At 44.1% G+C, this 57671-nt stretch carries 61 protein-coding genes (2 of these 61 running past the window's edge); 20 read left to right on the top strand and 41 right to left on the bottom strand.

From position 1 onward, the window contains the following. The 3 genes from ruvA to aspS form a co-directional block, all read right to left on the bottom strand. Positions 1 to 85: the start of a Holliday junction branch migration protein RuvA gene (ruvA, locus tag BB427_RS01065; RefSeq protein ID WP_069018682.1), read on the bottom strand. Its footprint begins 533 nt before the window's first position; only the first 85 of its 618 coding nucleotides appear in the window; its start codon is at positions 83 to 85; the stop codon falls past the left edge of the window. A 2-nt stretch (positions 86 to 87) separates the two neighbouring features. Beyond that, the gene (ruvC, locus tag BB427_RS01060; protein WP_010605128.1) at positions 88 to 609 is read right to left on the bottom strand and encodes a crossover junction endodeoxyribonuclease RuvC; all 522 of its coding nucleotides are present in this window, start codon (positions 607 to 609) and stop codon (positions 88 to 90) included. Between the two features lie 122 nt (positions 610 to 731). After that, a complete protein-coding gene (aspS, locus tag BB427_RS01055) occupies positions 732 to 2516 on the bottom strand; it encodes an aspartate--tRNA ligase (protein WP_045989768.1) in 1785 nt (594 codons plus the stop codon). A 275-nt stretch (positions 2517 to 2791) separates the two neighbouring features. On the opposite strand from aspS, the gene BB427_RS01050 reads away from it, so the two are divergent. Beyond that, entirely contained in the window at positions 2792 to 3559 is a 768-nt protein-coding gene (locus tag BB427_RS01050) for a DUF72 domain-containing protein (RefSeq protein ID WP_045989769.1), read from the top strand. Further along, complete coding sequence (locus tag BB427_RS01045) at positions 3559 to 4065, top strand: M48 metallopeptidase family protein (RefSeq protein ID WP_069018681.1); 507 nt, start codon at positions 3559 to 3561, stop codon at positions 4063 to 4065. Before BB427_RS01050 ends, BB427_RS01045 begins: the two co-directional genes overlap by 1 nt. Before the next feature lie 27 nt (positions 4066 to 4092). Here the strand turns inward: BB427_RS01045 and BB427_RS01040 are convergent, their stop codons facing one another. After that, on the bottom strand, positions 4093 to 4890 hold the full coding sequence (locus BB427_RS01040; protein WP_010377574.1) for a M48 family metallopeptidase: 798 nt from the start codon (positions 4888 to 4890) through the stop codon (positions 4093 to 4095). A gap of 231 nt (positions 4891 to 5121) precedes the next feature. On the opposite strand from BB427_RS01040, the gene BB427_RS01035 reads away from it, so the two are divergent. Continuing rightward, positions 5122 to 6327, top strand: a complete 1206-nt coding sequence (locus BB427_RS01035) for a Bcr/CflA family multidrug efflux MFS transporter (RefSeq protein WP_045964121.1) — start codon at positions 5122 to 5124, stop codon at positions 6325 to 6327. A 55-nt stretch (positions 6328 to 6382) separates the two neighbouring features. On the opposite strand, the gene BB427_RS01030 is transcribed toward BB427_RS01035, so the two are convergent. The 5 genes from BB427_RS01030 to BB427_RS01010 all read right to left on the bottom strand — a co-directional run bounded on the left by BB427_RS01030 (position 6383) and on the right by BB427_RS01010 (position 12440). After that, a complete protein-coding gene (locus tag BB427_RS01030; protein WP_010605134.1) occupies positions 6383 to 6946 on the bottom strand; it encodes a YSC84-related protein in 564 nt (187 codons plus the stop codon). Positions 6947 to 7020: 74 nt separating this feature from the next. After that, complete coding sequence (locus BB427_RS01025; RefSeq protein WP_069018680.1) at positions 7021 to 8127, bottom strand: aminotransferase class I/II-fold pyridoxal phosphate-dependent enzyme; 1107 nt, start codon at positions 8125 to 8127, stop codon at positions 7021 to 7023. A 53-nt stretch (positions 8128 to 8180) separates the two neighbouring features. Further along, on the bottom strand, positions 8181 to 10286 hold the full coding sequence (ovoA, locus tag BB427_RS01020; protein WP_069018692.1) for a 5-histidylcysteine sulfoxide synthase: 2106 nt from the start codon (positions 10284 to 10286) through the stop codon (positions 8181 to 8183). 302 nt (positions 10287 to 10588) lie between these two features. After that, positions 10589 to 11452 (bottom strand): DUF417 family protein, encoded by an 864-nt coding sequence (locus tag BB427_RS01015; RefSeq protein WP_069018679.1) that lies wholly within the window; start codon positions 11450 to 11452, stop codon positions 10589 to 10591. A 118-nt stretch (positions 11453 to 11570) separates the two neighbouring features. After that, positions 11571 to 12440, bottom strand: coding sequence for a LysR family transcriptional regulator (locus tag BB427_RS01010; RefSeq protein WP_069018678.1), 870 nt, complete (start codon positions 12438 to 12440; stop codon positions 11571 to 11573). Between the two features lie 103 nt (positions 12441 to 12543). On the opposite strand from BB427_RS01010, the gene BB427_RS01005 reads away from it, so the two are divergent. The 5 genes from BB427_RS01005 (at position 12544) to BB427_RS00985 (ending at position 16853) form a co-directional block, all read left to right on the top strand. Then, positions 12544 to 13521, top strand: coding sequence for a TDT family transporter (locus BB427_RS01005; RefSeq protein WP_175401217.1), 978 nt, complete (start codon positions 12544 to 12546; stop codon positions 13519 to 13521). Between the two features lie 93 nt (positions 13522 to 13614). After that, a complete protein-coding gene (locus BB427_RS01000) occupies positions 13615 to 14100 on the top strand; it encodes a MarR family transcriptional regulator (protein WP_039497284.1) in 486 nt (161 codons plus the stop codon). Then, positions 14093 to 15157 carry an HlyD family secretion protein gene (locus BB427_RS00995; protein WP_069018677.1) on the top strand — a complete coding sequence of 355 codons (1065 nt, stop codon included), beginning with the start codon at positions 14093 to 14095 and terminating at the stop codon, positions 15155 to 15157. The genes BB427_RS01000 and BB427_RS00995 overlap by 8 nt, the downstream gene beginning before the upstream one ends. A gap of 1 nt (position 15158) precedes the next feature. Further along, the gene (locus BB427_RS00990) at positions 15159 to 16190 is read left to right on the top strand and encodes a DUF2955 domain-containing protein (RefSeq protein ID WP_045989779.1); all 1032 of its coding nucleotides are present in this window, start codon (positions 15159 to 15161) and stop codon (positions 16188 to 16190) included. A 15-nt stretch (positions 16191 to 16205) separates the two neighbouring features. Continuing rightward, positions 16206 to 16853: a tRNA (adenine(22)-N(1))-methyltransferase TrmK gene (locus BB427_RS00985; protein WP_069018676.1), complete on the top strand. Its 648-nt coding sequence runs from the start codon at positions 16206 to 16208 to the stop codon at positions 16851 to 16853. Here BB427_RS00985 and BB427_RS00980 read toward each other — a convergent pair. The 4 genes from BB427_RS00980 to BB427_RS00965 form a co-directional block, all read right to left on the bottom strand. Then, positions 16843 to 17436: a DUF998 domain-containing protein gene (locus BB427_RS00980; RefSeq protein ID WP_069018675.1), complete on the bottom strand. Its 594-nt coding sequence runs from the start codon at positions 17434 to 17436 to the stop codon at positions 16843 to 16845. The two genes, BB427_RS00985 and BB427_RS00980, sit on opposite strands and share 11 nt — an antisense overlap. 85 nt (positions 17437 to 17521) lie before the next feature. Continuing rightward, positions 17522 to 18271, bottom strand: coding sequence for a substrate-binding periplasmic protein (locus tag BB427_RS00975; RefSeq protein WP_254663553.1), 750 nt, complete (start codon positions 18269 to 18271; stop codon positions 17522 to 17524). Positions 18272 to 18427: 156 nt separating this feature from the next. After that, a complete protein-coding gene (locus BB427_RS00970) occupies positions 18428 to 19009 on the bottom strand; it encodes a nucleoside deaminase (RefSeq protein WP_069018674.1) in 582 nt (193 codons plus the stop codon). A 41-nt stretch (positions 19010 to 19050) separates the two neighbouring features. Then, positions 19051 to 20445: an aminotransferase-like domain-containing protein gene (locus tag BB427_RS00965; protein WP_069018673.1), complete on the bottom strand. Its 1395-nt coding sequence runs from the start codon at positions 20443 to 20445 to the stop codon at positions 19051 to 19053. 95 nt (positions 20446 to 20540) lie between these two features. On the opposite strand from BB427_RS00965, the gene BB427_RS00960 reads away from it, so the two are divergent. Next, the gene (locus BB427_RS00960; RefSeq protein WP_069018672.1) at positions 20541 to 21923 is read left to right on the top strand and encodes a pyridoxal phosphate-dependent decarboxylase family protein; all 1383 of its coding nucleotides are present in this window, start codon (positions 20541 to 20543) and stop codon (positions 21921 to 21923) included. 17 nt (positions 21924 to 21940) lie between these two features. Here BB427_RS00960 and BB427_RS00955 read toward each other — a convergent pair whose 3' ends face one another. From BB427_RS00955 to BB427_RS00925, 7 genes are all read right to left on the bottom strand, one after another. Continuing rightward, complete coding sequence (locus BB427_RS00955) at positions 21941 to 22783, bottom strand: hypothetical protein (RefSeq protein WP_045989785.1); 843 nt, start codon at positions 22781 to 22783, stop codon at positions 21941 to 21943. 15 nt (positions 22784 to 22798) lie between these two features. Then, positions 22799 to 23620 (bottom strand): hypothetical protein, encoded by an 822-nt coding sequence (locus BB427_RS00950; RefSeq protein ID WP_069018671.1) that lies wholly within the window; start codon positions 23618 to 23620, stop codon positions 22799 to 22801. 126 nt (positions 23621 to 23746) lie between these two features. Beyond that, entirely contained in the window at positions 23747 to 24118 is a 372-nt protein-coding gene (locus BB427_RS00945; protein WP_245008168.1) for a nuclear transport factor 2 family protein, read from the bottom strand. A gap of 18 nt (positions 24119 to 24136) precedes the next feature. Next, positions 24137 to 24544 carry a GFA family protein gene (locus BB427_RS00940; RefSeq protein WP_069018669.1) on the bottom strand — a complete coding sequence of 136 codons (408 nt, stop codon included), beginning with the start codon at positions 24542 to 24544 and terminating at the stop codon, positions 24137 to 24139. A gap of 13 nt (positions 24545 to 24557) precedes the next feature. After that, complete coding sequence (locus tag BB427_RS00935; protein WP_083229817.1) at positions 24558 to 25010, bottom strand: GNAT family N-acetyltransferase; 453 nt, start codon at positions 25008 to 25010, stop codon at positions 24558 to 24560. A 15-nt stretch (positions 25011 to 25025) separates the two neighbouring features. Then, positions 25026 to 25313, bottom strand: a complete 288-nt coding sequence (locus BB427_RS00930; protein ID WP_069018668.1) for a hypothetical protein — start codon at positions 25311 to 25313, stop codon at positions 25026 to 25028. Continuing rightward, a complete protein-coding gene (locus BB427_RS00925) occupies positions 25314 to 25703 on the bottom strand; it encodes an HIT family protein (RefSeq protein ID WP_069018667.1) in 390 nt (129 codons plus the stop codon). Between the two features lie 175 nt (positions 25704 to 25878). Between BB427_RS00925 and BB427_RS00920 the strand changes: the two genes are divergently transcribed. From BB427_RS00920 to hisC, 10 genes are all read left to right on the top strand, one after another. Continuing rightward, on the top strand, positions 25879 to 26952 hold the full coding sequence (locus BB427_RS00920; RefSeq protein ID WP_069018666.1) for an SGNH/GDSL hydrolase family protein: 1074 nt from the start codon (positions 25879 to 25881) through the stop codon (positions 26950 to 26952). A 401-nt stretch (positions 26953 to 27353) separates the two neighbouring features. Then, positions 27354 to 29459 (top strand): TonB-dependent siderophore receptor, encoded by a 2106-nt coding sequence (locus tag BB427_RS00915; RefSeq protein WP_069018665.1) that lies wholly within the window; start codon positions 27354 to 27356, stop codon positions 29457 to 29459. Between the two features lie 9 nt (positions 29460 to 29468). Next, a complete protein-coding gene (locus BB427_RS00910) occupies positions 29469 to 30188 on the top strand; it encodes an ABC transporter ATP-binding protein (RefSeq protein WP_069018664.1) in 720 nt (239 codons plus the stop codon). Continuing rightward, positions 30188 to 31588 carry a DUF3526 domain-containing protein gene (locus tag BB427_RS00905; RefSeq protein ID WP_069018663.1) on the top strand — a complete coding sequence of 467 codons (1401 nt, stop codon included), beginning with the start codon at positions 30188 to 30190 and terminating at the stop codon, positions 31586 to 31588. Before BB427_RS00910 ends, BB427_RS00905 begins: the two co-directional genes overlap by 1 nt. After that, positions 31585 to 33054, top strand: coding sequence for a DUF3526 domain-containing protein (locus BB427_RS00900; RefSeq protein ID WP_069018662.1), 1470 nt, complete (start codon positions 31585 to 31587; stop codon positions 33052 to 33054). The genes BB427_RS00905 and BB427_RS00900 overlap by 4 nt, the downstream gene beginning before the upstream one ends. Continuing rightward, positions 33051 to 34385: an alanine racemase gene (locus BB427_RS00895; RefSeq protein ID WP_069018661.1), complete on the top strand. Its 1335-nt coding sequence runs from the start codon at positions 33051 to 33053 to the stop codon at positions 34383 to 34385. Before BB427_RS00900 ends, BB427_RS00895 begins: the two co-directional genes overlap by 4 nt. Before the next feature lie 36 nt (positions 34386 to 34421). Continuing rightward, complete coding sequence (locus tag BB427_RS00890; RefSeq protein ID WP_069018660.1) at positions 34422 to 35480, top strand: cysteine synthase family protein; 1059 nt, start codon at positions 34422 to 34424, stop codon at positions 35478 to 35480. A gap of 2 nt (positions 35481 to 35482) precedes the next feature. After that, on the top strand, positions 35483 to 36466 hold the full coding sequence (locus tag BB427_RS00885; RefSeq protein WP_045989798.1) for an ornithine cyclodeaminase: 984 nt from the start codon (positions 35483 to 35485) through the stop codon (positions 36464 to 36466). Further along, on the top strand, positions 36460 to 37836 hold the full coding sequence (locus tag BB427_RS00880) for an MATE family efflux transporter (protein ID WP_069018659.1): 1377 nt from the start codon (positions 36460 to 36462) through the stop codon (positions 37834 to 37836). Before BB427_RS00885 ends, BB427_RS00880 begins: the two co-directional genes overlap by 7 nt. Then, positions 37833 to 38945 carry a histidinol-phosphate transaminase gene (gene hisC, locus BB427_RS00875; RefSeq protein ID WP_069018658.1) on the top strand — a complete coding sequence of 371 codons (1113 nt, stop codon included), beginning with the start codon at positions 37833 to 37835 and terminating at the stop codon, positions 38943 to 38945. Before BB427_RS00880 ends, hisC begins: the two co-directional genes overlap by 4 nt. 22 nt (positions 38946 to 38967) lie before the next feature. Here hisC and BB427_RS00870 read toward each other — a convergent pair whose 3' ends face one another. Both BB427_RS00870 and BB427_RS00865 read right to left on the bottom strand, forming a co-directional pair. Beyond that, positions 38968 to 39858, bottom strand: coding sequence for a DUF1015 family protein (locus tag BB427_RS00870; RefSeq protein ID WP_069018657.1), 891 nt, complete (start codon positions 39856 to 39858; stop codon positions 38968 to 38970). A 154-nt stretch (positions 39859 to 40012) separates the two neighbouring features. Beyond that, complete coding sequence (locus BB427_RS00865) at positions 40013 to 40468, bottom strand: GNAT family N-acetyltransferase (RefSeq protein ID WP_069018656.1); 456 nt, start codon at positions 40466 to 40468, stop codon at positions 40013 to 40015. A 168-nt stretch (positions 40469 to 40636) separates the two neighbouring features. On the opposite strand from BB427_RS00865, the gene BB427_RS00860 reads away from it, so the two are divergent. Further along, positions 40637 to 41338: a hypothetical protein gene (locus BB427_RS00860; RefSeq protein WP_069018655.1), complete on the top strand. Its 702-nt coding sequence runs from the start codon at positions 40637 to 40639 to the stop codon at positions 41336 to 41338. Between the two features lie 12 nt (positions 41339 to 41350). Here the strand turns inward: BB427_RS00860 and BB427_RS00855 are convergent, their stop codons facing one another. The 19 genes from BB427_RS00855 to BB427_RS00770 all read right to left on the bottom strand — a co-directional run. Then, positions 41351 to 42697 (bottom strand): DUF2254 domain-containing protein, encoded by a 1347-nt coding sequence (locus BB427_RS00855; protein ID WP_069018654.1) that lies wholly within the window; start codon positions 42695 to 42697, stop codon positions 41351 to 41353. Between the two features lie 272 nt (positions 42698 to 42969). Beyond that, complete coding sequence (locus tag BB427_RS00850; RefSeq protein WP_039497221.1) at positions 42970 to 44352, bottom strand: Na+/H+ antiporter NhaC family protein; 1383 nt, start codon at positions 44350 to 44352, stop codon at positions 42970 to 42972. Positions 44353 to 44582: 230 nt separating this feature from the next. Continuing rightward, positions 44583 to 45002 carry a hypothetical protein gene (locus BB427_RS00845; protein WP_069018653.1) on the bottom strand — a complete coding sequence of 140 codons (420 nt, stop codon included), beginning with the start codon at positions 45000 to 45002 and terminating at the stop codon, positions 44583 to 44585. A 52-nt stretch (positions 45003 to 45054) separates the two neighbouring features. After that, positions 45055 to 45531, bottom strand: coding sequence for a GNAT family N-acetyltransferase (locus tag BB427_RS00840; protein ID WP_069018652.1), 477 nt, complete (start codon positions 45529 to 45531; stop codon positions 45055 to 45057). Between the two features lie 25 nt (positions 45532 to 45556). Further along, entirely contained in the window at positions 45557 to 45937 is a 381-nt protein-coding gene (locus BB427_RS00835) for a GFA family protein (RefSeq protein ID WP_069018651.1), read from the bottom strand. Between the two features lie 139 nt (positions 45938 to 46076). Further along, on the bottom strand, positions 46077 to 46544 hold the full coding sequence (locus tag BB427_RS00830) for a DUF4265 domain-containing protein (RefSeq protein ID WP_069018650.1): 468 nt from the start codon (positions 46542 to 46544) through the stop codon (positions 46077 to 46079). Between the two features lie 215 nt (positions 46545 to 46759). Then, entirely contained in the window at positions 46760 to 49018 is a 2259-nt protein-coding gene (locus BB427_RS00825; protein ID WP_069018649.1) for a hypothetical protein, read from the bottom strand. Between the two features lie 64 nt (positions 49019 to 49082). Continuing rightward, positions 49083 to 49403, bottom strand: a complete 321-nt coding sequence (locus BB427_RS00820; protein WP_017216036.1) for a DMT family transporter — start codon at positions 49401 to 49403, stop codon at positions 49083 to 49085. Between the two features lie 356 nt (positions 49404 to 49759). Beyond that, positions 49760 to 49909, bottom strand: coding sequence for a hypothetical protein (locus BB427_RS24315; protein ID WP_175401216.1), 150 nt, complete (start codon positions 49907 to 49909; stop codon positions 49760 to 49762). 214 nt (positions 49910 to 50123) lie between these two features. Further along, positions 50124 to 50639, bottom strand: a complete 516-nt coding sequence (locus tag BB427_RS00815; RefSeq protein WP_069018648.1) for an adenylate kinase — start codon at positions 50637 to 50639, stop codon at positions 50124 to 50126. 254 nt (positions 50640 to 50893) lie between these two features. Continuing rightward, the gene (locus tag BB427_RS00810) at positions 50894 to 51508 is read right to left on the bottom strand and encodes a LysE family translocator (RefSeq protein WP_069018647.1); all 615 of its coding nucleotides are present in this window, start codon (positions 51506 to 51508) and stop codon (positions 50894 to 50896) included. Positions 51509 to 51533: 25 nt separating this feature from the next. Next, positions 51534 to 52088, bottom strand: a complete 555-nt coding sequence (locus BB427_RS00805; RefSeq protein WP_069018646.1) for a GNAT family N-acetyltransferase — start codon at positions 52086 to 52088, stop codon at positions 51534 to 51536. A 74-nt stretch (positions 52089 to 52162) separates the two neighbouring features. Beyond that, complete coding sequence (locus BB427_RS00800) at positions 52163 to 52789, bottom strand: SMI1/KNR4 family protein (RefSeq protein ID WP_069018645.1); 627 nt, start codon at positions 52787 to 52789, stop codon at positions 52163 to 52165. Positions 52790 to 52867: 78 nt separating this feature from the next. Next, complete coding sequence (locus BB427_RS00795) at positions 52868 to 53392, bottom strand: DUF4303 domain-containing protein (RefSeq protein WP_069018644.1); 525 nt, start codon at positions 53390 to 53392, stop codon at positions 52868 to 52870. A 54-nt stretch (positions 53393 to 53446) separates the two neighbouring features. Further along, on the bottom strand, positions 53447 to 54115 hold the full coding sequence (locus BB427_RS00790; RefSeq protein ID WP_254663552.1) for a hypothetical protein: 669 nt from the start codon (positions 54113 to 54115) through the stop codon (positions 53447 to 53449). A 345-nt stretch (positions 54116 to 54460) separates the two neighbouring features. Then, positions 54461 to 55288 carry a PD40 domain-containing protein gene (locus BB427_RS00785; RefSeq protein WP_069018643.1) on the bottom strand — a complete coding sequence of 276 codons (828 nt, stop codon included), beginning with the start codon at positions 55286 to 55288 and terminating at the stop codon, positions 54461 to 54463. Between the two features lie 302 nt (positions 55289 to 55590). Then, positions 55591 to 55830: a hypothetical protein gene (locus BB427_RS00780; RefSeq protein ID WP_069018642.1), complete on the bottom strand. Its 240-nt coding sequence runs from the start codon at positions 55828 to 55830 to the stop codon at positions 55591 to 55593. Positions 55831 to 55961: 131 nt separating this feature from the next. After that, positions 55962 to 57434: a serine hydrolase domain-containing protein gene (locus tag BB427_RS00775; RefSeq protein WP_069018641.1), complete on the bottom strand. Its 1473-nt coding sequence runs from the start codon at positions 57432 to 57434 to the stop codon at positions 55962 to 55964. 84 nt (positions 57435 to 57518) lie between these two features. Beyond that, on the bottom strand, positions 57519 to 57671 hold the 3' end of the coding sequence (locus BB427_RS00770; protein ID WP_069018640.1) for a TolB family protein. It continues 798 nt past the right edge of the window; the window shows 153 of its 951 coding nt (coding positions 799-951); its start codon lies beyond the right edge, outside the window; its stop codon occupies positions 57519 to 57521.

Genomic DNA, 57671 nt, shown 5'->3' with positions numbered 1-57671 from the left:
GCACTTCATAACCTACACCTGCAACATCAATTAATATCTCTGGAGGCTGCTTTTCTAACAGTGTTCCGCTTAATTTTCCTATCATGGTTATCTCAACCTTCCTCTTACGGTTTTACGCGCTGCGCCTGCCATTTTTATTAAGTTTTGCCTTGAGTGCGCGTGACAAATCGCCACCGCCAACGCATCTGCAGCATCAGCTTGGGGTGTGCCAGGCAGCTTTAATATGCGCTTTACCATTTCCTGTACTTGGGCTTTGTCTGCACCACCGGTACCCGCAACGGCTTGTTTAACTTGCCTTGCCGAATATTCACTCACAACCACTGACTGCATGGTCGCGGCAACTATAGCCGCACCTCGCGCTTGACCAAGTTTTAAGGCTGAACTTGGATTATGCGCAACGAACACTTGCTCAATCGCAAAGTCGCTCGGCGAAAACTGCTCTATGAGCTGTGTGATCCCTTGATAGATCATTTTTAATCGAGTGGGAAAGTCATGTTCACCAACTTTAATGCAACCGCTCCCCAAATATTGGAACTTTGCACCTTGATGAGCAATCACACCATAGCCTGTAAATCTTGACCCCGGATCAATTCCTAAAATGACAGCCAAACGCATCGTCTCTTGGTTTTTTGGTTATAATGCCAAAATACTGTATAGATTACCAGTTATAAGCTAGTTCACTGATCAAAAAAGGCGACCTAAGTCGCCTCTTTTATATTCGGTTGACGAACTTACTCGCCTTCACCTTGCTCTGCTAACTGCTTTTCTATTGAGATAGCAAGCTCTTTTAGCGCATCTGGGTTTGCAGGGCTTGGCGCATCCGTCATCAAGCACGACGCTTGCGTTGTTTTCGGGAACGCAATAACGTCACGGATGTTGTCAGTGCCACACAGTAGCATCACCAAACGGTCAAGGCCGAATGCCAAACCTGCGTGCGGAGGCGTGCCATACTTCAGAGCATCAAGTAAGAAACCAAACTTCTCTTGCTGTTCAGACTCTTCAATACCTAGGATCCTGAACGCCGCTTGTTGCATTTCGTTGTTGTGAATACGAACCGAACCGCCACCGACTTCGTAGCCGTTAAGTACCATATCGTATGCGTCAGAAAGTGTACCTGCTGGATTTGCTTCAAGGTCTGCAGCACTTACACCCTTAGGCGCAGTAAACGGGTGGTGTACCGCGTGTAAGTTACCTTCGTCGTCTTCTTCGAACATCGGGAAGTCAACAACCCAAAGTGGTGCCCACTTAGTTAGATCAGTGATTTCTAAATCGAGACCAATCTTCAGACGTAGCGCGCCCATGGCTTCGTTTACAGTATTACGCTTGTCTGCGCCGAATAGAATAATGTCACCTGTGTTTGCGCCTGTGCGCTCAAGCAGTGCATTGATCACTTCTTCATTCAAGAACTTAGCGATTGGCGACTGTACGCCTTCGATACCCGCATCACGGTCATTCACTTTCATCCAGGCAAGGCCTTTCGCACCGTAAATACCTACAAACTTAGTGTATTCATCGATTTGCTTACGTGAAAGTTGTGCGCCACCAGGTACTGACAGTACTGCAACACGACCTTTTTCGTCGTTCGCAGGGCCGCTTAGTACTTTAAATTCAACATCTTTTACGATGTCTGCAACGTCGATAAGCTCAAGCGGGTTACGTAGGTCTGGTTTATCTGAACCATATTTGCTCATCGCTTCGCTGTATGGCATCACAGGGAACTCACCCAAATCAACGTCTAGGAAAGACTGCCACATTTCACGGATCATTTTTTCTGTCACGCCACGAACTTGATCTGAGCTCATAAATGACGTTTCGATATCTATCTGAGTGAACTCAGGCTGGCGATCTGCACGTAAGTCTTCATCACGGAAACATTTTACGATTTGATAGTAGCGGTCAAAGCCAGACATCATTAGCAGCTGCTTAAATAGCTGCGGCGACTGCGGTAGCGCATAGAAACTGCCTTTGTGAACACGACTTGGTACTAGATAGTCGCGTGCACCTTCAGGTGTTGCTTTAGTTAGTACTGGCGTTTCAATGTCTAAGAATGCATTTTCATCCAAGAAACGACGCACAAAGCTACTCGCTTTAGCACGCATCTTAATGCGATCGCTCATTTCTAGACGACGTAGGTCTAAATAACGATATTTAAGACGACGCTCTTCAGAGTTTTGCTGATTGAAGTCAAGCGGTAATGGTTCTGAACGGTTGATAATGGTTAAGCCAGTACCTAAAATCTCAACTTCACCCGTTGCCATGTCTTTGTTAACTTGGCTTTCAGGACGCGCACGGACAACACCTTTGATCTGAACACAGAACTCTTGGCGCAACGTATTCGCTTTATCCATTAAGCCTTCCACTTCAGGATCGAATACCACTTGCACAAGCCCTTCTCTATCTCTTAAATCGACAAAGATTAGGCCGCCAAGGTCACGACGTTTATTGATCCAACCACATAGTTCAACTTCCTGATCTACATGGCTCTTATTTAGTTTTCCGCAGTATATAGAGCGCATAAAATTCCTGTCAGTCCAGTTTGCTCTTACGACTAATCACTTCTCACCACACAATATGAATTCACAGTATTGGTAAGCCAGTCGCTAAGACTCATTTTCAATAACCGCCAATTATATAAAAATACGCTGCATTGTCATCCTCAATCTAAGGATCTGATACACTATTCACACATTTAATCGTTGTTTTAATCACTATGTTGTATCTGGGTTGCCCACAATGGAGTAGCGCACACTGGAAAGGTCGAGTATTTTCCAGCCATTGTAGTGCCACAAATATGCTCAAAGAGTATGGCCAAATTTTTAATAGCGTTGAAGGCAATACGACTTTTTATGCCGATCCAAATCCGCAGACCGTATTGAAATGGCTAGAACAAGTGCCCGATGACTTTCGCTTTACGTTTAAAATTCCTAAGCGTTTTAGTCATGAAATGGCACTTAGCCACTGCCAAGATGAATTATTGGCTTGGTGTAAAAACATGGCGCCGCTGTTTCCAAAATTAGGCGTATTAATGCTGCAATTACCTGCGCAGTTTGCGCCTGAACATATAAATAAAATGCGACAATTTCTATCTTGGTTGCCCAAAGCGCTCACTGTTGGTGTTGAAGTACGGCATTGGGATTTTTATCGCAAAGGCGATGCTGAGCGCAGATACAACCAATATTTAATCGAAAATAACTACAACCGCATCGTGATGGATACTCGCGCACTCTTCAGCGAGCCTGCCAGTACCCCTGCGATAGTAGATGCACAGCAAAAGAAGCCGCGATTACCTGTGCATGCAATTGCCACTGGAGATAGCCCTATTCTGCGATTTGTTGGTTGCTCTCAGCTTGAGTCTAATAGAGACTTTTATCAGCCTTGGTTAACTAAACTCAATCAATGGCTCAGCGAAGGTAAATCACCTTATGTGTTTTTCCATACCGCAGACAATTTTGATGCGCCATTTTTAGCAAGACAATTTATCGCTGATTTAGAGATACATCATCAAGTAAGCAATCCATTCCCCGCTGAAAAAGAAGCAAAGCAAGAGGCGCTGTTTTAATGTCCCATCCCTATTTTTTAAACTACTCAGAGCAAGTCCAGACTCAAGTCACTCAATTAATAGAGAGCAAGCGACTCAGTGCTTTTTTCAAAAGCCGCTATCCTGAACCGCATCAAATCAAAAGCGATAAGCTACTTTACGAATATGTGGAAGGATTAAGACAGCAGTACTTAAAAAATACCCCACGGGTATCGCAGGCCAAGTTTAAGAAGCGCAACAATATGGTATTGAATGCGTTAGGAACCCATACGTTCAAAACCACACGACACGGGCAAAAACAAAAAACGTCGCACCAAATACACATCGCAGCACAGTTAAAACACGCTCCCGAGGCGGTGCTACGAGCATTGGTTGTACACGAGCTAGCGCACTTTAAAGAGAAAGACCATAACAAGGCGTTTTACAAGCTTTGTCAGCATATGGAACCCCACTATCATCAACTTGAGCTAGAGTTACGGCTCTTTATGCTGATGTGTGAAACGGAAGGCAACACCAATTACCCTTAACTGAAGGGTAATTGGTGTTTTGAGAAATTAGCGTTTACAGCTTGGTGCAAAACCACCCGTACGCGCTTTGTTAGCGGTTGCTTGGGCAGTTGTCATGTTTGCTTGTAATTGCTTAATTCGATTTTCAGGCGCAGGGTGCGTCGACATAAATTCTGGTGGACGCTGTTCGCTCATTTTCGCCATATTTTGCCAAAGCGCAACCGAGCCTTCAGGATTAAAGCCAGCCTTAGCCATTAGGTCTAAGCCGATAACATCCGCTTCGCTTTCATGAGAACGGCTAAATGGCAGCGCGACACCATACTGCGCGCCAAGACCTAATCCCTGCATAATGGCATTGCGATATTCGATATTATTCATTTCAAGCACCGCCGCACCTGCTTGCAGGCCAAACTGCAACACACTGTTTTGCGATACGCGCTCATTAGCGTGTTCAGCGATAACGTGCCCTACTTCATGGCCCATCACCGCAGCAAGTTGATCTTGGTTTTCTGCAACTTTGAGAATCCCCGTATGAACTCCGATTTTACCGCCGGGTAGCGCAAATGCATTGGCAGAATCATCTTCAAATACCACAACTTCCCACTGCTGGTTTGCGTAGTTTGCAGGGAGTTGTGCTATTAAGGCATTTGCAATACACTTAACATAGCGATTGGTTTTAGCATCAGTATCGACTTTTTGCTCTTGCTTCATTTGTTCAAAGCTTGCAACACCCATTTGGTCCATTTGCTGCTCGGAATAGAGTGCTAACTGAGTGCGTCCGGTAGGCGATGTTTTGCAGCCAGCAAGCGTTGCAGCCACAGCTATCGCGAGAACCAGTTTTTTCATAACTTGTTCCTTTTCTTATTTTATAACTTAAGTTTCTCTAAGTTTACCGCAATTTCGTCACTTAACGAGACTAACTTAGTACAATATAAAAAATTTTTCATGAACTTCTGCTGATCAGGACGCCGTCTTTTCGTTGCTCAATTCTAGTGCACCGAGTTCCATTTCCATATAAAGCGTCTCTGATTGGTGTATTTATTCTGCTTAACATTAACAAGGTAACAATACCAACATATGAAGTCATCAACACTCCCAGCAATACTCTTGCCATTACTGGCTAGTATTGTCGCGATAACGCCTTTGGCTATCGACTTGTATCTCCCCGCGATGCTCGCGATTGCAGACAGCTTGAATAGCCCGCTTGAGCAAGTACAGGTTTCTCTTAGTAGCTATTTAGCAGGTTATGCTGTCGGCATGATGGTGTTTGGCCCCCTTGCAGATAGATTCTCAAGACAGACGTTAGCTATTTGGGGCTTGGTCGGCTTTACCGCCTCATCAATTGGGCTTGCGCTAACGAATGACATCGATATGTTTTGCTTCTTACGGGTCGTTCAAGCATTTTGTGGTGCCGCAGCAACAGTCGTTGTACCAGGCGTGATCCGCTATTATTACAAAGAACACACAGCCAAAGGGATGTCTTATGTTTCGATGATCATGATGATCGCGCCACTAATTGCTCCCTCACTTGGTGCGTTGATCTTGTTGTACTTTGATTGGCACGCCATTTTTTGGTTTTTAGCGGTTTATGCAATACTCGTTATCATCGCATTACAGTTTTTCTGTATTGCAATTCCGACCAAAGCCGATGTACCGCTTAGCTTATCGTTTTTCTTAAAAAGCTATCGTATTGTGTTAACACAAAAGAAGGCCCGCTACGATATTCTTTCTTCGATGCTGGCATCATTCGCATTCTTTTGTTTTTTAACCTCAGTTTCATTTATTTATCTTGAGTATTATGGCGTGTCGGAGCAGCTGTTTGGAGTGTTATTCGCCATGAATGTGATTGCATTGATGCTCGGTAACTTTGCCAACACGCGTTTAGTGCCAAGGCTTGGTTCTAGGAGAATGCTCAATATCGGTCTCGCGATTGGTGTCGTCTGCTCCACGATCTTAGTCATACTCAGTAGCCAATCAGTCTCGGTTTGGGTGCTAGCTTCTGCTATTGCACCTTTGATGATGAGTTTGGGGATCATTGCCAGCAACGCTGATGCACTGATATTACTGAGTTTTGAACATCAAACCGGTACCGCAACCGCGGTGATAGGCACGCTACGATTTGGTAGTGGCGCTTTGGTCGGCCCTTTACTTGCACTCGCGGTTCCTGAGTCACCTTTGCCATTCTCAAGCTTTATGTTCGCTGCCATTGTGCTGACTATCGTCTGCCAATTGTTAAACAGGCGTTTTGAGAAAAGTGTCAACGCTACAGAAATCAAAGAATAATACACAAAAAGCCCCGACTTGCGGGGCTTTTCTCTAAAATCGTTATTAGATCATCTTAATTTAGTTCTTTATCTTTCCAGAACTTAGTGCCTTTTACTGTTGCTTGCAGTGCCAAGCCACTTTCAGTAAAGGTGTAAACTGTAACATCGCCATAATAGGCTTCGCCTTCTACCGATGCACCTTTTTTAGCCGCTTTCGCTGCTGCATCTGCATTTCCGCCAAACGTCCAGCCTGAAGTAACAAACTTATTCATTGCTTCAGGAGTATGGAATACCATCACAATACGATAATCTTTTACACCTAGACCAAGGCCTACACCGCCTTCAGCCATATTCATATAAGTGTTACTTCCTACCGTATTATCGTGTACGACACCGTAACCTGTTCCAGCTGCAACAAATAGCAGATTAATATTGGCATTAGAAAAAACAGCATAGCCCGGCGCTGCCGCAATTTGCGAACGCGTATCTGGCTTTTTGCTGTAAAGCTGAGTAAGTACATCGTTTTTCATATCTAGGATGGCACGTTGCTTTTCAACCTTGTCACCATCGCCCATTGAAGCACATGCACTAAGCATGACGGCCAAAAAGCCAGCCATTAAATGTTTAACGTTTACCATAGGTTTTTCCTTTCCTGCATTAATTGAAAATAACACTACCTATCATAGACGCTTAGTTTGAATGCTGGATTAATTTAGAGGTATGTTTCGAGTCTTGCCAAACCAGCGGAAAAGTTACGCTTACCCGTTCCTAAACGGAAGTGGCACTCGCTCTCCAATAGAAATAACTTTGCGGGTAACAATAGCGTGTTCGAGGTCTCTGCAAATTGACGTGACCACTTTTCAGAGTCCCTTACTGAATTAATCTTCAGTAATGACAACACACCTCCACGAGGCTCAACCCAAGTCACTTTTTGCGAGTATAAACTGACAAATTCACGCATCAATTGGACGTTATTTGCGATGATTTTCGCATTATACGCTAAGATAGTTTCACTATGCAGTAGTGCGGTTGTTGCCAATAAGTCATCCACTTTACTGCCACAAATGCTTAAGTAGCTTTTACCGGCCAACAGCGCATCTGCTAGTGCTTTCGAACCGCAAATTGCCCACCCTACTCGGATGCCAGGTAAGCCCATACTTTTGGATAATACGCCTAACGTAATCGACCGTGGATAAGCCGAAAATCGCCCACTTACTGCGCGGTCATCGCCATGGCTCTGTGCTGATACTTCATCACTTAAAATGTAAGCACCACACTGCTCTGCTAGCTGCTGTATTTGTCCAACTTCTTTGTCAGTCAAGCCTGTGCCCGTTGGATTATGAGGGGCATTGACGATAATGAGTTTGGTTTTTGTCGTCACTGCGTTTTTGAGTCTTTCTATATCAACCTGCCAGTTGTCCTCTTCTCGCAATGGCACCATGTTGACGATAGCGCCAAACTGTTTGGGGAGTTTTGCAAGCGATGGGTAACTTGGTGTGCAGACCACCACCTCATCTTGTGGGTCTAGTAATTGCGCCATCGTAGTGAAAATAGCTTCTTGAGCACCGCTAAACGTCACAATTTGATTAAGATCCACACATGCAGTCGTCGGCAGATGATAAGCTTTAATCGCCGCTTTTAGCCTTTCACTGCCCGCAATCGGGTTGTAACCCAGTTCAATATCTGGCATTTTGCCGCCACCAAGCTCAATAAGTTCACCAAGCGTGATGCCTTGAGCACAGGAATCACTCAAGTTGATATCGATGGGAGCAGCCAAGCTTTGACTAAACTTAATGTGATCGGGTAATACTAATTCCATTCTTTAACCTAAAATAATCATGCCAGCACTTTGGCTGGCATGGGTATCAACGACTATTTAAGACGCCATAGCGTAAGTTGGCATCGCTCTAGTTCAACTTTACGTGCGTTTTTGCTTGTGGCGGACATTACTTCATCTTCAGCCAACAGTTCAAAATCTCGTCCGAGTAAAATTTCTAAACCATCACGGCCTGTGACATTCTCACCACTGACCTTATAACCGCCCAACCAGTTTTGCGCTTGGGTGAGCGTTTTGTCCCACTGATAGGCTGAGCTTATCGCAAGGATCCCGCCGGCATTCAAGCGCGATTTAATTTGGTTTAAAAAGGTTTTTGGTGAATATAAGTATTCCACAACACGGTGACATAAGATTAAGTCATACTCGGCGAATTGTGGTTTAAGGTTATGCCCATCCCCTTGGCAAAAATGAATACGCTCACTTAGTTCATTAAATCCCAATTGCAAAGTAGACACTTCGTGGAAGTCCACAATTTCACCTTCAATCTCGGTAGCAAAGCGTACCGGCGTACCTTCTTTCAAGGCCAACGCGTGTTGAATATTGCGCGCAGTAAAATCAATGCCATCTACTTGAGCAAAGTGTTTCGCTAATTCAAAACTTGCACGACCGACCGAGCAACCTAAGTCCAGCGCTTTATTTGTATTACCTTGATAATGCACCATTAGCTGTGAAACAACACTTTGTAATGGGTTGCCAAAATGCATAACAGGCTTACCGTAGTGGCTATGTAGCGCATTGGCGACGTCCGCATCCATTTCGCACAAGTTGACCTTTTGCACTGGCACTTGTGGGCTCTCACTTTCGATGTATCTAAATCCGGCATGTTGGAAGAAGTGGCGTCTAAAGGCATAACGAGAATCTCGCACGGCTTCGTTACCTGTAGAAATCCAAGAACCACCTTTTATCAGATTATGTTTACCGTCAAAAGTGGGTGTCGAGAAATCATCGTATAATGGATGCACTTTAAAGCCGCTATATGCGTCAATCGGACTTTCCGTCCATTGCCAAACATTGCCGATGATGTCGAATAAGCCTTCAGTTTCAAAACGGTTAACCGGACAGCTGGAAGCACATACCTCAAGGTTAATGTTTCCCGGCGCTTCACTCCATGTTGGCAGATCAACATCGAGCTTATCGCGTAGTACTTGCCACTCTGCTTCTGTTGGTAAGCGTACATAGTGCTCACTTTGCTCAGACTTCCAATTACAAAAAGCCTTCGCTTCAAGGTAATTAACCTCAACTGGCCAATTGAGTGGTAATGGGATTTCCTCGGCTAAGTTTCGCTGCCAAAAGCCTGTGTCTTTTTTTACCCAAAAGCGCGGCATGGTTGATTTAGTTGAAGCCAGCCAAGCTTGACCTTCAGCCGTCCAAAACTCAGGCTGATTGTAGCCACCAGCTTCGACAAAGGTTAAAAACTCTTGGTTTGAGACCACATATTTACTGGCCTTGAATGGCGCCACTTTGACGTCTTGTACACCATATTCGTTATCCCAACCGTAGGTTTGATTTGATTCAGGTTTGCCAAGCCGAACATCACAACCGCTTACTGGGATTAGGTTGTTGTCAGGTGCATCACCGTACTCATCACACGCTTCCCAACCAGGTTGTAAAGTCAAGTCAGCCAGCGGCAGCATCCGCATAATTACAGAAGAGGTTTCTAAATGGATACGTTCGTGTTCAATACCCATCAAGACAACCCATGCAAGGCTATCTTGAGTGATTGGTAGGGTAATATCCATCTCGTCGATTAACCCGTTAATAAGTGCATTCACTTGCTGGCGATAAGCACGCACTTCTGGCACTGTTGGCCAATCGTAATTATTGCTATCAAGGTCGTCCCAAGACATTTCATCTACGCCAACTGCACAGGTAGATTCAATGTGTGGATTAACACGTTGAGTGATATATTTCCCTAACATCAACTTATTAACGTAAAAACAAGCGGTATGACCGAAATAGAAAATGAGAGGATGCCGTAACCGCTCAGCCTTCACAAAATAGGCGTCGTCATTGTTGATATTGCTAAATAATGATTCGTACTGCTGCCAGCTATTGTTGAAGTATGCTTTGATCTCAGCGCGCTTTTTCTCTACATCGCCACCTGAAAGCCAGATTGGCTTTAATGTATTTGGTCTTTCCATACAATTATCTTCTTTAAACTTGCTACTTCGATACATACACCATTTCAATGCATGCAGCTTTTAAACTTTGCTCACTTTGCCACTTAATACCAATGGCATCTTGCTGTATACGTTTGATAATCTAGCTTAGACCACTGATATCAACTTTTTATGACCTTAACTTATTCACATTTAATTTTCACTGCCGACAGGGCGATTTTCGGAAAAAACTTCACTTGGTACATCTGGCATATGTGATAAAAATAAAAAGAGCGCAACTTAGGTCACGCTCTTTTGGCAGCGGGGCTGCATCACAATGAAATTTACGCGACAGCTGGCTCTATAGACTCAGCCGAGCTGGACTCCAATGTCAAAAACACCAGCACCATGATATTGGCGATAAACCACAAGTCTTTAATCACAAATTGTCCCAAACCACCAAGCAAACTCATGTCGCTAAACGCACCGGCTGCGGTAAACAAAAAGCTTTGTGTCATAACAAATACCGCAAGACACCCAAGGCTTGCAACGCCAATCAAGACTCGCTGATTAAACCAAATGCCAATGCCGAGCAAGCCTGCCATCAAAACGTCATAGACGCCTATCACGTTTGAGGCTTCTTGCACGGTAAACAACTCATACATCCAAGACATAAACGGTGAAGTTTCCACTAGCGGCACGATTGCCTTTGCTTCGAGTTCGAGAAATTTCATTCCACCGATCCAGACTAAAACCAATGCCACGGGGAAATAGTTCGCCCATACGAGCGTTCGCGTGTTGATATGATGACGGCAGTATAGAAATAGTGCCATGGGTACTAACGCAAAATACTTGATGATCCCTTGCCCAGAACCAATAACGGGAAAGCCGCCATGAGCTGCTATCCAGCGGCTTTCGGCAAACAACGTCAGCAAAGTAAATAAACTAATGATGGCGATTAAGGCAAGCGGCCACGCCGCAGGAATAATCTTACATTGCTGTAAAATGACTAGACCCGCGGCGACCATTAACGCAAAGCCAAATACAATGCCAAGCGTGGCAATAGGCACCCACTCCGTTAACCCGTAAAAGCTAAAGGTACCTAAAATGGTACTTGGCCCAGCGCCAAACAAAAATGAAATGCCAAGCAGTAATAAGCTCACTGCTAACACGCCTGAAATAGAATAATCGATAGTTCTGAACGACATATCTAACCTCTTAATATGCTATTGTCTATAAGACCCGAGGTTTGAGAAAGTTCATTCAGTGTTTGTGAAGTTTATACCCATTGCAAGCTGTGTTGAGTCGTTAGGCCGACAGCCCAGTTCAACGCCAGTGCGCCGCAAAGTCAATGAGTCGCGTTAATATTGGGCTTTGAAATTTATCTTTACGCGTCACCAACCAAAACTGCCTCGGTGCGGTTTTTAAACCAGAAAGCGCCTTAATTCGTTGCTGTGCTATGGCATGTTCAGCGGAGTATTTTGAGATACACGCTACACCGAGCCCTGCCGCAACACCATTTATAATCGCCTCGGTGGAATTTAACTCAAACGCGGTTCGCCACGACGTAAGCTGCGCTGCAATATTCGCTAAGAAAAATTCTCGACTGCCAGAGCCTTGTTCCCGCAACAACCAACGAGATTGACTTTGTATCAGCGTTTGAAAGTCAGTTATCGCACAGTCCATTGCACTCACGATACACATTTCATCTTCAAACCAAGGCATGATGTCTAAATCTTCGCCTATCACTCGGCCTTCAACAAAACCAATATCTAATTCGTAATCACGAAGCATGGCGCACACCCTCGCCGTATTGGTGATAAACAACTGCTGCTGCGTATGCCCTGTTTGCTGCTGAAAAGCCGCTAACATGGGAGGCAACAAATGATTGCCTAAGGTATCGCTGGCACCAATTTTAATTTCGCCATATAGCCTCTCGCTTTCTTTAAATAGGGACTCTAAGAAGCGGCATCTATCTAGCACTTGATGCGCATGCGGTAGTAATAACTCTCCGGCAGGATTTATCATTAATCGATTATTTACACGATCGAATAATGGTTGTTCGAGGTGACGCTCTAACTCCGCTAGTGCCATGCTAACAGCAGCCTTAGTTAAACATAGCTTATCCGCTGCGGCCGTGATCGAACGCTCTTGCACGATTACCGTAAATACATTGAGTTGCTTAAGGGTTATCATTGATGTTAAGAATTACTGAACACTAATTTAAATATATTCAGATATTCTTAATCAAAGCGCAAGCGTATTATCCCTTCACCGAACAATTATTGTGAAATTACGCATGGCTACTCTTCTTTCTTATGGTAAAAAACTCACCGCCAATATCCCCACCCCGATGTCTGGTCTTGCTCTTGGGCTAGCTAGTTTAGGCTGGTGTATCAGTAACCTCTTTCCCGCATTTTTTGTGTTAAAACCTTTAAGTGCACTGCTGGCTGGCTTTATTTTATTGCTGTTAGTGCTTAAGTTTATTCATCAACCAGCTCTATTAAGAGCAGATCTCGCAGATCCAGTAGTTGGGAGTGTATTACCAACCAGTGCGATGACAATCATGGTGATTTCTCATAGCATCTCGGCCTATTCTCATCTTATTGCAACTGTGGTTTGGCTACTCGCCATTGCACTTCACCTGGGGCTACTAGCCAGCTTCGTGTATTTTCGCAGCCGCAATTTTGAGCTTAACCAGCTAGTGCCAAGTTGGTTTATTCCCCCTGTAGGGTTTGTCGTTGCCGATGTCACTTTTAACGGCATGTCAGCGTTGCAACCTTTGGCGATGGGGCTGTGGTACTTGGGAGTGATATTTTACTTACTGCTGCTACCGTTCATGATTTACCGTTTGTGTAGAGGCAGTGCCATACCACAGCAAACCCAGCCCACAATTGCAGTCATGGCAGCGCCTGCGAGTCTATGTTTAGCAGGATATTTAAGTGTCCACCCAATGCCAGCGGCTGGCGTGGTGTTTGCCCTACTGAGCATTGCTATTATTATGACCCTAGCAATATACCTTGCTTTTATTCAGCTTCTACGGCTGCCATTTAGTCCCGCTTTTGCAGCATATACCTTTCCATTAGTCATCGGCGTCACCGCCATTAGTAAGGTCGTCACTTGGCCCGGCACCGAACACTTAAGCTTAGGCTGGTTAAGTGTGTTGCAGTACCTAGTTTGGTTTGAACTTGTTGTTGCGATCGCTGTAATTAGCCACGTTTGTATTCACTATACGCGATTCTTACTAAAAATAAGCACCGCCAATTCAAAGCGTTAAAGCTAATATTGCAATAACCTAAACACACACCATTTACTTAGCATGCTAACTAATCTAGAATACTTAGCATGCTAAGTAAATATATCTTAAGTTATGTCGTCACTTCCATTTCATGAAACGCTCGATCTTAGTCTCTGTGGCAAGTTAGGCCGAGTCCATAGAATTTGCCGTCAAGCCGTAACCCAAGCTGTGGAGCCACTCGGTTTTACCCAGCCACGCTGGACCGCCATGATGCATATTCATCATTTGGGTGAAGGTTGCACACAACACCAATTGGCGTGCAGTTTAGATATCGAAATGCCAAGCTTGACTCGCACGATGAAACAGTTAGAAGAGAATAACGTCATTGAACGCCGCATTGATAAGCAAGACAAACGCTGTCGTAAAATCTACTTCACCGAACACGGGCAAGCCCAGTTAGCGCAGCTAAAGATGCGGATCAGTGAAGTGAAGGCACTTTTATATCATGGGCTTAGCGATGACGAGCTCAATGCTATTGCACATGCTTTGGTCAAACTTGAGAACAATGCTCAGCAATGTTGTGACAATATTTCTGAAAATGGGAGTACCAGTGAGTAAACTTAGTCCAGATCAGCAATTTTCCCGCTACGTAAAGGTTTCAATCGCCCTTTTTGCACTCTGCTTTAGCTATTTTATCTTTGCTGATCTCTATATACCAATGACGCCTCAGGCACGTGTGTATCATCAAGTAACCAAAGTGACGCCTAAAGTCAGTGGTGAAGTGCTTGCAGTAAATGTCAGCAATAACCAAAGAGTTCAGCAAGGGCAACTACTACTTACTATCGATGAAGCGCCGTATCGTTTAGCATTAGCTAAGGCTGAGCTCGCTTTGGCAGAAGTTAATCAACAGAACAAACAATTAGACGCACAGATAGTTGCCCAACAAGCACAAATAGAGGCTGCTGTAGCCAAGTATGATGAGCAACAGCGACTTTATAAACGCAGCCAATCTTTGCTGTCACAACACGCAATTTCAACGCAGGAATCAGATCAAATTCAAGCAAATTTTGCGACGGCTAAGTCACAGCTTAGTGCACTCAGAGCTAATCTACATGCGCTTGAAGTAAAGCGTGGTGCAACCGACGAGCAAAATATTGCACTAATGCAAGCACGAAATGCCGTAGAGCAGGCTAAATTGCAGCTCAGCTATACCGAAGTACGCGCACCCCATGATGGCATCATTAGTAACTTACAGATCACCACGGGAACCTATGCTCGAACGGGTGTGAGTCTAACCAGTTTGGTTTCGGACAATGTTGACTTAGCTGCGGATTTCAGAGAAAAATCGCTTTACCACGTCAAACTCGGCGAACAAGCGTTAGTGAGCTTTGATGCGTTACCGGGCAAAGTATACCCTGCCGTGATCCATGAATTTTCTGCAGGCGTCAGTGATGGACAACTCAATGCCGACGGCCAATTGGCTGCCGTTGAGACCTCCAACCGCTGGGTGCGAGATGCGCAGCGTCAACGCGTTCATTTAGCATTTGATGAGCCATTACCTTTACTAGCAAGTGGTGCAAGAGCGACGGTTCAAGTTCTGCCTGAAAGCACTTTGCTTGCAACCCTTGCACAAGCGCAAATCAAATTCGTCAGTCTACTTCACTACGTTTATTGATATGAAAGTTGCACTAAACGCCAATGACCTAAGACAGATGCTGCGTATTGCAACTGGGAGTACGCTAGGCTTTGCACTAAGCAAACTGCTCAACTGGCCGTACGGTATCTTTTTTACCGTATATCCCATGCTGCTACTTGGGTTAGTACCAATGTTAAACGCACACATAGTGCGCCAGTTTATCTTAAGTGGGTTGCTCTGTGCCTTTTCGGTATTGGTGCTACAAGGGCTATTTGGCTTCCACCCTGCGTTAATGTCCTTACTCACCTTTGCCTTATTTGCCTTTTTGTTTTTGCAAATGAGCAAAGGCGTTAACTTCTTATTTGGTGCAATGAGTGTGGTGGGACTATCAATCCAACTTCATTTTGCCAGTTATGCGTCAACCAGTGGTGGCTTATATTCACTCATAGCCAGTAACTCTCTGGCTATTATCATTAGTATCGCAACCGCATATGTAATGCATTGGTTATTTCCGGATGTTACTGTGCGTCAATTACCGCCACGGCCAGCGAAAGACGCGGCAAGTATTCGCCATGAAGTCTTACTGTGCGCCACCGTAGCCACACTCTCATTTATGGTATTCCAAATCCTAGATTTACAAGATTCCGTTTCCGCCCAAGCGGCATCAATATTAATCCTCTTTCCACTGAGTTGGAAAGCGGCGGGCACAGCGGGCTGGCAACGTGCAGTTGGCACGCTGATAGGTTGTAACTTGGCGTTAGCAGCGCAAATCCTACTGCAAACCTATAGCCAAATTTTACTTTTTCCAATTTTGATTTTATGGATCTTAGTCTTCATTTTTAGTCGCTACCACTTGTTAAGTGGTGGTGCTCCTGGGATTGGCTTTGGTATTATTACCACTTTTGGGATCTTGTTTGGTCAATCTCTCGCGCCAAATCAAGATTTGATCTACAGCGCACTGTATCGCTTCAGTTCAGTGAGCGTTGCAATTACGGTAAGTCTCTGTGCAATCTACCTTATTCATCGCCTACTTAACCACTTTAGTGCAACGCGCCACCATACCTACGCCTGAATAAAAGGAATCCACTTGAAGCTTGGAAAACGCTTACAGACTTTGCATGATGTTGTTACTGAAGACTATCAACATATTTGGGACTGCTGCTGCGATCATGGCCAGCTTGGCGCACAGTTTTTAGATTCGAGCCAAGCGCACATACACTTTGTTGATGTAGTCCCAGCGCTTATCGCGAAAGTGAAACTGGATCTCACACGCTTCTTTCCAGAAGCCGAAACGCGCTATAGCCTTTACACCCAGGACGTTGCGAAGATCCCTCTTGCACAATACTCAGGCAGGCAATTAGTGATCATCGCAGGTGTTGGCGGCGACTTAACCGCAAAACTGATGACAAGTCTTTGCTGCAATTTGCGTGACGAGGTCGATTTCTTGCTTTGCCCAGTTCATCATCATTATACCCTGAGGCAAACCTTGCAATCTTTGCCACTTAAGCTGACCTATGAATCACTGGTTGAAGAAAATCGACGTATTTACGAAGTGCTCTATCTCACTTCAGGTAAGACTGGCGCTGCCATAACCCCGTTGGGCGAAGCGATTTGGCAACAAGGCACGCTGTCCAAACGCTATTTAGAGAAAACGCTGGATCATTATGCACGAGTTGCCAAAGGCAAACCCGAAGCGCAAGCCATTTTATTGGCTTATCAACACCTTACACTATAAAACACAGCGCACTCAGCCAAACTAGCTGAGTGCCATAACTTAATCGCTGATAAAGTCCACTATTACGCTTTTGCTTGTAAGCGTTGGCAAGCTGATAGCTAAAACCGATACAAACAAGTACACAAGCAGTAGAAAACCAAGCAAATAGCGAGTTTAACGGGCTTACAAACCAAACCAATAAAGGTGCAATGAGTAAGCTTAATAGCATTACCATGCCCGCGAAAGAATGAATATTACACGCTCGACTTGGCGAGGTTGTGTATGGATCCCGATCCATAGGAAAGAAACCTGCAACAGCAGTTGCGAGACCATGACAAACAATCAAACCGCCAATAACACCTAACGCCCAGCTCCCTTCGGGTACTAAGATGATATAAACACCGAAACAACAAAATAGCAGGGCTAAGGGGTAATTATTGACTGCAGGAGACAATCGCTCAGTTGGGCTGCCACTGGCGCCTAACTCACTACAAAATTGATTTTTGTGACTATAATTTGGGTAACGCTTGGCAACCCCATACACCCCTACCAGCATCCATATACTTGCTAGTATGCCAAAATAACTCACCAACTCTTGCAACATCACGCCTATCCTTAATGCGCTAAATTTATATCTACACACTTTATACTAATTTAGGAACATACGAAACCAAGCGGCTGCATTCAATTTAGTGAATTTTCCAGCGCTCCAAAATAGCTTGTTGTTGACCACTTTGACTTAATTCCGCTAGTGCGTGCTGCAAGCGGTTCGCAAGCTCATTGGGAAACTCTGCATTCACCGCTAGAGCCAACTCACTTGGGAAATGCTCAAGAAGTAACTTATGCTCAATTGCTTTTGGGTCCAGCTTAAGGGCGTTTAGTTCTTTCTCGAGTGTTAGTGTGTTGGTTAGTACAAAATCAATCCGGCCCTTAAACAATAAATTCCAAAGACTTTGGTAGTTTGACACTAATACCAACTCATAGCCTTCAGAAAAGCCAGCTTGTTTGAGAAAGGTTTCACTATAATAACCGCGTATGGTTCCGGTCCGATAGCGCTTTGCAGCGTCAAGATCGTTTATTGGCGTTGGAGATTGTTTCAGGCCAATGAGTGATGCGGACGTATGGCACATAGTACCCAAAAAGCGGAAATAGACTTCTCGAGTTGGTGTTTTTAACCAAGATAACAGCACCACATTAGGTTTAGTTTCTAATTCGTGTAACACACGTGCCATCGGCATTATTTCAATTTTAGCAGTAACATTTGCTTTATCTGCTACTGCTTGAGCAAGCTCGACCAGGCCACCATCCACTTCTCCTTGGCCGTTAATAAAATGATAGGGAGGCAAATCTTCCGCAACAAAATGCACTGTTTCTTGCGGCGAAGCAATTACTTTGGTTGATGCAAGTAGCGCTATAAGGAATAAAATTTTCCGGATCATTTTATCTCAATAAATTAAATAATAATTCGGTCAGTGTGCCCGTATTTGCATTGCAATTCAATCCGCCGCAATGGCTATATTGCTTCAGAAAGTATTTCATTTGATAATCCAGTACATCGTGTAGTAATGGTTTTACCTCGCCATGGGCACAGTTAGCTACTTATGACCTGCGTTTACCGCTGCCAGACCTTGCCAATCTTCTAAATCTTGTTCTGGCTTTTCAGCACGAAATTGTTGATACAAGGCAATACCTTGCTCATCTTCTAAAATATCGACTTGTACGCCCTTACTTTCAAGTAGCGGCTCATTACCTGAAGCATTCGTGATATCCCCCACCACGACTCGCTGAAAACCACGCATGTAGAGTAATGTTGCGCATACGTCACAAGGACTTAGGCTGGTATACAAAGTGGTTTTACTAAAATCAATCCGTCCCGCATCTCGAATTGCCGAGGTTTCACCATGGTTATATGGGTGACTCTCTTGTACTAACGTATTATGTCCTTTACCTACAATTTGATTGGTCTCGTTATCAACAATAACCGCACCAATTGGGCAACCGCCCTCTTCATAACCCTTTTTTGCCAGCAAAACAGCAATGCGCATAAAGTCTTTATCGCAAAGCTTACGCGTAAAGTTGCTATCGAGTAATACGCCAAGACTCTTGGTTGGCATATGTGCAATAGCATTGAGCGCTTCGCTATTTACTTGGGTTTCTGCGTTGAGTAATACAGTCATTTTTTTATTCCTTGTTGCTTTTATCGGATCCGAGCCTAACGCTATAATTTGGCGCAATTATGAACTACCCAATCACATAACTTATCTAACCAAGGTTTTGCCGCATCTAGCGGCCAACCGCAATTGATCCGCAGATGATCTTGATACAACTCACGACTTGTAAATAAGCTGCCTTGGCGAATCTCAATCCCAAGTTCAGCGAGCCGTAAAGCGAGTGCATCACAGTCAATATTAGGCAGTTTCAGCCATAATGCCATTCCGCCCTGAGGGGAAGATATTTTACAGCCCTTTGGTAAACGCGATTTCAAATAGCTTTGGTAAGCGAAGCAGTGTGCCGCTAAGGTACGATTAAGCGTCCGTAAATGGCGCTGATAATGTCCTGTCTCAATAAAGCGTGATACCGCCATTTGTAAACATTGGTTTGGCATGCCGTGAAATGCCTGCATGAGCGCGGCCACTTGGCTTTGATAACGCCCAGCTTCACACCATCCAACTTGCAAGCCCGGCGCTAACGTCTTAGACACTGAGCTACACCAAATTACATACCCGGCTTTATCCCACGCCTTTATCGGTAAAGGCATTGTGTGATTATGGCTCAGCTCCCCAAAAACATCGTCTTCAATAATCGCCACTTGATACTGCGCAGCAAAATCCGCAAGCCACGCTTTTTGTTGCACAGATAGACTGTGCCCCGTTGGATTTTGATGGTTTGCCGTAAGCAAACACGCAGATACCCTTTGCGTTGTCACTACCTGTTCCAAGGCTTCTAGGTCGAGTCCTTCGGGCGTCGTTGGGATCTCAATCACCTTGAGCTGTAGCGTTGCAAGCAGTTGCAATAAACCTTGATAACAAGGTGACGGCACCACCACACAATCCCCCGCTTTTGTAACAGCCTGCAGTCCCGCCATCACGGCTTGAATACAGCCGCCAGTCACCACGAGATTATCAGGATTCAGCGCCAATCCCTTTTGTTTAAAGTGCTTAGTTAGATTCTCTCTAAGCGACGTCAGCCCCATCGCATTGGGATAATGAAAATGGTGATACTGAGGAGAGTCGAACGCTTGCTTTATAAACTTAGTCAGGCGATTTATGGGCATCAATTCAGGTGCTACTTGCACCGTCGATAACATTGTATTGAGCCCTACGACAGAGGGTCTTAACGCACTTTTAGGAGATTTCACTTCACTCGTAAACGTGGCAAAGTCAATGTCACTATTTTTTGCTTTCGGTTTACAAATATAAAAACCAGACTTCTCTTGAGAAGCTAAGAAGCCATTATCCTGTAATTCCTCATAGGTTCTAATTGCGGTACTCATGCTCACGCCATGCTGCTTGGCAAAGATCCTAAGTGAAGTCATTTTTTCACCGCATTGACGCTCACCAGCATTTATCTCTGCAATCACCTGCTCACTTAATGTAATAAACTTCCTCGCCATCTGTACCCTTAATAACCAAGAATTCTGTATCTGTACTGTATTTTTATCGAAGTTACACTGTAATTCCAGTATTCGATCACAAATAGGATTGACACATGACGATGACACACAACCAATGGCAAGCATTACCCCAATTGCTCACTGAGTTTTCTAAACTTACCGAGGCATTTATACAGTCTAGCAATAGCCGTCCTGTCGCAGGTCGAAATATTGCTCCGCCCGACCTAACACTCACAGAATCAGGGATTGAATTTGAATCACTGATAGAGATTTTTAGTAAACAAGTAGTGCCAAACTTAAGTACCAGCATTGGGCCTAGGTATTGGGGATTTGTCACTGGCGGCGCAACACCTGTTGCCACCTTTGCCGATTGGCTAGTGTCAACCTATGACCAAAATGTCTCAAAGGGCGATGGCTCCATTGCGACCAGTATAGAGCGGCAGGCCATTCACTGGCTAACCGAATTATTCGACCTACCAGCAAGCTTTGATGGTCTTTTTACTACAGGGGCGACAGCAGCAAATTACTTAGGTGCGGTCGTAGCTCGCCAGTTTGCAGGACATCAACAAGGGATCAATGTGGCAGAAGATGGAGCCTTCGGTTTAGAAGTTGAGGTTTTTTGCGCGACGCCCCACGCGAGTATGATTAAGGCGCTTGGTCTTGCAGGCCTTGGTCGCAACCAAATCACGAGAGTCGCAACGCAAGTAGGCAATGAGGCTACTGATATTGCAGCGCTTGAGTCAGCGCTTGCAACAAGTAACGCCAAAGGAAAAATTGTCATCGCCAGTGCCGCCACGGTTACCGGCACTAATTTTGACGATTTAATGCAGATCCGCCGTCTATGCGATAAACACCAAGCTTGGCTGCATGTTGATGCTGCATTTGGCATTTTCGACCGGTTGGTCTCTGGCTCAGAAGGTCGCACTAAGGGGCTAGAGTTAGCCGATAGTATTACCTTGGATGCACACAAGTGGCTCAATGTGCCATACGACTGTGGGATCTTTCTCACTCGTCATTTGCACTATTTGGTTGAAAGCTGCGGCGTTCCAGCTCCATACTTAGTCACATCAAAAGCCGACCCCGACTTTTTTTCGATGGGTGTAGAGAACTCTCGTCGATTTAGGGCACTGCCCGTTTGGATGTCATTACTTGCCTATGGTAAAGACGGGATCCGTCAATGGGTAAGTAAAAATATTGCGCAAACAAAACAACTTGCAGACTGGTTTGCTGATTCTCCAGACTATGAATTAGTCTACTACGGAGAGCTGAACGTGGTGCTTTTCAAGCCAAGCGGCAAAGATGACGCAGCCACAACCGCCCTCCTTCATGCCATCAATGCAGACGGCCGTATATTTGTCAGCCCTGGGAGTTGGCAAGGACAGAAGGTGATCCGTGCTGCGCTCAGTAATTGGCAAACGGAGCAAGTTGATTTAGACATAGCAAAAAGCGCATTAACCGAATTAGCTAAGGCGCTTTAAGATTTTAATATTTGATGTTAGCTAACGCTGTGATTAGGAGTAATACTTTGCGCCAATTTGCGACTGTATTCCTCAAAATCGATATTGCTTTGCTCACCAAGTCCAGCCACCGCATGAGAAATAAACTGCGGTGGTACAAATAGATAAGTACGTTTTTTAAATTTCCAATGACGCACGATGTGCTTGGGCTGATGCTTGTCTTCATCTAACCCAGCCAACGAAAATAAGTCTTGCCAGTCACTCTCGGTATCGCCGGTAGACTGGGCAATACTTTGTGGTTCGATACTAAGCAAAATTGCCGACGTTTGTGGCACGCCCATCAACAGCTCACCAATAAAAAAGATGCTACCACTGCGGCAAAGCTGCTGCTGCGCTTCCGTCATCTCAGATTGCTCTGCCATCTTCGCCCTTTGATATTGCATACCATTAAACATAGACTTGGCAAAAGGCAGCTGCTTTTCAGAAAACTCTCGATTTAAGACATGCTGAAACAGCGCTTTGCCGAGCGCATTACCTACGCCATCGTGACTAAAAGTGCCTTCTTCCACATTGGTTTCAATGAAAAGCCCTGACTCTACCAAAATATTTTTCACAGCTTGGTAGTTAAATATTGAAAACGGCTTCCCCGTCACCGGATTTGTTGTCGACGTCACCGCTTTTGTCATCGCGGCAAAAAACACACTAATATCAACGAATGCACTTTTTAAGTCAGTGTCAAAGTTCTGAATGCTATCCGCCGTGGCACACAACATGATATTACCCGTTTCATTAAACACATAATGTTTAGTAATTGGGGTATATATTGGCTGTGACTGCGGCTTTGACGGTTTATCTTGCTTGCTAAACCAAGTTGAGAACATTATTTACTCCCAACATTAACTGTCCTTTTTAGTCGTTTTACTGGCTGCAGTGGTTTGCGGCGGTGCGGCTATGACACTTCGCATTGATTCAATTAGATTATTAAATTCAGGGTCTGACATCGCTTCATTGAGCGATGCCGCTTGCTTAACAAATGCAGGTGGCACAAATAAGTATACTGATTTGCACAGACTTAACTGCACGTCTGTATGCCCGCCTTGTAAGCAAGGGCCCGCTTGCCAAATGGCTTTTACATCATTGGCATCCGCTGAAATGACAATGGGCGCAATAGAAATTGCACCAAGCAGATATTCGCAAACAAAAATAATCGTCCCGACCTTTTTGTCTTGGCTGTCGGAACTCGCACTAATACTTAGCGAGGCTTGCCCCATACCAGCGATCATATCCATCAATGATTTACCTATGGAGGCTAAATTACCACTGAGCCCTAGTAAAGTTTGGATCAATTGGCTTGATAAGGTGACGCCACTTTGCTTACTTTCAAATTGAATATTGCTATCTGTCACTTTGACAAACAATCCTGAGCTTGACACTAATTTATTGAGTGCATCGTAGTCGTACAGACTTGTCCCAGCTTCTGCCATCGCTTTTGTGAGCGCGGCAAAAAATACGCTGACTTCACCAAACGCATTTTCAGCTTCTTGCGGCAATACACTTCCACCTGCAGTACTATTTAGTGTACTTGCGATAAATAAGTTGCCGGTGGCATTCACTACAAATTGTTTAGTCGCTGGCACTTCATTGCTGTTTGTCGTCGTTAAATTAGCGGCCCTGGTTTGTGCATTGCTCACTACAGTGCCTGGTTGAGATGTTGGCATACTCGTTCCTTAGATCTTGATCTAGCAGATATTCTTCTTATGTCGATTTAGTGTAGTCGCATTTTAAATTACTTAAAATTTACTTTTGTGATTTTTTGCAATCCAAACTATGTCATAACAACAGCACTAAAATAAACTGGTGGGCGTACCCTGATGATGTAACAACTGCCACTTACCATTTTGCTCAACCCATAAAGATGACCGATAAGCATGCTCTGAAAGCGTGCCATCAGTCTCCCTCCATGCAGAGCGATAAGTAAGAAGCAAAGCGTCACTATTCATATAAGCACAGTGAAACTGCTCTGCTACCACCTCCCCATCTGGCCATTCTTCTTCATTCATTAAGCATAGGATCTGGCTCAAGTTATATTGGCTTCCAGAGCATCCAACCTCAATAAATTGAGGGTGAAGGAATTCCCGACACAACGCCATATTATGCCTATTTTCTTTGCGATGAAGCGCACACTCCTTCGCGATGACTTGCTCTATAATTGACATTGAACACATCAGAGCAGGCTAAGGCTGTTTATCAAATACGATGACGCCCTCTGGGATGGTATACCAGTCCTGCTTTTCACTAACCCATGCATGGACCGTCGGTTGAATAAGGCGAGTATCGTCCAAATTACTTGGTTTGAGTTTAATTGAATTCGGCTCTGCTGGATTAAAGTGGTAAATGCGATTGCCGCAAGTCAGGCAAAACTTAGCTCCGCTAACGTTACCGCTGTCAGCTGGGCGCCGCCATTCTCTCATCAGACCCGAAAATTCAATATCGTCTTTATCAACAATGGCAGTAATGCTAAATGCGCTGGTTGACAGTTTTTGGCAAGCCTTACAGTGACAGGCGACCACCATTTTAGGTGCTGCTTTTAACGTGTAGCTTACTTCACCACATTGGCACGAGCCATTAATTGGAAATGTCATAAAATATCCTTGCTTAAGTTCTGTCTAACTTCATTGGAATAAATCTAATACCGTTTTTCTGTGCTTCTTGCCCTGTAGCCTGAAAACCTAGCGCAGTATAAAAAGATGCTGCATTGAGCGATGAGCACAATGAGACTTGAGCTGCGGATGTACTCGCTAGTACAGTATCTAATAGTTGCCGACCAACCCCTTTACCTTGGGCTGACTTAGCAACAAATAAATGGGTGAGATAGTTACCATCTCTTAATAAAGCAAATCCAATCAGTTCACCGTTTAATAACGCCTTGGCACCGACAAAGTTGGCGTTGCGCATCACCTGAGTCACTTCAGGTAATATTTCGTTTAAATAAGTATCTCTTCCAAGCTGCGAAAAATGGGGTAAGACGTCAGCCTCTGAAACTTCACGCATTAACCTTTCGATGGCATTCGCATCCTCGCCCTGAATTGCATTGATGGTAATCTTCACTTATGACCTTTTGATTTATTGCGTGCTTACATTTCTGGCAAATGTTATCCCAAAAAAGAAATGCATTGCAGCTAGGCTAAATATTAACTTACTTAAACTGGCATCGAAAAACCAAATACCAATAGCAAATACGGGATGCATAGCAACCATTACCCACCAGCACACGCGGCCAATTTTGTAGAGTGGGTAGCCATGTTTCTTTTGGAAATTTAATAATCCAAACGCCCAAGGCAGCAAAGTCCAGACGAGTGACATACAAAGCAATAGCGTTACAACAACCTTAATTAATACTTCCCCGAGCATCTATAACCCCTCAAGTGAGGTACGCAAAACCTCTTGAGGTTTAATATTGAGTTCATCACGTCCAAACGCAAAACTATCTCGCCTATAGCGGGGGAAAATATGCAAGTGATAGTGGCTCAATTCGTTAAAGTGCCCGTTGTTTTGCACCAACGTAATCCCATCTGGGGAAAATTTACGCTCAATTCGCACATAAAGGTCACGCGCAACACGGTGGATTTCAGCCAGTATGGACTCTGGGACCTGAAGGAGCGTTTCATAAGGGGATTTGGGGCAAATTAAGATATGGCCAAAATTTATGGGGTCATGATCGGCAAACGCAATCACCTGCTCTGATTCATATACGATAACTGCTTCTATATTCCGAGCAACTATCTGTTCTACAACTGTCATCAGCTACCTCTCCTTAACCTGATTACATAGAGTAATGTACCTGAGCAACCCTCTTCCTGCCAGTGATATATTCTATTTTCCCCTTCTTAAGTGAATAATTTTCAAGCCTAAATTCACTCACAACCCATTTAAACCAGTTACATTATTCAATGAATAACCCTACAAGGAATACAACATGTTAAAAACGTTAGTTACGGTGGCTTTATTAGCTTCTGGAAGCATAGCCAGTGCCGCAAATCACGCAGCGACCCATCATGCGATTCATTATGAAGGACGCGTCAGTAAAAACTATGCCGATGGCAGTGTGAGTTTTAATTGGCCGGGTAGCCAGCTGCATACTAAGTTCACTGGCAGTGCCTTTCATATCGAGTTGATGGGCTACGGCGATCAATTCGATGTACTGATCGATGGCAAATTCACAAAAAAGCTAGAGACCAACGCCAATGGAGTCGCTGAGACCTTCACACTATTTGAGAGCGCAAAGGCAGAAACCGTCACAATTGAACTCGTTAAACGCTGGGAGCACTACGAACACAATACCCAGATCCTAAGTGTTGATGTGGATGGAAAATTAGACTCAACCCGGCAGCCACAGCCCCATATCTTATTTATTGGCGATTCAATTAGCGCAGGCTTTGGCAGTGAGTCCACCCAAAGACAGTGTGAATGGAGTGAAATTCTTGATTTAAGTAACGCGCGTAAAGCATTTCCATATATGAGCGCACAACAGTTGGGTGCCAGTTTTACCCAAGTTTCATACTCAGGTTTAGGCTTAATTCGAAATTGGGGTGGCAATCAGCCACATCATACGCTGCGTAGTTACTATGACAAAATGTCAGCAGTATTTACCGACAACACTGACTTTGAAGATAAGTTTCCACAGCTTATCGTCATTGAAGTAGGCACCAATGACTTTAGTACCGATCCAACCCCTGCCGAGCCTTGGCAAACTATTGATGAAGTCAAAACGCAGTGGGTAGAAACAATGGTCGTTTTCACCAAACAGCTGCGTGCAAGATATCCTGCAGTCCCCATTATTTATATGCCTCGTCCGGCATATCCATATAACTTTATTATTCCAGCAACTCAAGATGCGATTGCAAAGCTTAATCAGCAAGATATCAGTAAACTATACAGTCATACATTCGACTCACCATTAGAAGGCTGTGTGTGGCATCCAACCGCTTCTGAACATCAAGACATTGCTGAGAAACTCGTTACCTTTATTAAGCAGCAAACACTTCTCTAAGTAAATGCTCGGCGTTATTCAGTGAGATTAAGCTCGATGTACTGAATAACACGCAAACCATTTACAAACTTTCACATTGTTTTTTATACAAAAATTCACAACAAAAAATCAACTCACCCGCTTTAAAAACAAATTAATGAGAACGATTTTTATTTGTAAAAATCATACTCATTAAGATTTATACTTTTTCAACACGTAAAGCAGGTACTTTGAACGACCTACATTAATTTCACTTTTCACAACAAAAATCACCAAGGATAACCTTTTGGCAATAACTCCCCTCTTTTCAAGCGCACAAAAACATGATTAAGATCGTTACGTTATAACATTTTTAAAATAATCATTTGTATCGAATAAATGATGGTTCTTTTCACATTCGTTTTTGCAGTTGGAATAACAAAATGACAAGGTCACTCCTGACAGTTAGCGTGCTTAGTAGCTTATATTCTTCACTTAGTGTTGCCGAACAATCCATTGAAACAATTGATGTGCATGGCACTCGCGCGCCTCTTTACAGCACGAGAGACGTGAACGCTTCGGCATTGGGGATGAAAGATCCGCAACTTCTTCCGATTTCCATTCAATCATTTTCTGAAGAACTGATCAGCAATCAAAGAGTAAAAACGCTAGGCGAAGTGCTTGCCAACGATGCTTCTGTTCAAAATACCTCAATTGGTACGGTTTTCGACTTTGTTAGTCTGCGTGGCTTTCAATTAGATTGGACCAACGGTCTAAGACGCGACGGTTTAGCGCTTGCCCCCTACCAAGATGTACCGCTAGAGAATATTCAGCGCATTGATATCGTTAAAGGCCCGTCAAGTCTCGTATCAGGCTTTAACAACCCCGGCGGTACAATCAACTATGTGACTAAGCGCCCAACCATGGACGCCTTTTTGGATGTCACAACAGAAGTACGTAGCCGTGGAGGAAAGTATTTACACATCGACCTCGGTGGACCAATTTCCGACGAGCAAACGCTCGGCTATCGTATTAATGCCGCAGCAGAGAAAAACGGTGACTTTACCGGTGGTGATGACTTAGAGCGCTATTTCTTTAGTGCAGCACTGGATTGGCAAGTCTCAGACCGCCTATTTATCCGATTAGACGGCGATTACCAAGACAAAAGCACTGTATCACAGCCTTTGATAGGACTGGCCAGCGATCCCAATGACCCTGACCGTAAAATCTTACCGCCCTATGTCGACACCAGTGATGTATTGCTCGGACAGCCTTGGGCAAAGTATCAAACCGAGTCATATAACCTTGCCGCACGTGCTGATTTTTGGTTGAACGACACCTGGCAATGGGTAAACCAAGCTGCGCTTTCTGGTAATGATAGATTTACCGTTTTTCCTGATATCTACTCGGTTGATACACAAGGCAATGTGCTGTCTGCCGCTATCCACATTACCCCAGACGAAACGTATGACACACTCTCCGCACATAGTTTTGTCAGCGGTCAACTTACCACCGCTGCAATTGAACATGAGCTAGTCGTCGGCGTTAGCATTCGTGATTATGAGTCAAAGGATGGTCGTTGGTTTGAGTTAACCAACCCCGTTGGCAATATTTTCAATCCAATTCACAGCAGTAAACCGCAGTTCCCTGATTATCCAGAACCAACCAAAACTGAAGCCTCTGAAAGCGCGTTATTTATCACAGATACCTTGCACTTTAACGATATATTTTATGCCACCTTAGGGCTGCGTCATATTCAATACAAAAAAGAGCAAACTCTACCTGGCCAAACTAAAACCACGCTAGACGACCGAACTTTTAATACCCCCATCATAGGTCTTAACTACAACCCAAGCGATCAGCTCGCGTTTTATGCCAGTTACTCAGAAGGTGCGGGGGAAGGCGGCGTTGCAGTCATCGGCAGCGGTGCAATAAACGAGGGCGAATCACTCGGCCCACAAGAAAGCGAACAAATTGAAGCTGGCATAAAATACCAAACGGACACCATGAACTACTCGATAGCCGTCTTCGAAATAGAAAAGATGTTGGAGTACCACAATCACATTACTAACTATTTCGTGCAAGACGGTGTCCAGTCACATAAAGGTATTGAGCTCAATGCTAGTGGTTCATTGGCTCACGGCCTTGCAACCGTAGCATCTATCACCTTGATGGACCCCAGCTTAGATAAGCTTGACGGCGAGCCCGCACTTAATGGCAACACGCCAGCCAATGTGCCTGAATTTCAAGCCAATCTCTATGTCGACTATCAGCTGCCATTTTGGGAGGCGTTAAGCATCAATGCGGGTATTTTCCATGTTGGTGAGCGCGAACAAAACGTCAATAACACGCTAAAGCTACCAGCCTACACGCGCTTCGACTTGGGCGCTAAATACCACTTTACTGACATTAACACCACGCTACGACTCAGGGCCGAAAACCTGTTCGACAAAGAATATTGGCTATCTGGCGGTGCCAAAGGCATAGATTGGGGAGTCGCTCCCGGTCGTGGCCGCACCTTTATCGCCTCATTAAGCGTGAGCTTTTAAGGATAATTTATGACTACACCTGTTATTCAAATCAATAACCTGCAAAAGCGCTTTGGTGAATACCAAGCGTTACAGGGATTAAACTTGAGCGTACATCAAGGTGAAATTCTAGCGCTGCTAGGCCCAAATGGTGCAGGTAAAACCACCACGATTAATTGCTTACTGGGCTTTTTACAACCGGATGCCGGAGAAATCACCATCGCTGGAATTAATCCACAGCATGACGTAGTAACGGCAAGGCAGCAACTGGCTTATATTCCTGAACAAGTCGCGCTCTATCCGCGACTTAGCGGACTTGAGAATCTCGCGTATTTCAGCAAAATGGCCAGCATAGAAATGACCGACGAGGCCTTTCGCACACTGCTCAGTGAAGTAAAACTGCCAAGTCACGCTGTAGACAAACCCGTTGCAACCTATTCAAAAGGGATGCGACAAAAAGTGGGCATAGCCATTGCCCTTGCAAAGCAAGCCAAGGCATTGATCTTAGATGAGCCCACATCAGGTCTTGATCCTTCAGCCAGCCATGAATTTAGCCAGCTCATTCAGTCATTAGCAAAGCAAGGCGTCGCGATTTTAATGGCGACCCACGACTTATACCGTGCTCAAGAAGATGCCCATCGCGTGGCAATTATCAATCAAGGGCAATTAGTCGATACCTTAGTCTATGAACAACTGCAAGAAGTCCAACTTGAATCCGTTTACCTCAAACATATCAAGGTGGGTGTCTGATGTTTCAAACGACATTAAAAAAGGAATGGCTCGATACCAAGCGGCAGGGACAAGCGCTTTGGCTTGGAGGCATTGCAGTATTGCTGCTCTTGCTTGCCTGCTTGACCGGCTTTAAAAGCCACCAAAGCTATCAGCAAGCCGTTACTGAGGTGTCTCAATCAGAGCAATTACGCTGGTTAAATCAAGGTGAAAAAGGTCCCCATTCCGCCGCCCACTACGGTATTTACGTGGTCAAACCCACTACCCCACTGGCCGCACTCGACGCGGGATTACAAGCATATCAAGGGAATGTGTTGAGGCTTGAGGCCCATATTCGTAACGATAGCATGTTTCGAAGTGCGCAAGATAACTTACCGATGTCACGTTTTGGCAGCTTATCGCCCGCCTTTGTACTGCAAGTGTTACTGCCGCTATTGATTATATTAATTGGCTACCCACTACTTGCCCGAGAGCGTGAGCAAGGCACCCTAAAACAACTACTCGCATCGGGCACAAGCCCTGCAAAGCTGTTTATCGCCAAATGTGCGCTGCTTTTTGCTATTTCTTGCTTATTTTTGTTGCCTGTTGCGCTTTTTTTACTTTATAGCCAAGTAACGAGCACGGAGCCTCATACACTCAGAAGTGGGTTATTTTTACTATTTTATTTGGTTTACCTATTGCTCTGGTCGTTACTCACCACCACGCTTTCAAGTTTACTCCCAACAGCAAGGCGCGCATTGGTAGCGCTATTAACAATTTGGGCCTTTACAACGCTTTTACTACCAAAACTGGCGATGAATATCGCGACCACCATTCATCCGCAAGGTTCAGGTCAAACGTTTCAAGCAAAGCTTGAAAGTGAGGTTTATACCGAAGCACGAGTTGAAGCAATCGCAAAGTTCAAACAGCAAACATTGACTCAATATGGTGTCAGCAATGTAGAAGACTTACCTTTTGATTATGCCGGAGCACAACTCCAATTTGGTGAACAATACGCAGATAAAATTTTTGACCGCTTATTTTCAGCGCGTTTAGCTCAACTAGAAGCGCAATCACAAAGTTATCAACTTGCAGGGATGTTAACGCCGTTTATCGCGATACAAACGCTGTCGATGGCCACTGCCGCCAGTGACTTTGCCCACCAACAAGCATTTGAGAATGCGGCAGAGCAGCACCGCCGTATGATGCAAGAAGTGCTTAACTTTAATCAAAGAGATCACGGTCACAAGGCGGGCGGCCATTACACTGCGGGCGAGAAATTATGGCAACAGATCCCAAAGTTCGCATTCCAATACCCCAATTTTATTCGTTACCTGCCTCACTACGTTATCAGCCTGTTTAGCCTGAGCTTTTGGCTAATCGCTCTGGTGTTATTGAGTTTCTTCGCGATTAAAAAGCTGCGTTTGGAGGAGCAAAGATGAAACGTTTAATGTTAGCTACTGAGTTTAAAAACCTCTGGCGAGAAAAGCTCGTACTCGCGCTGTTCTTGACCACCAGCGTGCTTGCACTAGTGGCATTTTTTAACGCCCATTACTTTGCTAAAAAACAGCATGACGTGGTACTTGCCGCACAGCAAATGCAGCAACAGGCCATCCAAGATGCCAAAGCTGAATTGCCCGAAAGGCTCGCCAGTACAGCAGACTATAAGTGGTGGGAAGACCCATACGACCTGCGCGGGCAGGCTTTTTACTTGATGCAAAATTACGCCACTAAAGCCCCGCTTGCAACGTCACCAATCGCAACAGGGCAAGCCGACGTATTACCTTACTATTTTAAGATGCTAATCAAAGAAAAACAGCACATCGTTCATCAATATGACTATGTTCACCCACTATCTCTGCTGTTAGGCCAGTTCGATTTAAGTTTTGTGATTGTCTACTTACTGCCATTGCTCATTATAGGCATTTGCTTTAATGCGTTAGCGAGTGAACGCCAAGGTGGACAGCTAAGACTACTGATCCTTCAAGGAGGCAGTGCAACCCGCCTTCTGACCTATCAATTATTGCTGCGAAGCGCGTTAATTGTGCTGCCATTTTTAAGTATTAGTAGCCTGCTTTTAATAACAATACGAGAGCAGCTAGGGGTGATTGAACTGCTGAGTTATAACCTTATCGCACTATGTTATTCTGGCTTTTGGATTGCCTTAACCGCTTGGGTAAATAGCAGAGCTAAAAGTGCGGCAAATAACGCAGCTACCTTGGTCACCTGTTGGCTTGCCTTGGTGATTGTGGTTCCAGCCTTGGTCAATACCAGCATCGCTTTACTCGACCCAATGCCTTCACGAATTCACTATATAGATAGCCTCCGAGCCGCCAGTGACGATGCCCAAAAAGCGAGTGAAAAGACCTTAGCTCAGTATTTTCAAGATCATCCAGAGCTTGCAAAAAATGGCAGTGGTGCCAGCGATTACGCCACCAAAAAAATTGCTACGATTAATTCTGTCGAACGCGCAATGGCAGCCCAAGATGTACGATTTTTTACGGCGCAACAAGCACAGCAACATAATGCGCAAACGCTACAATATCTCTCCCCCGCACTCATCGCACAAACACTGTTGGTTGATTTAGCAGGCAATGGATTAGCACGTCATCACGCCTTTATGGAAGAAGTTGAAGCTCATCATCAAGCACTACAAGGTTTCTTTGCCAACGAAATTGCCAAAGCCAATCAAAGAGGCGATTTTGCACCTTGTGAGGGTTGTAGCGCAAAGCCAACGCTCACGGATCTTGCGAATATTCCTCAATTTAGCAATGACTTTGCCACACCTGTGAATAACTACACGCCATTAATCTGGTTGCTGCTACTAGCCGTTGGCCTGCTCCTTATAGCAAAACGTCATGTCAACAAGTTAGACAATGCAAATAACAAAGAGGTGTTAGTCGTATGAGTGACGCCTTCACTGCAAAATTGCATCCGCAAACACAAAGCCTGCTCGCGGAGCACCAAGCCAAGTTATTTGAATGGGCAGCGGCATTGGGAGCACCGCTACATTTAGTGTTTCCTCAGCGTTTTGCGGAAAATATCGAAACCCTGCAAGCCTACTTTATAACGCTCGGGCTTGAGCATGAGATTTATTTTGCCAAAAAAGCCAACAAAGCCCAATGCTTTACTCAAGTCGCGTCTAATCACGATATAGGGATAGACGTGGCTAGTGTACAAGAGTTTGAACTTGCCCTAAGCGGTGGTATTCAAGGTGTAAAAATTGGTGTATCTGGTCCGCATAAATCAGATGCCTTGCTTAGCTTAGCGTTTGTACATCAAGCGCTTATCGCCATTGACTCAAGTGCAGAGTTAAGCTCGGTCATTACACTGGCCCGCCAGCGAAAGCGCCCTGCACGGGTGCTACTGCGTTTACAAACACAACCAACTACAGCCTCACGCTTTGGCAGTTCACTGTGCCAGCTTACGCCATTATTAGCTCAGTGCCGAGAATGCAAGGAGTGGGTAAGCTTAGAAGGATTTAGCTGCCACTTAAGCGGATACTGCCCACAAGCACGTGGCCAGAGCATCCATACTTTAATCGATGCGATAGACGAAGCTAGGCAAATAGGACTGTCGCCATCAAAAGTGAATATTGGCGGTGGCTTGCCCGTCTCCTACTTACAAAATGAGCAGTGGCAACAAGCCTTGGACTTTGAATGCTTTTTTGCAGGTAAAACCTTTGCAGGGTTTTATCCCTACCATAATGAGCAAAGCCCTGCGGACACCTTACACGCTATTTTGGCAGTGAAGAACGCGCATGGACAAACCGCATTAGCGGCATTACGCCAAAAGGGCCTAACACTGATGCTCGAGCCTGGGCGCGCACTGCTTGATGAGGCTGGTATTAGCTTGTTTAAAGTACAAGGGACAAAGCCATACCTAGGCACATCTGACTGCCATATCGCTACACTTTCGGGCTCAAGCTTATCGCTGTCAGAACAGTGGTTTGAAAGTGAATACTTGCCGAGCCCGCTGTTACTCACTGCACATTCAAACCGCAAATCAGGAACGTATCGCGTGGCCTTTGGCGGAGCAACCTGCCTAGATAGCGACATGCTAAGCTGGCGGTTTATTCCCTTGTCGCAACTACCACAACGCGATGACCTCATGATTTACCTCAACACCGCAGGATATCAAATGGATTCAAATGAATCCGAATTTCACTCTATGCCATTGCCACGAAAAATCGTCGTAACGTGGGAGAACAATACACTTTCTTGGCAGCTACTTAGCTAAAAGTTACCCAACAACACAACGTAAAGGAGCCTATTTATGAACATAAATGCGCAGCATTCGCTCGCCTCGACATTACACCTAACCCCTTATTTAAGGGTATCGCAAAGCATTGGTAATACCCCGCTAATGCAGTTTTTAAGTCTACCAAACGGTAGCAAACTGTATCTTAAGCTTGAGCAGTTTAACCCCACCGGTAGCGCTAAAATCCGAATGGCGAAGTCTATGTTAGATGAAGCAGAAGCCAGCGGCCAACTGAAGCCGGGGGGCTGGGTCGTTGAGTCAACCTCCGGCAATACCGGTGTTGGTCTTGCACTGCTTGCAGCTGAGCGTGGCTATCGCTTTACCGCTCTTGTAGATAACCATGCGGTAAAAGAGAAAATCAGCAATATGAAAGCTTTTGGCGCGGAAGTGATCTGTGTTAGCGAAGCTGGAGACGACAGCTTATCGACTGATATTCGCGATGCGATGGCCGCAAAGCTGGCACAAGAACAAGGCGCATTTTGGACCGCCCAGCACAATAATTTTGCCAATAGTCGCGGTTATACAGGACTTGCGCAAGAGGTCTTTTATGAACTTGGTGAACACATTACTCACCTTGTCGGTGCGGTTGGCACAGGTGGGTCGCTATGCGGCACAACAAGGGCTTTGCGCGACTTAGGTTGTCATCAACTCACAACGATTGGGGTTGAGCCTGTGGGTTCTGTGATTTTTGGTGGACCAGGACTGAATTATCATCAATCAGGAACGGGGACGCCGGAAGGCGCTGAGATAGGTCCAGTTATTGAGTATGAACTCATCGACAAAGGCGTGAAGGTATCTGACAAACGAGCGTTTAATACCGCCAGATACCTTGCCAAGCATTACGCCCTAATGGTCGGTGGTTCGGCAGGTGGGGTTATATACGAAGCGCTACAGGCGTTAAAAACCGCCCCCGCCGATAGCTTATTCGTGGTGCTCGTTTGTGACGGTGGTGAGAAATATCTCGATACCGTATTCAATGATGATTGGATGGCAAAACACGACCTTATCGACATTAACATCGAGCAAGAGCTCGATGACCTATTAACGCAATATAAACCTGCCGCGAGAGCCTAACCATGACCCAACAAACTGTTCTGCCGATACTAAATGAAGCCCGATTGGCGCAACTTGATTTTCCCTATAGTAAAGTCATTGAGGTGGTGGAAAATGCCTTTCGCTCACTGCATCACCCTGACTCTGCCAACCCACTTAAAGTGATTATGACGCCACAAGATGGCCGCTCCATCGCCTATAGTATGGCTGGCCGAGATGCAGCTAGTAATACCGTTGGCTTTAAAGTGGTCTATGAATACGATCCTGACAGAAGCCGTAACCAATATCAGTTTTACTCTTTTATCTTCCTTTGCGATGATGCCACAGGCCACCCTGTGGCCCTCATGGATGTAAAAGAACTAGGCCCTATGCGCACATCGGCCACCTCCGCTTTGTTTGCAAAATATGCCGTTCATTCAGATGCTAAAAATGCGTTGGTTGTGGGCACAGGTGTTCAAGGGCAAATCGCTTTACCTATGCTCGTCACGGCATTACCACAACTCACACATCTAACCGTCCACGGCAGCTATCAAACAGGTTTGGAAGCGGTTCAGCAAAAACTAAAGGAGCATCACCCACAGCGACAAGTTGCGGTATCACAAGACTTAGAAGCTTCAGTAAGACAAGCCGATGTGATCCTTGCCGTTACTGGGTTGTCCGCCAAAGAGAACATTAAATATGAGTGGTTAAAACCCGGCGCTGTGGTGATTTTAGTTGGCTATGGAATCGAAAAACCAGTGCTACACCGAGCTGATAGATTGCTCACAACGGATGCAGAACAAATGAAGGTCACCGGAGACGATTTATTAGACGAGAACGGTAAACTACCCGCTGTTGATGCAACTTTGACGGAAATACTAAACGATGAGAAGCCGGCACGCACCCACCCTGATGAAATTATCTTTGTCTATAACAGCGGCATGATCATTACTGACGTGGCGCTCGGACGAGCGGTTGCAGACTTTGCCATCACACAAGGAAACGTGGAGGAAGTAACGCTATGGTAGCTTCAGCACGCGCCGATATTTTTAAAGTAAGCCAGCTCGCAGGGCCACTTATTCTGACCAATCTACTCTACGTGGCAATTGCAACGATAGATCTTATCATGCTCGGGATGTTGAGCCCGTTAGAACTGGCTGCTGGCGGCCTCGCCATTGGTATTTTTAATCAATTTAGAACCATGGGAACGGGCGTAGTCACGGCAACGGGTAATTTGGTGTCTGATGCAATCGGCAAGGCTAAACTAGATCAGATCACTCCTCTTTTTAACGCCAGCATGCTTATCGGAACTTTTTTGGGTCTGGCATTCGCTGCCATGATGTTTGCCATAGAGCCATTTTTAAGGTTTATCGGTACATCCGAGGCAATTGCCAATTTGACGACCCAATATTTAACCGTTGTCGCTTTGGGCCTATTACCTTGTTTTTGGTTTCAAAGCGTACGGCATTTTAGTGTTGGATTGAAAAGGCCAGGGCCATTGATGTTGATAACCGGCGTATCTGTTGTCCTCACTATCGTGCTCAACTATGGCCTAATTTTTGGTCAGCTTGGTCTACCACAACTCGGTTTTGTGGGGGTTGCGGCCGCCACGTGCATCGTGCTGTATTTATCGTTTTTGCTGTTTATACTATTTGCCAAGCGCGATGACGTACTCAGCCCCTACCTCACTATAAAGTTTTGGCAAACCGACCGCGAAGCACTTAGCAAAACATGGAAAATGGGCGTGCCAATTGGCGCAACTTACGGACTTGAAGCTGGGTTTTTCACCGTGCTTGCGTTATTTGTGGCAACACTCGGCGTTAATGCGTTAGCCGCCCACAACGTGGTAAGCCAAATGGTGTACATCGTATTTATGGTATCTGCCGGCATTTCATCTGCTTGTTCTATTTACATCAGCGAAGCCAATGCTGCGGGGGACTTTCACCATGCGAAACGCATCGGCAATTTGGGGATTATTTGCGGTGCCGTGGTCATGTCTGCTTTCGCCTTAATCTATTTATTCACACCCGAATTTGTGCTGCGGCCATTTTTAAGTGCAGAAGAATTACAAAACTCCGATGTCGTTGTTATCGCCATAGAGCTACTCGTTATTGCCGCCTTTTTGCAGTTTTTTGACGCGTGGCAAAATATCGGGCTCGGTATCTTGCGTGGACTTGGCGATGTTAAAAGCACCCTAATGCTGTCTTTAATTGGTTATTGGTGCATTGGTCTTCCCGGTGCGTGGTTATTTCAAGAGTTTTTCTCTTTGGGGATTTTGGGTGTTTGGTACGCCTTAATGTTAGGACTTGCGGTCACAGCGCTATCTGAGATCTGGCTTTTTAATCATAGGGCTAACCGTTTGCTTGAGCCCACATTACTCAAGGAGCAAAACGCATGACAACGACAATGCCAAACCCAGCCCGCAAAGAAGTTATTGCACTGCCGCCCTATGGTGCAGGACAAACCATTGAGCAAGCAACAGCGCGTAATCTCCACTCCAATATGATAAACCTCTCAGTGAATGAAAACCCTTTAGGGCCGAGCCCTGCAGCGCTTAATGCTTTTAAGGCACAGCTGCATACCGCTAGCTGCTATCCAGACAGCCAATGCACAGAGCTAAGCGAGCAGCTGGCAACTAAACTTAACGTTGCCAGAGAACAAGTTGTACTCGGCAATGGCTCTGAGGATGTACTCTCAATGCTCTGCAAAGCCTTTCTCAGTCGAGGTGATAAAGTGTTAGTGGCTAAGCCTACCTTTGCGCTTCATGGGATTTACGCCAATATGATGGGGGCAAAGGTAGTGGAGGTGCCGATGCAAAGCGATTTGTCCTATCGAATTGATGATTGGCTCGATGCTATCGCACATCACCCAGACTTAAAAATGCTGATGCTTGCTAACCCGTCCAACCCTGTAGGTTGTACGTTTGATGCCAATAATTTGCAGCGCCTTATTGATGCCTGTCCGCTCAATACGATTATCGTCATCGATGAAGCATACTGCGAGTACGCACAAGGCCATAAACAGTTTGTCGACAGCTTAACGCTACTTCAAACACAGCCCCGCCCCTACGCGGTATTGCGGACTTTTTCCAAAGCCTATGGTCTTGCAGGGCTTAGAGTGGGCTACGGCGTAATGGCAAATGCACAATTGGCGGATTATCTGCACCGCGTACGTACTCCTTACAATGTAAATCGACTAGCACAACTTGCAGCGATCGCGGTACTACAAGATCCCTCCTATTTGGCAGACACGGTCACGCAAACGAATCGCGAGAGGGAAAAACTCAGCGCCGCCCTCACTGAGCTGGGTTATTTTGTCGCACCAAGTCTAGCCAACTTTTTATTTATTGATGTCAAGCAGTCGTCTGAGCATGTCGCATCTTTGCTGCTGCAACAAGGAATAATGATAAAACCTTGGCTAGAATCAGGTTTTGATCATTTTGTGAGAGTAAGCATCGGGCTGCCAGAGCAAAACCTTAGGGTGCTTGAAGCCTTTAAACAGTTGTAAGTATCGCCCTCTACGAGGGCTTTTAAGCACAAGCTGCCTGCTGATTTAAATGGTAAAGTACTTGGCTGTCGGCCTTATGCGTAAATAAGGTCGACTTTTCTGGAAAGTACTTGCCTGCTTTAGCAGCAGCAAAGATGTCTTCAATTTGAGGAGCACGACAGATAGCAGTGACAACATGAGCGTCATCACTCAGCTCAACTTTATTTTTAGACCACAGCTCCTCAAACGCTGGCAGTGACTGCAGTGCTCTACGCAACTGGGTCTGAATAAGATAAGAATCGCGTGTCGCGCGTCGTAGGACAAAATATAGAGCAGCTTTCCCCAACCAAATAGTATAATCGGCCTCAGTCTCCAAGGACTCACAGATATCAAAATTGCTTAGGTGCTGTTTGAATTTGGTAACATCTACAGCTTGTGTGTAAGATGCCTGCACCGCGAAACTCGTTATCACCGCATCTTGCTGTGGGACTAACCATGCCATCATCCGAGATTGAGGCGCATGACGTTGGCTTGCTGCAAACATCCTGTGATGTCCATCTGCAATTAGCCATTGCTGGTGCATTGAGATCTGCTGCCTGAATTCTTGTAGCACGTAAGGGCTTTCAACAGCATAGAGGCGATGAGTACACTCACCGCAATCACTGTACCACTGCGCAGTTTCAACACATTCCGCTTGCCATCGCACCTCATCCAAGTCAAGTTTTCCGACCAAAAGACAAGGGGGTAACAGCAACTTCTCGCTCTGAACACGCTTTTTCAGCGCCATAGCATGGGTAACCGAAACCGACTCGTGAGGCAGAATTGCTTGCTCAGGTAACGCTGAAACGTCGAGCTCGCCCAAAATGCCGGTAACCAAAATATCACCTTGCTCCACTTGGTAAAGATGAAGTGGTCCATCCGTTATTGTGATCATAAAATAAACCTTGCACCAATTTAGATACAATATAACATAACAATTACTGGGTAACATCAAGTTTACATGACAATTTATACTTAGCTGGCTATTGGAAGTAAATTCAAAGCAGTTAGCGCTAAAACTGGCTGCTAGAAAGGCATTAATAATCCGATTAGCTACAAACATCCACCGCCAGCGCTAATTTCTCAATACCATGTGCGGGCAGCCAGCGTTTGTACTCAACAAAACCATGCTTATTATACAATTTTATCGCAGGTGCATTTGCGGTCGCAGTTTCAACAATCACTTTTGCAGCATCAAACTCCGTTAAAGCAAAATGTAGTAATTTACCCGCAATCCCTTTGCGAAAATAACTGGGATCAACGGTCAGGCTATCTATTTCTAGCGTTTTCTCAACAATGACAATTTCAATGACAGCAGCAAGATTTTGATTTTCAAAATATCCATAAAAGTGACTCGTCGCACCGCATATATCTTCTATCGTTCGAGATAAAGGCGGAAAATAACTCGCCCCAATTAACTCTGCTTCTATTTTGTATGAGCGTTGAAATACATTGAAAATCTCTCTCGCCACCAACGCATCGCGATTGTTTAATTTTTGGATCATATATTCCGCTTCCCAAACGTTCCCATAATTGTACCAACTGGTAATCAAAAAAGTACCAATCTATTAGTCAAAACACAACGCAACCAGTTGAAAGATTTCCAAGTTTCATGGAAATGCGATATAAATGGACCAGGATCATTGCTTTTATTAATACCAAGGAGGTGCCCTATGTCGTTGGCTAAACACACACTCGATTTATCACTCACGGATAAAGTGTGGTTCAAATATGTGACTCTAAAAAACAAAAATGAATTGAACGATAAGTCACGGGTGTCACTCAAATCTATCGCTGCGCTGGGCATGCTTTCTGGTGGCGCTGAGTTTTTATTTGCATTACTCGTCTTCGCCTTGGCTATCACAGCATCCTTTATTGATGGTGAGTACCCACGCTATATTGCTTTTCCTGCTTGTTTAATCGCATTTTTAATTATCTTTTTCACTAAAAGAGTCATGCTGTACAAAAAACTTGGCTTTGGCTCTCAATGGGTGATGGACGTGTCGAAAAACCAATTAACCATTTCGCCCAAAGCGATAAAAACAAAGGTAACTGGTACGCAAAAAATTGCTAGAGAAGACATTACTGAAATCACCTTTCATTACTTGCTATTGAACGACCGCAAAGGCGGAAGAATAAAAACCACGGCCAATTTATGCTTTGCCGAAATCTTATTAAAAGATGGTACAAAAGTAGAACTCAATGGCACCCGGATCGGCTTTTTTGACTTACTCTACTTGCTTATATTCTTTGACTATCCCTTAGTTTATCGAAATACGTCTGCAGGCGGCAGCTCTGATATTGCTATCATTTTACTGAGACTACTCTCTCTTTCTGCCATTGCCGCCGGTCTTGCTAAGCTTGCGCTGAATTAAAAAGGTTCACGCTTATTCTCGTGTAAATTGTGTAATAAGCGCTTCTCCTTTGTCGCCATTGATTTTCTCAATGGCCTCGAGCATTTCAATGATCCGTTGACGGTCAAACGGATTAGTGATGGTATTGCGCACATCGTCGATGATGGCCTCTAAGTAATTAAATAAGCTTTCCGTAGCGTGTTGATCCGCACTTGAGCGAAACAGTATATTTTTAAACGCTTCCAACACATTGACCATGACATAGCCATCGGTCTTTGCATAGTTTCTTATCGGAGTAAAATTATCATGCAGTAATTCATCAAAAGACGCTTCGTGAATATATAAAAGCGGCTCATTTTTAGCGTGTTTAAAGGAGTAGTTCACATCGCAAATATCCAAACGCTGGATAAGTAAAATACTCAGCATATCAATCGCCTTTACCGCAGTACCGGGGTCATTAATTCCTGGGCTCATGGCCTTCACTGCAATCTCCGAGATTTGTGTTAAGCCATAGCGATAATGGTCGCTGATATACTCTTCAACATAAAAAATAAAACAGCTAAGTAACGCATCATGTAGCGCCTCATCTTCACTAAGGTCCTTGTTGCACTTAAGAAATGGATAGCCTTTAACGGTAAAAAACCCTTGTTTAACTGCAATATATATTTTTAAGTCATGTTGCTCACACAACCCGCACAGTTTGTCACTGTGTACTCCCTTAAAATACCCCTCTTCTGTGCTGGGTAGGTTATGCCAACTCGAGAAGTCAGGAAAGTTATCAAAAGGCTGCTCTTGCTGTTTAGTGATAATATTCTTCATCTCATTTTTGGTGTTGTTAAACAGGTCATTTAGCACATTATCGACCTGTATGGCGCGGGAGATTGAATGGATAAAAAACACAAAAAAGCCTAAAGAGATCAGTCCAAACACCAGCGAAAATAAAACCCCTAACGCCGGGATCCCAGTTTCACCATTGCCCACGCCACGAATGTTTATCAGCATAATGATGGCATAAATGATACTGCCGAGATAAAACCCCAATACCAGCTGGTGCGACTTTCTGGTGATAAGACCTGGCAGTACTCTAGGTGATAACCCAGCGCTGGCATTATTCAGCACAATCATCACCATTGAAAAGCTAAATACCGTCAATGAGATGATACTACCCACGAGCGTGCTTAAGATGGTTCGTGCGTTCTCTTCACTGTCGACAAGTACAATCGCTATAAGCTCCTTAAAGTTGCTGATAGGAGCTGCATATTCAAGTGCCGTGGTTATGAGCGCGAAAATGAAAAATGCAACTGCAAGTAAAGAGGGGTAGAAACCGATACTACTTATTAGTTCGCGATAATTTTCCGCTAACTTGCGAGGTGTGAACATAGCTATCCTTACACTTTGAGGATCGAGTTATACCAACTTGCTTTACTTAAATGGCCTATTTTGAGGCAAGAATTTTGCAGTTTAGTTGTTCTAAATGAGAAATTCTTAACGCAGTTAGCGGCGAATTTGCTCCTTAAAATTGCACATGTATTAAGTAAAATTGGTATTGTATAGCCTAGCAAGACTTGAGCAATAGAGTAAGTAAAGCAGCTAGAGTTTTAAGAGGTTAGCTTTGAAGGGCTAGCAAAACTAACCCTAAAACTTACTTGCGATTAAGCAATAATCAAGAAGCCAACAAAGGCAATTGCAGCCGCAATCAACGCGTAAGGTAGCTGAGTGATGGCGTGACTGACTAAGTTACAATCTGAGCCTTGGGCTGCTAATACCGTAGAGTCCGAGTAGAAACACGCTTGGCTTCCAAATGATGATGCCGACAACAACGCACCTATCACCAAAGGAATATTAGCATCTACAGCAACGGCCAATGGCATCACGATAGGAATAGTCACGGCGAAGATCCCCCAACTAGAGCCTGTTGCAAAAGCCAAAATAGCCATCGATAAAAACACCATCGCAGGCAGTAAACCAGCTGTCATATAAGGACTCAGCGCATTTATCACATATTGTGGCAATAACAGTTGATCGCACACATCCTTAAAGATAAATGCGGCGATAACCGTTCCTATCGCGGGTAGCATGCATTTAAAACCATTGATCATTTGCTCAAGCATGTCTGCAAGCGGCATCAACCTTTGCACCATATAAAATGGGATAGTCACTGCCAAAGTCGCTAACAAGCCTTTCCATACATCAATGTCAAAATACACCGTAAACGCCACCAGCAAACCAATAGGCACCAAAAAGTTAACCAGTTTACCTTGAGTGTCGGCTTGTTCAAATTCCTGCTCAATGGCTTTTGCAGCATAGTGATCCGGTGTATGTACTTCTTCCAAATCAACCTGCTCAAGCGCAGGTTGTCCTTGCTTAGCTGCAAGCTCTGCTTTTTTCATTGGACCGAATAGTGGCACAACACCAAATATCACCAGTGGCACCATAATTACAGCCACCCAAGCATACAGCATGTAAGGAATGGCCTGAATATACGTGCTGATCCCCTGTCCTTCTCCCGCGACACCGTTATCAACCAACAAACCGCCAAAGAACACCGCCCAAGTCGAAAGTGGTACTAAAACACAGATAGGCGCAGCGGTTGAATCCACAACATAGGCAAGCATTTCCCTAGAAATCTTAAACTTATCGGTAACGCGGCGCATCGTCTCACCAACCGTCAGCGCATTGAGATAATCATCAATAAAAATGATCACACCTAAAAAATAGGTCATAAGCAAAGACGACTTTGGCCCTTTTGCCATTTTCAGTGCATTACGTCCAAATGCTAAGGCACCGCCCGTGTGCACCAACAGCGCTATCAAAGCACCAAACGTACCACATACAAGAATAAGCCAGCCGATGGTTTCATCGCCCATCACTTTTAGCGAAGCATCAGCAAAATTTGCCAATACGGTGGCAGGGTCTAACAATGCGAGTCCTACAAGCGCCCCTAAAACAAGGGACAAGATAGGACGACGTAAGATAATTGCAAGCGTCAATACGACGACTGGGGGAATGATGCTAATTGCACTTGGCTCAGCCATGCGAAGTTCCCAAATCAAAGGAATTTGAGCAGCGGAAAAAAGGGACGCAACATCGGCTATAAACAGCGGTTGATGCAGTCTTATCCGTTTCCCAAATTCAGAACAAAAGGTTAAAATCACAGGCACTTAATGCGTGTGAGGATCTGCCTAATATTGGGTTGACGAGTTGACTGTATGGCCCTCATTGAAACATCGCGGAGAAAATATACAGAATTTGACTTTGCGTCAATTTATTTTTTGTCTAATGCTAGTTTTGCCATGTGCTTATTTACTTGCTCTATCTCTTCAGCGGTCAATTCGGCGTAGCGTCTAGGATAAGACCACCCGTACCCCCAACGAAATGGCGTAGGTAAATAAGGCAACCCACCAAGTCGCACACCCGCTAACATCAAGGTTGCCACTTCTTCTTGACCTACCGCAGCAACACATTTTTGCAAGGCAATGTCGGCATTTTCGCGCTCTATAGCGGTACCACCTTTCCAGTAGGCAAGGTCATGCGCCTTACAACAGCTCAACCACAGTTCATTTTGCGCCAAAGTACCATCAGGAAATGCACTACAACCATCGCTTGTGAATGGCTTTAATTCATCGGCACTGCCGTGACTAGATGCAAACAACAGCGAGAATATAATTACTATTTTTTTTATCATCGTAAATTACCGTATGGCTACTTTCATAACTTCCAAGCTTAGCTGGCGCACCTTACACTTTCATTTCCATCAGCTGCGCATCTTCACCATAACTTTTGCATACCTTAATTGGCTTTGGAACAAAGCCTAGTTTCAACCAAAACCCTACGCTATTTTGTACAGCCACGAGCCGAATGCGACAGTACCCCATTTGGGTCGCCAACTCAACTAAGCGTTTAATCATCAAGGCACCTATTCCCTGCCCAGATACGGCTTGTGAAACAACTAGGTCATGTAGAAACAACGACGAACTAGGCGGCTGTTCAGGAAGTAATGTAAACAAACTCGGCGGCTTTTCATCGTACCAAGGGTGCGCCAGCAAATAGGCATCCACGGCTCGATATTGTTTAAAAACAAAACAACTCTTTGGCGAGCACATCCATTTACTTTTTAGGATATCCACAGTTTCCGGCGCAACATCATGATACGCCTGATTTTGTAGCGTTAGGATCTCAGGCCACGACGCATCTTCGATAGCGTAATAAGTCATAATTTACTCACATACAGCACAGAGACTAATTGCATCCTATACACCACCATTTTGGCCTTCTTGAAATATAAGAATGGGATTTGGGTTCTAGGGTTTTACGACTATTGGCATCAAAAACGCCGAGCACTAATGCAATGACAGGCGCGTCATCTATTGCACCTAATGTGCTACCACACTCAGGGCAAAAAGCGCGCGATGAATAATCCGAAGAACGCCACACCTTAGGCGCACCGCCAGGCCCATCCCAGCTTACCTCTTCACTTGCGAACTCTACCCATGCAACGGTTAGTGCACCGCTATGTCTTTGGCACATTTTACATGAGCAGGTATGAGGGTTACGAGGGACGCCAATCGCGGTAAAACGGATCTGCCCACATAAACATCCTCCAACAAAATTGACAGCCATCCTTGTGTTTCCTTAGTATTTCGCCATTATCCTAAACTAAGTACGATAGTAAATTACCGTGCCTATTAAAGTTCCAAGTGAAACACAAAACTGAACACTAAGCCACTGAATTTGTGAAGAATTAGGTAATTTTCCTTAGCTATGCACTTTTACCATCGAAGCTATCGTGGGGCTCGCCGGCAAGTTCATACTTCAATACTCCAAGCTCCTGATAATAATGCATGATATCAATAAAAGATTCATATTCTCTTTGCGGTGAAACCGTCAACGCAAAGCACCCATCATCAAATTGCTCGCTCTCCACGCCAGATAGAGTAAGCTCTTGAAGTAGCTCTATGTTTTTGGCATTTTCCAACTCGTTTGTAAAGCAGACCCGCAAAGAGTGGTACTCACTTCGAGCCACTATATCGATTGCGTCTAAAGAACCTTCGGTATCTGGTGCAACCAAAACGTGGTCGTCATAGTTAACACCAAAAGCAAAAAGCGGTGCACCTTTTATCTGATAAATATTATCGCCTACTGCCGTCGCAACAATCAATTCTTCAGCACATCCTAGGGGATGGTTTTTAAAAGTAAACCGTACTTTGTCAGTAACTACATCATTCATATGGATACAAACCGCCTTTACATGGACTGATCTCGCTTTATCTAACCGACCGTAAGTCCAACAAATAAAAGTTACCCACAATTACAAGGTGTTACTTGTATATGGGCTTAGATTGCCAACATGATGCAGTAGCAAAGCTGAAGAGAAAATTAAGCAATGATCTTAAAGAAGAGTGATGGCTGTTCAAGTTCAGAGCGAAGCTAGCGCAATAACCCCTAGCGTTTACCCCAAAGCACATCAATTTCTTTACCGTCTTTAACAAACTCTAGCTTCACCGTCACTTTGGTACCATTTTGTGACTGAGGAAAAATGCGTGTACATTGCAATACATAGTGGGCGAAAAAGCGGTTATAGAATCCATGTTCGCCCATATCATCAAAAAGATTAAATGCTTGTTCAAGCACAGAATAATTCCCTTCTTGGTGATAAGCGAGATTAAGTTGCGCAAAGCCATCGCATAGGTTTTTAATGTCCTGCAAAATCCGCGGATGCAACTCGACTATTCCTGCTAGGGTTTGGAATTTGCTCGCACCTAGCCTGCGCCAATCCCGCTCTTTACATGCAAGTTTTCGACATCCCTTTGCTTTGAGATATTGATATGTCGCCAGAGCCACTTCGTTATGAGAGTTAAGTTGCGAATTTAACAATGCCTCAAAAATCGCATCATATAATTTCACTCGATTTTCTATAGTTGCCCGCTCAGGAAGTATTTTATGATTAATGGGTAATGCAGCGGCAAGCGAGGTGGACAGTCTTCGACTATCAAACTGACCTAATAAAGGCAGTAACTGAACAAACGCGTCATGGTCAAGATGTAAGGACTTAACGATTCGCACATTATCGGCATCTTTGAGTATCTCGCTCAATCGGTGTTTTGTATCCTCATATTCAAACTCTGGGATCATACCCCATACCGATAAATCATCGACCAAGTGGTCCAGCTCGTTATTGGTCACACTCGCCTCTTGCTGTTCATGTACGAGCGTCAGACCCAACGTAAACTCGCGTAGCTTAGGCGGCGTTGATGTTGAAAAGGCCGCCATCTGTGCATCAAAGCTGAGATAGTAATGACGTTTATCGCCATTAATATCATCTTGATAACCACGCATTCCAAGCGTAGCAAGTTGCACTCTATTTAGCTTGTCTCTCGTTTCAATGGTTTTAAATGAATAGCTGTTACGGCTCATGGCCGACCAAGCACCAAAGCCTAAATTGAACCCATAGGCTTGCTTGATTTCAGTACTGGTTTGAAAGAAGAAGCGCTCTATCTCGATTTCATCTTGGTAACTAGGCTGAGTGATAGTACCAACCCGCCCAAATAGCGCATCAAGATGCACCTGCTCTAGGCCTTTGGTGGTTAACCTCGCCTCAAGCAGCGATTGATGACTGGATAAACGTGTATATTCAAACTTAACACTTAACTCGGCTTTTAGCTTTGCAGCTGTTTCAATATTTGCTAACACCGTTTTTTTAATGGTCAGCAGCTCGCTTTGAAGTCGTTCTAAACTGTCCGTTAGTGGATCAAGCTGTAAGCGATCTTTTAATCTTAAGATCAGGTCGTTTTGCGCTTCATCGGGTGATTCTGTTGCGACGAGTGAGAGGATTTCTTCAACCTTATCCAGAGGTGCGTTGAATACCCCTGTCAAAATACTCGAATAAGCTTGCTTAAATCCGGTTTGGTCGGCAAATTTGGCGTTCACTCCCCCAGTGATTGTTAAAGCGGTATTCGACAATGTTGATTTTTTAATTGCGAGGAAAGTATGGTGTGGTTTATCCAAGCGTTTAGAAAAGACAACACGAAAGCCACCACGGATCTCGATATTAAGGTCCACATTCAAAGCCGAATCAAGGTTAATATCAAGTAATTCTCCTTGATCCAACCAGCGGCTAAACATATCGAGATTTTGCGCGATTATATCTGACCACCTAAAATTGGCGCTCACCGTTAACGCCCCCGCCGTTTCCATCATTAATGCATTGTTAGGTGCCAGAGACTTAACATCCTCCACATCGAAAATAACCGGCATAGTTGCAAGGTCGCGGCCTAAGGCAAGACCCACAGCTTCATGTGGTTGATGGCAAAGGTAGGCTGCTAGTTTACATTGTGCCTGCCCATCTGTATTGATACCAAGCAGCTCCGCTTTGGAGGCACCGGTGAGATCAAAGTCAATGTGTGTGCTGTATTTTATCCAGCACACCTCATCACTATAGGTAAGTGTTGTGGTAGGTTCGAGATCTGCATTAACCTCTTTTTGCTCACCAATAATACCGTCTTCATCGATAACAGTGCTTGCGTTGATAAGCTCTATCTTACTTTCACCGGTAACACTTGCGGTTATCCCCTCCAATGCGAAGCTATGGCTTTCTACTATTTCCCCGCGCCAAGGTAACAAATCACCATGATAGTCTTTAAGTGGTGTGAAGGTAGTCTCGACAAGCGTTTGTAAGCCCGCCATATTCAGTTCAATCGTCATCGAATTTCCTTTTCATCTGAAGTGGAATTATCTAACCTAAGCTCCGATTAACTATAGCTGTAATTTAACCCTGAGAGGATAATTTCAGACCAATAATCCCAATCACTATCAACAGCAAACTGAGTAGCTTAAGTGATGACAACGGCTCTTTAAAATAGACAAAGCCAACAATAATCGACCCTAGCATACCAATGCCAACCCAGACAGAATAAGCAACGCTAAGCGGTAAAGTTCGTAGTGCAACACTGAGAAAGTAGAAACTTGCGGCCATCGCCACTAAAGTAATAATTGAGGGAACAGGCTTCGTAAAACCGTTGGTAAATTTCAAACCAATAGCCCAAACGACTTCCAATAAACCTGCAAAAACAAGTAGCAACCAGCTCATGACAACTCCAAAATGGGGTCGTCCCCGCCAGTAAAAGAAAGCTCTGGAGGTCGTCCACCAGAGCGAAAGCAAATTAGCACGCCCGTGAAGCTAATTCAAGTTTCACGGCAGACAAACTAAGACTCAATTAAAATTGTAAAAGAGCGAGGGCCTGTTGACCTTTGCTGTTTAATTTTTGTTCTTCTGAGTGTGTTTTGGTCGCGACGCTCGACTTGTCGCCTAGTAATCTAGGCAAAAGTTGGCATTTCTACTGTGTTATCACCAGACTTACATAGAATGACTATGCTACGCTGGCTCTGCCTTGTATAAATACCAATCAAACTGCTGCAAAAACAAACTTGAAAGGTCAACAGGCCCTAATAGCCTAAAAAATCGCAGTTCGCCGTGACAGACAACACCTTCCAACCATCTTGCTCTATCTGCTCAATCTCTTGGTTGAGTGAGTTAACGTCTGGTCGTGGCCAAAAAAAATGCTTTTTCTTGTTAAATATTACAACTCTTCTCACGCGTCTCTCCATGCGCAATTATCAAACCGGCTAAGTATACAGCACAACAAAAAAGGTACAAAGGCAAATAATGGTTACGATTATATGATGATTTATCACCGTTTTAGTGTGGGTAAGACCGCTACAAGTTTTATTATTCATCATGTCCAGCTCAAAGGACGTAACACCAAAGGCTGCAAATCAATACATTACTCACGTTTACCCTTAGGTGATATTACTTCGCATGTTGGCGTACAAAGCTATCAAGCGCCGCAACCGACTTAATCACATAGAGTGTTTTGGTTTGCGTGCTTTGCTCTAACTGCGATAAGAATTCTTCATTCCAAAATTGTGGACAGCGCCTTAACGTTTTAATACTGGCAACCGTCCCTTTAAACACTGAGCTACCATCTGGCCAGCCTTCAGGCTTAGTGATCATGCTTTTTAAAAGACGTTTTATCACAAACCAATAACTCACTCGATATGGTAAGTCGATGTAGACTAAGGTATCTGCTGCATCTAAGCGCTGTTTAAACGCATCTAACGGACCAAAGCCGTCAATGATCCACGCATCAGTATTCAATATGTTTTGATGTGCTTTATCAAAAGCGGCTCTGTCAACAAACTCGCCATTTGCTTGGTAGAGCATCGAGTCTAATTGATATAAAGGGATGCGTATTGCCGCGGCCAGTCCTTTACTCACCGTAGACTTGCCGCTTCCCGGTTTACCAAAAACTGCTACTTTCTTCATGTAACCTCCTTGCTGTGGCCCCACAAGGCAGATACAAAAAAACCCACCTTACTTTGGTGGGTTCATTAAAAAAGCACACAAAACCACCACTCCTAAGGAATGGTAATAATTCGTGTACTTGTGAGAAATAGTTTTATATTCATACCGATACTTTCACGCAATGATTAATTCTTGTCAAGCACATACAAGGCCAGATGAGTGAATTGAGAAGTAGCATCACTTTGTGGGCTGGCGAGTCACTAACTTTGGCATCGCTACTGTCTACTCAACAGTAAGTTACCGCCAGATAGCGCCAAAAATGAAGCACATGCACGATTAAAACGTTTAACCAGTTTAGGTTTACTAAACCACTGCCTTAGATACAGCCCAATAACAGCGTACATAGCGATAGCCACTATTTCCAGAACGAGAAAAGTAGCTCCCAATAGTAAAAATTGCTCTGTCACATTTTTTGCAACGTCGACAAACTGAGGGAGAAAAGCGGTAAATATCAAAATTGCTTTTGGATTACCCGCAGCAAGGGCGAACTCTTGTTTCATCAGTCCGATAATGCTCAGATTGCGGACATCATCTGAAACTGGACTAACGTCTGAGCGCCATAAATTATAAGCAATCCATAATAAATAGAGCGCGCCACAAGTTTTAATGGCTAGAAACAATATTTCCGACGTATACAGCACAACTGCAAGGCCTGACGCGGCAAGCGCTATCATCACACAAAATGCGGCGAGCCTTCCAAGTCCTGCAAGTAGAGCTATACGAAAACCGTAACGACGAGCATTATTTAGCGCTAAAAGATTATTTGGACCTGGTGCCATATTCAAGGCAAAGCACGCTGGGATAAATAAAAGTAGTGTCCAGATGTCCATAGCCTTTCCTTTAAAAAATATTGGCTCAGCGATTAAATTCTGACTTTAATAACCCAAAGCACGTTAGGTCGTGAAATTGTTCTTTCCAATATCCACTTTGTCGTCTAACCCCCTCAGCTTTAAAACCTAACTTTTCTAGCACAGCCTCTGATGCATGATTCCCCGGCACCGTATCTCCTTGAATTCGATTCAGTGCGCCACATGCTAGTAAACCACCAAACGCGGCGGAGATAATTTGGTGTAATGCTTCAGTGGTATAACCCTTTCCCCAAAATTTCGGCATCAAATCATAACCGATAACTGCATTTTTCATCGCTGAGTTCCATGAGTTAAAACCACACGTACCTATAAGCTGCTCAGTGTCTTTTAATCGGATAGCCCAACGGATCCCAACACCGCTATCAAATCGAGAATGAAAGAAATCTATGAGTTTTTCAGCTTGTAATCGCTCACTAAACGCCTCTAAATCGTAGTATTTCACTACCTCAGGGTTTGAAAATAGTTCAAAAATAGCATTACTGTCGCATTCGGATAGCGCCGTAAGCTTCAAGCGTGGTGTTTCAAATTCTGGAAATTGCATATTGATCTCCTTAACATTCAAAACGCAATACAGAGATAACTTCAAACCGGGATAAATAGCATGGTGAAAGTTAACTATACTGCGCGAAATAGCACTTTGACTGCATCTAAAAAATGGCCGGATTGCGGTTGTTTAGTATTAAAACTTCTACCACCATCGTCTTCGACCACAATACTGTAATTACCTGACTCAAGTTCAGCGGTATACCACTGCATAAACTCAGAGAACGACTTAGCAATCACAAACTTTTCGTCTTCATCACGACCAAAGTTTATCACTTGTCCAACTGTGCCATTTTCGGCCGGATCAAAATCTAAACCAAGGTAGTTGCCTGCCCAATCATGGGCAAACGGTACCCACTTTTTATTGGCATAAACTTCTTTGATAAACCCAGGAACGTGAGAGGTTGAAAACATGCTCAGCTCTTTCATTCCCTCTTCACCTTGTGAATCGATGATTTCAGCCCACGAACACCATTCTTCATAAACTCTGTCCAAAGGTAAAAAATTGAGTCCGTAAAATAAACCAGTATTGATTTCATCTTTTTGGCCGTCATGTTCGAGATACATCGCTTTCAATCGCTCAGGCAGTTCAACATCGAGCTTATTCTCTAGACTTGCTATTTCACTCGCTGTCGCTGGCTGATTAAGATCACACATAAGCTCAGGCAATGTTGCCTGTACCCATTCCATCAAGTTCATTTTAATTACTTCCTTATCACTTAAATCTAAGAGTTAATTCCATTGATATCTAAAATACGCGTGTTTGCTCATCCGCCTTCAACCAAACCGAGCATGCCAATCATTGAATCGGTTCAGCAACTCTGCGCTATTTAGCTTACGATTTGCTGCGCTTTCAAGTTCCAACATATGCTCGCTTGGATCTGTACTTAGCACTGACAGAAAAACATTTTTGGCAAAGACGCCTTCTTGCCTCAACTCTAAAAGCGCCAATACAAAAGCCTTGAAAGTGGGGTTGATAATTTCTTCAAGATAATTTTCATAGAGCTTTGCATCTTCCAGTTCAAGGCGAGCTGCGAGTAAAGTAGCAACACCTTTAAAATGCACATCCCTATCGCTTAAATCCCACTCAACGGGAGAGAACTCAAACTCAGTATTATCATCTTGTGAAAGCCATTGTTGTGTCATGGCAACGTGATAGAGCGTCATTACACTGTCATCAGTACATAAGGCATAACCGAGCAACTCATCTGGCTGGTGTATACGTTGGAGGTTTGTAAAAGTAGTTTTTACGGCATCTTTGACGAGACTTTTCAACTTATCAAAGTCAATCAAATCTGACATGGCACAACCTCCATACACTACACTCTGGATAACACACCAAACAGATCCGCAGGCTTATTTATCTGCTAATGACATCGACCCAACTATTTTGCCATTTTCGATTAAAAAGAGCCTATTTGCGATAGGTGCGTTACCGTAACTATCATCGTTCCAAGCTTCGCTATGTAAATAAATAAACTTATCCAATAAATCGTGCGATGCATCTCTGGATACCACCATTAATCCGGTACGTCTCGCTATTGAGACAAGTAGCTGTTCGGCATCTAGCATTTCGTGCGCTTTCAACATTTGCGTTTGAGATAAAATCGCTTCACTACTAAAAGACTCTCCGCTGGCAGTTAATACTTGGTTATTTAGCACTGCGGACGGGACAAAGGTTACATCTAAAGCATCAATATTTTGAAAAGCCTGTGGAACTACCACATTTAAATCGATCTCTTGACCATCTTGATGTGTTAAAAAAACGAAGTTATCTGGGGTATCATAACCAAAACCAATCACGACTTCTGGGTCATCTTCTGGGCCAATTAATACTGAATAAACCGCACCGTATTGAATACCTGGCCAATCTCCAGCCTTAATAATGGGATAAATTGTTCTATCCTTTAAGTCCATTGCTATTTCCTTATCTAAGTTGTTTGGTAAAGTAGTTTCTATTGGCATGCCTGCAACAACATCTCCCGAAAACGCAGCTACCAATAACAGTATTAAAAAGACCTTCATAAAAATTTAAGCCTCAATCAAGTAAGACGTACTGCGTAATTGTCGGTTCGAATGTGTTCGTACTTATGCTGACGGTTGTAAGGGAGATAAATAGACGCACTAGATTTTTGGATTTATTTTGCGATATCCATATCATGCTATCTAAATACGATACTATTCTCAGCAATCCCTGGCAGTATCCATGCTTTTTTATTAAATCACCTTTGTTCCTTTTTTCAAGGTAATTTTATTAGACCATTAATAAAAAATTCAGTGATGTAGAAAAAGGCATGCTTGCTTGCATGCATGCATGCATGCCGTTTAGTCTAGGTTTTTAGTGGTAGTATAACCAAGAATAATTGAGTGCTAGCGTGTTGGTCTCAGCGTTTCAATAACCTTCGCATCCATCCAGTATGGATTACCTTCCCAGTAACTGGAGCCGTCTTTTCTGACTTTTTTGTCACCTCGCCAAAAGAATAAATACTTTCCGTCTGGTGATACTTTTGGTCGTTGCTCGTACGCAGCCGTATTAATCGAATCTCCCATATTTATTGCGTTCGTCCACGTGCCATCTTGGTTACGAAAACTAATGTAGATATCAGGCGTGTTTTCACCTTCCTTTTCAGCATCCCACATAATATAAGACTCATCTGGCGCTATGTAGGGATGAGCAATGTACTTTCCTTGGTTAATTGCTTTACTCATTTTGTGCGGCGTTTCATATTTGCCATCAACAAGCCGTGAATAACTCAAATGCCCACTGCCGTCTTTCAAATCTAAGACATAAAAGTAGTGTGTCCCTTTTGCTGAGGTGGTATAGCCTCTGATTGGAATATCTTTAAAAGGCTCGATGTTTTGTATGTGTGAAACCGGTGGGCTAAATTGCTCCTGATATGCTTTTTTATCTGCTTCAGGTATTGATTTTTCAATCCATTGATTGTTGTTATATTGCATCACAATCCATGTTGGTTTTTGATATTCTCCACCAGAGCGAGTAAAAGAAAGCTCTGACATATCAGGCAAAAACAACACTTCAGTCTCACGGTGTTCATCCGTAGAAACGACACCTGGAGCAAATAATTCGGGTGTTAATCCCGGTACTTTTTGTCCTAAATCGTAATTATTTTGGGCATAACTTTTATCGCAAATTATTAAACTGCAAAACATAGCAATTAGAATGCTCATCTGCTTCATAAACTATCCTTTTATTAGAGCCTTTAGTTTTCAAGTAAATATAATTGCACTAGGATACAGACAAATCCAAGCACCTTTACAAAACCTGACAATGACACCAGTTTGTCTTAATACTTGCTCAATTTGAAGGAGCAAATCTGACGCTAACTGCGTTAAAGATTTCTTATTTAGAATAACTAAATAGCAAAATCTTTGTCTTGCCTACAGGACGTAGGTACCTTAGCGTGAGCAGGATGCGGAAGCGGTGTTATCGACAAGATTTTCTCGCCTCAAAATAGAGCACTTAATTAAGCAAATTGATGTTACACCGCAAAGCCTCGCCATTGCGGCATCAAAAGGCCTGCAATAAACCAAGGAACTTGTAGTACGAGAATACATAGTGCATACAAACGCAACTGCTCAGCAGTCCATAGCGCAGCAAACCATCCTATGATAAAGAACGGCTTCCACCCTTCTATTTTTGCAGCTCCACCAAAATTTAAAATCCAAAGCCAAAATGCCGCAAGTGTGACATGAGAGAGTATCCATGTAAGTAAACTCATACCTAATTCCTTGTCTCTATGTTCGTACCCGATCCAGCTTTCGCTTCAGAAAGTAAGCTAATGAAGCTGATATTAAACCACTTTAATCAATTGCATATTAACTTCTTGAACCCGGAATTTTCATTGTCTTTTTACCGCTTAGCTTGCTCATACTTTTCAACAATCGCATTGGCAATATCATTTAATTTCCCTTGCGTGTTGTTCGCTGAAACATTCGTGGCAATAAATATTCCTAACTTCTGCTTTGGATAAAGCGCAAGCCAAGTGGAAGTCCCCATAGAGCCTCCGCTGTGATAGAACATAGGATTAGCTGAGTGATACTCGTATGTATTCCAAAAAAATGCGTGGCCATGTTCACTACTGGTTTCTGTTAATAAGGTGCGCGACAACAGTACTTCTTCTGCTTGGGTGCTGAGTAAATACTGCATATAATCGGCAATCGAAGCCGCAGTGGATGTTAGTCCGCCTTCAGCGAACGAGTGTGGACTGAGTAACGGTGCAATTTTGCCGTTTCTATCTACCCCTCTCGTTATTTTACTTATCTCACTGGGCTCTAAACGAAACCTTGTGTGTTCTTCACCCGATTGTTCCGTGATCAATTGCGCAACAAGTGTGGATAATGGTTGGTTATACACGTTTTCCAAAATATACCCGGTCAGGTTTGCGCCAACATTGGAGTATTGAAATGTCTCACCAGGCGTTGAGGTAAGTTGGTACTGAGCTAAATCTTCAAAAAACTTCGCTTTTGAATAGTTAGAGAACAGCTCAAAAGCCTTGCCAGACTTTATATCTGCACTTGTATATGCAAAATCTTGCGGTAAACCACTTCTGTGAGTCGCGAGATGACGCAAAGTGATAGGTTTGCCTAGATGTTGCAGGTTTTGATAATCACCTTTTTGCAAGTACACCCTAATATCTTCATCTAGTTGCACTTTTTTATCTACTACCGCCTTGGCAAGCAACAACCCGGTATAAGTTTTAGTGATGGATGCAATTTCATACACGGTGTCATGGTGTGGCTTTGTACCATCAGGAAACTCGCCAAACTGTTTTTGATAGTTAAGCTTGTCATTCACAATGACGATGGAGGCAACTTGTGCATTTTCCTCAATCAGAAAATCAGTTAGTTTTTTCTCAACAAACGCGTCAAAGTCTAGTTTGCTATCGTTGTTGCAGGCGGTTAAAACCATCAAAAAGAGCATCAAACAAATTAGGGTTAATGATTTCACTAAACGTAGCAGCATATTTACTCTGTCGCCTTGATTAATGTATGCTAATAGAAGGCTTTTATTTACTTTATTATCAACTAGCCGCACGGCTATTTTGACGTTTTGCAGCGTTTGCAAGTTATCCTCATTCGCCTCAAACGCCTTTACTAAAGACTCATAGGCTTGCCAAGACTTAGGTTGATATTCGGTGTAACCTTCTGCGACTTCTATCGCTTCTAAGACTCGGCCTAGTCTAATCAAATACGTACTAATGAAGCCGAGCCTATTAACACTATTCCAACGCGTTGATCTTGGCAATATAGCAAAACCATAACCCTCACTTAATTCGTCGTAGTAGTTATCAATATTTTGTAGAGCATTACCAGGTTTAGTCACAATATCGCGATACTTCTTTTCCTTTTTTAGGTCGTCTCCAGCTACAGCAAAGTAAATAACTTAAGCTGCGGTCAGCGCACAGGCCTACTGGCGCTCACTTGTTTTCTTTAACTTTTTTAGCGTTTCTTGGTCAAGACCCGGCACAACTGTCGCTTGCGAGCTGTTTTGAAGTATTTTTTTGATAGACGTGCCATCCAAATTTATAGAAAAGATATCATAAAAGCCAAACACATTCTC

Source organism: Pseudoalteromonas sp. BMB, from assembly GCF_001709235.1.
In the GTDB taxonomy this organism is placed as follows: Bacteria; Pseudomonadota; Gammaproteobacteria; order Enterobacterales; family Alteromonadaceae; genus Pseudoalteromonas; species Pseudoalteromonas maricaloris.
This window is presented reverse-complemented; position numbering and strand designations above follow the sequence as displayed.

Excerpts from the sequence above, each read along its gene's own strand:
- aspS (WP_045989768.1), bottom strand. The coding sequence starts at position 2,516 with ATGCGCTCTATATACTGCGGAAAACTAAATAAGAGCCATGTAGATCAG.
- BB427_RS01050 (WP_045989769.1), top strand. The coding sequence starts at position 2,792 with ATGCTCAAAGAGTATGGCCAAATTTTTAATAGCGTTGAAGGCAATACG.
- BB427_RS01045 (WP_069018681.1), top strand. The coding sequence starts at position 3,559 with ATGTCCCATCCCTATTTTTTAAACTACTCAGAGCAAGTCCAGACTCAA.
- BB427_RS01040 (WP_010377574.1), bottom strand. The coding sequence starts at position 4,890 with ATGAAAAAACTGGTTCTCGCGATAGCTGTGGCTGCAACGCTTGCTGGC.
- BB427_RS01035 (WP_045964121.1), top strand. The coding sequence starts at position 5,122 with ATGAAGTCATCAACACTCCCAGCAATACTCTTGCCATTACTGGCTAGT.
- BB427_RS01030 (WP_010605134.1), bottom strand. The coding sequence starts at position 6,946 with ATGGTAAACGTTAAACATTTAATGGCTGGCTTTTTGGCCGTCATGCTT.
- BB427_RS01025 (WP_069018680.1), bottom strand. The coding sequence starts at position 8,127 with ATGGAATTAGTATTACCCGATCACATTAAGTTTAGTCAAAGCTTGGCT.
- ovoA (WP_069018692.1), bottom strand. The coding sequence starts at position 10,286 with ATGGAAAGACCAAATACATTAAAGCCAATCTGGCTTTCAGGTGGCGAT.
- BB427_RS01015 (WP_069018679.1), bottom strand. The coding sequence starts at position 11,452 with ATGTCGTTCAGAACTATCGATTATTCTATTTCAGGCGTGTTAGCAGTG.
- BB427_RS01010 (WP_069018678.1), bottom strand. The coding sequence starts at position 12,440 with ATGATAACCCTTAAGCAACTCAATGTATTTACGGTAATCGTGCAAGAG.
- BB427_RS01005 (WP_175401217.1), top strand. The coding sequence starts at position 12,544 with ATGGCTACTCTTCTTTCTTATGGTAAAAAACTCACCGCCAATATCCCC.
- BB427_RS01000 (WP_039497284.1), top strand. The coding sequence starts at position 13,615 with ATGTCGTCACTTCCATTTCATGAAACGCTCGATCTTAGTCTCTGTGGC.
- BB427_RS00990 (WP_045989779.1), top strand. The coding sequence starts at position 15,159 with ATGAAAGTTGCACTAAACGCCAATGACCTAAGACAGATGCTGCGTATT.
- BB427_RS00980 (WP_069018675.1), bottom strand. The coding sequence starts at position 17,436 with ATGTTGCAAGAGTTGGTGAGTTATTTTGGCATACTAGCAAGTATATGG.
- BB427_RS00975 (WP_254663553.1), bottom strand. The coding sequence starts at position 18,271 with ATGATCCGGAAAATTTTATTCCTTATAGCGCTACTTGCATCAACCAAA.
- BB427_RS00970 (WP_069018674.1), bottom strand. The coding sequence starts at position 19,009 with ATGACTGTATTACTCAACGCAGAAACCCAAGTAAATAGCGAAGCGCTC.
- BB427_RS00965 (WP_069018673.1), bottom strand. The coding sequence starts at position 20,445 with ATGGCGAGGAAGTTTATTACATTAAGTGAGCAGGTGATTGCAGAGATA.
- BB427_RS00960 (WP_069018672.1), top strand. The coding sequence starts at position 20,541 with ATGACGATGACACACAACCAATGGCAAGCATTACCCCAATTGCTCACT.
- BB427_RS00955 (WP_045989785.1), bottom strand. The coding sequence starts at position 22,783 with ATGTTCTCAACTTGGTTTAGCAAGCAAGATAAACCGTCAAAGCCGCAG.
- BB427_RS00950 (WP_069018671.1), bottom strand. The coding sequence starts at position 23,620 with ATGCCAACATCTCAACCAGGCACTGTAGTGAGCAATGCACAAACCAGG.
- BB427_RS00945 (WP_245008168.1), bottom strand. The coding sequence starts at position 24,118 with ATGTCAATTATAGAGCAAGTCATCGCGAAGGAGTGTGCGCTTCATCGC.
- BB427_RS00940 (WP_069018669.1), bottom strand. The coding sequence starts at position 24,544 with ATGACATTTCCAATTAATGGCTCGTGCCAATGTGGTGAAGTAAGCTAC.
- BB427_RS00930 (WP_069018668.1), bottom strand. The coding sequence starts at position 25,313 with ATGCTCGGGGAAGTATTAATTAAGGTTGTTGTAACGCTATTGCTTTGT.
- BB427_RS00925 (WP_069018667.1), bottom strand. The coding sequence starts at position 25,703 with ATGACAGTTGTAGAACAGATAGTTGCTCGGAATATAGAAGCAGTTATC.
- BB427_RS00920 (WP_069018666.1), top strand. The coding sequence starts at position 25,879 with ATGTTAAAAACGTTAGTTACGGTGGCTTTATTAGCTTCTGGAAGCATA.
- BB427_RS00915 (WP_069018665.1), top strand. The coding sequence starts at position 27,354 with ATGACAAGGTCACTCCTGACAGTTAGCGTGCTTAGTAGCTTATATTCT.
- BB427_RS00910 (WP_069018664.1), top strand. The coding sequence starts at position 29,469 with ATGACTACACCTGTTATTCAAATCAATAACCTGCAAAAGCGCTTTGGT.
- BB427_RS00905 (WP_069018663.1), top strand. The coding sequence starts at position 30,188 with ATGTTTCAAACGACATTAAAAAAGGAATGGCTCGATACCAAGCGGCAG.
- BB427_RS00900 (WP_069018662.1), top strand. The coding sequence starts at position 31,585 with ATGAAACGTTTAATGTTAGCTACTGAGTTTAAAAACCTCTGGCGAGAA.
- BB427_RS00895 (WP_069018661.1), top strand. The coding sequence starts at position 33,051 with ATGAGTGACGCCTTCACTGCAAAATTGCATCCGCAAACACAAAGCCTG.
- BB427_RS00890 (WP_069018660.1), top strand. The coding sequence starts at position 34,422 with ATGAACATAAATGCGCAGCATTCGCTCGCCTCGACATTACACCTAACC.
- BB427_RS00885 (WP_045989798.1), top strand. The coding sequence starts at position 35,483 with ATGACCCAACAAACTGTTCTGCCGATACTAAATGAAGCCCGATTGGCG.
- BB427_RS00880 (WP_069018659.1), top strand. The coding sequence starts at position 36,460 with ATGGTAGCTTCAGCACGCGCCGATATTTTTAAAGTAAGCCAGCTCGCA.
- hisC (WP_069018658.1), top strand. The coding sequence starts at position 37,833 with ATGACAACGACAATGCCAAACCCAGCCCGCAAAGAAGTTATTGCACTG.
- BB427_RS00870 (WP_069018657.1), bottom strand. The coding sequence starts at position 39,858 with ATGATCACAATAACGGATGGACCACTTCATCTTTACCAAGTGGAGCAA.
- BB427_RS00865 (WP_069018656.1), bottom strand. The coding sequence starts at position 40,468 with ATGATCCAAAAATTAAACAATCGCGATGCGTTGGTGGCGAGAGAGATT.
- BB427_RS00860 (WP_069018655.1), top strand. The coding sequence starts at position 40,637 with ATGTCGTTGGCTAAACACACACTCGATTTATCACTCACGGATAAAGTG.
- BB427_RS00855 (WP_069018654.1), bottom strand. The coding sequence starts at position 42,697 with ATGTTCACACCTCGCAAGTTAGCGGAAAATTATCGCGAACTAATAAGT.
- BB427_RS00850 (WP_039497221.1), bottom strand. The coding sequence starts at position 44,352 with ATGGCTGAGCCAAGTGCAATTAGCATCATTCCCCCAGTCGTCGTATTG.
- BB427_RS00845 (WP_069018653.1), bottom strand. The coding sequence starts at position 45,002 with ATGATAAAAAAAATAGTAATTATATTCTCGCTGTTGTTTGCATCTAGT.
- BB427_RS00840 (WP_069018652.1), bottom strand. The coding sequence starts at position 45,531 with ATGACTTATTACGCTATCGAAGATGCGTCGTGGCCTGAGATCCTAACG.
- BB427_RS00835 (WP_069018651.1), bottom strand. The coding sequence starts at position 45,937 with ATGGCTGTCAATTTTGTTGGAGGATGTTTATGTGGGCAGATCCGTTTT.
- BB427_RS00830 (WP_069018650.1), bottom strand. The coding sequence starts at position 46,544 with ATGAATGATGTAGTTACTGACAAAGTACGGTTTACTTTTAAAAACCAT.
- BB427_RS00825 (WP_069018649.1), bottom strand. The coding sequence starts at position 49,018 with ATGACGATTGAACTGAATATGGCGGGCTTACAAACGCTTGTCGAGACT.
- BB427_RS00820 (WP_017216036.1), bottom strand. The coding sequence starts at position 49,403 with ATGAGCTGGTTGCTACTTGTTTTTGCAGGTTTATTGGAAGTCGTTTGG.
- BB427_RS00815 (WP_069018648.1), bottom strand. The coding sequence starts at position 50,639 with ATGAAGAAAGTAGCAGTTTTTGGTAAACCGGGAAGCGGCAAGTCTACG.
- BB427_RS00810 (WP_069018647.1), bottom strand. The coding sequence starts at position 51,508 with ATGGACATCTGGACACTACTTTTATTTATCCCAGCGTGCTTTGCCTTG.
- BB427_RS00805 (WP_069018646.1), bottom strand. The coding sequence starts at position 52,088 with ATGCAATTTCCAGAATTTGAAACACCACGCTTGAAGCTTACGGCGCTA.
- BB427_RS00800 (WP_069018645.1), bottom strand. The coding sequence starts at position 52,789 with ATGAACTTGATGGAATGGGTACAGGCAACATTGCCTGAGCTTATGTGT.
- BB427_RS00795 (WP_069018644.1), bottom strand. The coding sequence starts at position 53,392 with ATGTCAGATTTGATTGACTTTGATAAGTTGAAAAGTCTCGTCAAAGAT.
- BB427_RS00790 (WP_254663552.1), bottom strand. The coding sequence starts at position 54,115 with ATGAAGGTCTTTTTAATACTGTTATTGGTAGCTGCGTTTTCGGGAGAT.
- BB427_RS00785 (WP_069018643.1), bottom strand. The coding sequence starts at position 55,288 with ATGAAGCAGATGAGCATTCTAATTGCTATGTTTTGCAGTTTAATAATT.
- BB427_RS00780 (WP_069018642.1), bottom strand. The coding sequence starts at position 55,830 with ATGAGTTTACTTACATGGATACTCTCTCATGTCACACTTGCGGCATTT.